Origin of the sequence: Streptomyces sp. NPDC006544, from assembly GCF_040611715.1 — a bacterium.
Taxonomy (GTDB): domain Bacteria; phylum Actinomycetota; class Actinomycetes; order Streptomycetales; family Streptomycetaceae; genus Streptomyces.
Genome location: NZ_JBEXOV010000064.1, coordinates 1 through 42816, shown reverse-complemented (window position 1 = coordinate 42816; position 42816 = coordinate 1). Strand labels below are relative to the sequence as shown.

Genomic DNA, 42816 nt, shown 5'->3' with positions numbered 1-42816 from the left:
ACCGCCGGGACCTCGGGTCCCGGCGGTCCCGCCCGCCGGACGGTGGGGGAGAACGCCACCGTCTACTTGACGGTGAAGCCCTCTTCCTTGCCGTAGGCCTTCAGGCGCTCCTGCCAGGTGGCCAGGGCGCCGGGCAGGTTGCCGCCGGGCTGCAGGGCCTGGCCGACGGAGTCCTTGAAGACGCTGTTCGCGTACACCTGGAAGGGCAGGTACTGCCAGCCGGGCCGCACCGCCTTCGACATGTCGGCGAAGACCTCGTTCGGCGTGCTGCCGGGGAAGAAGGGCACCTCGGCGCCGCGGAAGCCGGGGTCGTCGAGCAGCGCCTTGGTCGCCGGGAACAGGCCGACCTCGGAGTTGAGCGACTTCACGGCCTCGGGGTCGGAGTTGAGCCACTGGGCGAAGGCGACCGAGGCCTCCTTGTTCTTCGCCTGCGTGGTGACCGCGACCGACGAGCCGCCGTTCTCCGCGCTGGCGCCGCCCGGCATGGGGGCGACCGACCACTGGCCCCTGCTCTGCGGAATGTTCTGCTCCAGCACCGCGGGCGCCCAGGCGCCGGCCAGCCAGGTCGCGTACTTTCCGGACGCCATCGACTTCCACCACTCGTCGTTCCAGCTCGCGGTGGAGTCGACCAGCTTGTTCTCGATCATCGGACCCCAGGTGTCGGCGTAGGCCTTCGCGCCGGGGTCGTCCTTGAGGTTGACGGTGACGTCGGTGGTGCCGTTGACCGTGTACGGCTTGCCGCCGAAGTCCCAGATGAGGCTGTTGGACGTACCCGCGTCGCCGGGGTCGGTATAGGTGAGGAGGACGTTCGGATCGGCGTCGTGGATCTTCTTGGCCAGGGCGCCGTACTCCTCCCACGTGCGCGGAGGCGTCGCACCGAACCGGTCGAGGATGTCCTTGCGGTAGAACATCGCCATCGGGCCGGTGTCCTGGGGTATGCCGTAGATCCCGCCCGCGACGCTGACCTGGGACCAGGCCGAGTCGGCGAACTTGTCCTTCAGGCCGGCCGCGCCGTAGTCGGCGAGGTTGACCAGCGACTTGGAGATGGCGAACTGGGGGAGTGCGAAGTACTCGATCTGCGCGACGTCGGGGGCGCCCGTGCCCGCCTTGAGCGTGGTGGTCAGCTTCGTGTACTCGTCCTTGGAGCGCCCGGCGTTGACGAGGTTGACCTTGACCTTCGGGTACTTCTTCTCGAACAGCGCGACCGTCTTGTCCATGTTCGGGACCCAGGTCCAGAAGGTGATCTCGGCGGGCTTGTCCAGTGCGGCCTGCACCGTCGCCGCGTCGGCCTTCCCGTCGCCGTCGGAAGCGGACGAGCCGCCGCCACAGGCGGTGAGGGAGAGGGAGAGGGCGGCGGCGCCGGCCGCGGTGAGGGTGCGCGTGAGGGCCGGCAGGCGCGGGGATCTGCTCATTTCAGGTCCTTTCGATGGGGACGTGGAGAGGGATGGCGCGCGAAGCGGAACGGGAGGGGGAGGGGGGAACGGGAGGGGCGTGGACTACTGCTTGACGCCGCCGGCGGCCAGTCCCGACTGCCAGAAGCGCTGGAGGAAGAGGAACGCGACGATCAGCGGGACGATCGCCAGGAGGCTGCCGGTGATCACCAGGGGGAGGATCGGTATGGCACCGGCGGCGGCGCCGCCCTGCGCGAGCGAGTCCCACTGGCGCAGCCCCACCGTGAGGGGGAACAGCCGCGGGTCGTTGAGCACGATCAACGGCAGGAAGTAGTTGTTCCAGGTGGCGACGAGGGTGAACAGCAGTACGGTGACGAAGCCGGGAGCCAGCAGGCGCATCGAGAAGGTGAAGAAGATCCGCAGCTCACCGGCGCCGTCGAGGCGGGCGGCCTCGAGCATCGCGTCCGGCACGGCCTCGGTCGCGTACACCCGCATCAGGTAGAGGCCGAAAGGGCTGGCGAGCGAGGGCAGGAGGACCGCCCACGGCGTGTTGACGATGCCCATGTCGCTGAACAGCAGGTACGTGGGGACCGCGAGGGCGGACGCCGGGATCGATATCGCCCCGATGATCAGGGCGGACAGCACGCGCCGGCCCACGAACTCGAACTTGGCCAGGGCGTAGCCGCCCATCGTCGCGATGACCGAGGCCCCGCCCGCGCCGACCGCCGAGTAGAGCACGGTGTTGCCGAACCAGCGCAGGTAGATCCCGCCGTCGTAGGTGAAGACGTCCCGGACGTTGTCGAACAGGTGGAAGCCGTCCCCGAACCACAGTCCGGGCGAGTCGAACAGCGTCTGATTGGACTTCGTCGCGCTGATGGCGAGCCAGAGCAGGGGGATCAGTGTGTAGGCGAGCATCAGGCCCATCGCCACGGTCAGCGCGGTGGACCTGGCCGGCCGGCGGCGGGAGGCCGCCCTGGACGCGGTGGGGGTGGCGGCGGGGGCGGCAGCGGTGGCCGGGGCGGTGGTGGTCACAGGAGGTGCTCCCTTCGGACGGTCGCGCGCTGGACGGCGTACGCGACGATCACGGTGACCAGGCCGAGCAGCACCGCGACGGCGGCCGAGTAGTTGAACTGGCGCCCGTCGAAAGCGAGGCTGTAGGCGTACATGTTGGGCGTGTAGTTGGTGGTGACGGCGGCGGGTGCCAGGGACTGGAGCACGCTCGGCTCGTTGAAGAGCTGGAAGCTGCCGATCACGGAGAAGGTCGTGGCCATCAGCAGCGCCGGACGCAGCGCCGGCAGTTTGATGCTGAACGCCTTGCGGAAGGCTCCCGCGCCGTCGACCTCGGCCGCCTCGTACAGCTCCTCGGGGATGGAGCGCAGGGCCGCGTAGAAGATCAGCATGTTGTAGCCGACGTACGACCACGTGACGATGTTGCCGATCGACGCGAGCATCCAGCTCCCGGAGAGCAGGTCGGGCAACTCGGTGTGCAGGAGATCGCCGATCTCGCCGGCCAGGCCGAACCGGTCGCCGTACAGGTAGCCCCACATCAGGGCCGCGACCACGCCCGGGACGGCGTAGGGAACGAAGATGCCGATGCGGAACAGGCCCGGGGCGCGCAGCCGTCCGCTGTCGATCGCGAGGGCGGCGACGAGGGCGAGGGCGAGCATGAGCGGTACCTGGATCGCGAAGAAGAGCGCGACCCGGCCGAGGCCGGCGTGGAAGAGGCTGTCCTTGAACGCCTTGGTGTAGTTGTCCAGGCCGGTGAAGACCCTCCCGCCGATCAAGCGCTCCTGATAGAGGCTCAGGTTGACCGAGTAGATGAGCGGGGCGACCACTCCGATCGCGAAGACGCAGAGGAACGGCAGCAGGAACGCGTGGGCGGTGAGGTTGCGCCGAACAGCGCCGCGCCTGTTCACCGCGGCCGCCTGCGGTGGCGGTCGGCGGTGCCTCCGTCGCCGAGCGGGGCTTGGTCGACTCTCACGGATAAGACCTCCGATGCATGTTAGCGCCAACACGGTGGCGCGGTTCGGAAGTGTGTCGAGAGGTGTCAGTGACTGTCAAGAGTTTTGCCAGAGTCTTCTGTGGGAGCGTCAGATTCCTTGTGCCATCAGGGCATCCGGAGGAACGGCGGGCGCCGGACAGCCGCGCTGCGCCGAAGGTGGACTTCTGACTTCCTGTTGACCAGAGGGCCGTGTTCGCGCAAACATGAGGAAGGCCCGGAGGATGCCTGGGCATCACCGCGCGAGAGGAGCTGCACCATGGCGAAGGACGGGCAGCGACCGCGCAAGCCCCGAACACCGGCCGCGGACCGCCACAGACCCCCGTCGATGGCGGACGTCGCGGCCATGGCGGGCGTCTCGGCGCAGACCGTCTCCCGGGTGGTCAACGGGACCGCCCGGGTCGACGACGCGACCCGCGACCGGGTCGTGCGGGCCGTGCGCATGCTCGGGTACCGTCCCAACACCGCGGCCCGGGCGCTGGCCACCGGCAAGTTCCGGATGATCGGCGTCATCAGCTTCGACCTCAAGGCGCACGGAAACGCGCGCACGCTGGAGTCGATCGTCTCGGCCGTGCAGTCGACGGAATACTCGGTCAACGTCGTCGTGCCCCAGGCGCAGACGCAAGAGGCGGTACTGGACGCGTTCCGGCGGCTCAGCGGCCATGCAGTCGACGGGGTCATCGTCAACGAGGCGCAGATCCTGCCCGGTTCGCTGATGCTTCCCCACGGGCTTCCGGTCGTGGTCGTCGACGGCGGTGACGACCACCGCTACCCCGGCGTCCACACCGACCACGCCGCCGGCGCGGAACTCGCCGTGCAACACCTGCTGGGGCTCGGCCACCCCACGGTCTGGCACCTGGCCGGCCCGCAGGACTCCCACCCCGCGCGCCGCCGTGCCGAGGCGTGGCAGCGGGTGCTCCGGGCGGCGGGCGCCCCGGTCCCTCCGGTCGTCCACGGCGACTGGAGCGCCGACAGCGGCTACCGGGCGGGCCGGGAACTCGCCGGCCGGCCGGAGGTCACCGCGGTGTTCGCCGCCAACGACCAGATGGCGCTCGGGCTCGTGCGGGCGCTCCACGACGCGGGGCGCTCGGTTCCGGAGGACGTGAGCGTGGCCGGGTTCGACAACATCGCCGAAGCCGCCCACTTCCTCCCGCCGCTGACCACCATCGACCAGGACCTCTCCCGGGTCGGCGCGGCCTGCGTGGAACGCCTCCTGAGCCAGATCGAAGGCGATCCGTCGGCGGACTCGTCCGTCGTGTCCGTCATGCCCTCCCTGGTGGAGCGCGACAGCACCGCGCCGCCGCGGGGCTGAGCCGTGCGGGGTCCGGCGCTCCGTCGGCCCCGCCCCCGGGCCCCGCCCCCTCGGGCCCGCGCCGTCGGGCCGCCCCGGCGGCCGCCTGTGGTGGCCCCGGCCCCGGTCGGGCTCGCCCCGCCGCCGGCCCGGCGCACCGCTCGCGACGCCGGCGCCGGCACGGCCACCGATTCGCCGCGTACGAGACGTAAAGACCTCCCGAAGGACCTGAAGGGGTAAGAAAGATGAACTCTCCGGCACACGACCGTGCCCGAGCCCTCGGCGCGCGACTGGGCGGCCTCGGATTCGGCGGCGACTACAACCCGGAGCAGTGGGACGACGCCACCCGCGCCGAGGACCTGCGCCTGATGAACGAGGCGGGCGTCAACATCGTCAACCTGGCCATCTTCGGCTGGGCCCGCGTCGAGCCCGCCCGCGACGCCTACGACTTCGGCTTCTTCGACACCGTGATGGACGACCTGGCCGCACACGGCATCACCGCCGACCTGGCCACCATGACCGCGTCGCCGCCCCCGTGGCTCACCGCCGAGCATCCCGAGATCCTGCCGGTCACCGCCTCCGGCGGCGTCCTGTCCCCGGGCGGCCGCCAGCACTTCTGCCCCTCCAGCCCCGTCTTCCGCGACCGGGCCGTCCGGCTGGTCGAAGCCGTCGCCACGCACTACCGCGATCACCCCGCGCTGGGGCTGTGGCACGTGGGCAACGAGTACGGAATCCATGTCGCCGAATGCTTCTGCGACACCTCCGCCGCCGATTTCCGGAACTGGCTGACGGCCCGGTACGGCGACATCGACGCACTCAACGACGCCTGGTCCACCGACTTCTGGTCACAGCGCTACGCCTCCTTCGACCAGGTCCTGCCCCCGCGCACCGCACCCACCTACCCCAACCCCTCCCAGCAGCTCGACTTCAAGCGGTTCAGCAGCGACGCCCTGCGCACGTGCTTCACCCTCGAACGCGACGTACTGCGCCGCGTCACCCCCGGCATCGCGGTGACCACGAACTTCCTGGCCGGGCACAAGGCGGTCGACGTCCACACCTGGGCGCCCGAGATGGACGTACTCGCCCTCGACAGCTACCCGGACCCGCACTGGGAGGCCGCGCACACCGGCGGGGCGCTGTCGTACGACCTCGTGCGCGGCGCGGGCGGAGGGCAGCCGTGGCTGCTGACCGAGCAGGCCCCCTCCGCCGTCAACTGGCGGGGCCGCAACGGCGGCAAGGCTCCGGGCCGGATGCGGCTGTGGAGCTGGCAGGCCGTCGCGCAGGGCGCGGACGCCGTCATGTACTTCCAGTGGAGGCAGTCCCGGGGCGGCGCGGAGAAGTTCCACTCCGGCATGGTCCCGCACGCGGGAGCCGAGACCCGGGTGCACGCCGAGGTGCGCGAGCTGGGCCGGGAACTGGCCCGGGTGCCCGAGCTGGCCGGCACGCACGTCCGCAACGAGGTCGCGGTCGTCTTCGACTGGGACAACTGGTGGGCCCTCGAGCTCGATTCGCACCCCTCGGACGGCGTGCGCTGCCTCGACCGGGTCCTCGACCACTACACCCCGCTCTTCGAGGCGGGCGTCGGCGTCGACGTCGTCCACCCTTCCGCGGACCTCTCGCCGTACAAGCTGCTGGTGCTGCCCAGCCACTACCTGCTGTCGGCCGGGAACGCGGAGCGGATACGTGCCTTCGTGGCGGACGGGGGATCCCTCCTCGCGTCGTTCTTCACCGGGATCGTCGACGAGCACGACCGCGTGCACACCGGCGGCTATCCGGCACCCCTGGCCGACGTACTGGGCGTACGCGTGGAGGAGTTCTGGCCGGCCGCCGTCGGTGAGCCGGTGCCGCTCAGGGTCCCGGACGGGGACGGCCCGGCCCTCACCCCCGCACCGGCTTCGCTGTGGCGCGAGGACGTGAAGCTCGCCGGGGCCCGCGCCGAACTGCTCTTCGCCGGGCCCGACTGGGACCATGACCGCCCGGCGGCCACGGTGCACACCCACGGCGCGGGGACGGCCCGTTACGTCGCGACCCGGCCCGACCCCCTCACGATGCGCGCCCTCGTCGACCGCGCGCTCGCCGACGCGGGAGTCACTCCCGTGCTGCCCGGCCTGCCCGCCGGCGTCCAGGCCGCGATCCGGCACGGCGCGGGTCACGACATCCTCATCCTGCTCAACCACACGGACGGGCCCAGTGAGGTGACGCTGCCCGCCGACCGCCGAGACCTGCTCGACGAGAGGAGGCCCCTGGTCCGCCACGTGAGCCTCGCACCGCGAGGCGTCGCCGTCCTCGGCAGCGTCGGAAGCTGACCGCACGAGCCCGGCCTCCCACGACCGCACCACGGCACCACGGCACCACCGCACCACCGCACCACGGCACCAGCGTCCCACCACGCACGTCCACCCCCAGGCCCCTCGGAGGACACAGTGAGAAGACCCCTACCACCGGCGGTACTCGCCGCGGCGCTCCTGCTCGGAGCGCTCGGCGCCTCCCCGGCAGCCCTCGCGTCCGCGGCCGAGACGACCGCGACTCCCGCGGCGGCCGGCGCACCGGCCGCCCTGTCCGACTCCTGGCGCGGACCCCTCAGTACGCGGGGCCGCTACATCGTCGACGCGGACGGCAACCGCTTCAAACTCAAGTCCGCGAACTGGCACGGCGCCCAGGGGTCCTGGAGCGGCTCCGGTGACATCAACGACCCGGCGAGCCATCACGACGGCGAGAAGGCCGACGAGATGCCCCTCGGCCTGGACCGCGCGCCGGTCTCCCGGATCCTCGACGGGTTCCACGAGCTCGGCATCAACAGCATCCGGCTCCCGTTCTCGAACGAGATGCTCCACGACCAGCGCCCGGTCTCCGACGCCTCGGTCGCGGCCAACCCGGAACTGCGCGGCAAGACCCCGCTCCAGGTCTTCGACGCCGTCATCGCGGCCACCACCGCCGAGGGCTTCGCGGTCGTGCTGAACAACCACACCAACACCTCGCGCTTCTGCTGCGGTCTGGACGGCAACGAGCGCTGGAACACCAGCCAGTCCACGGCGCAGTGGGAGGACGACTGGATCGGCCTCGCCCGCCGCTACAAGGACAACAAGCGGGTGGTCGGCGCCGACCTCTACAACGAGGTCCGCCGCACCGTCACCGACGACGCCAACTGGAACTGGGGCGACGGCCACGACTGGTGGGCCGCGTCCCAGCACCTCGGCGACCGGCTCCTCACCGAGGCCAATCCCGATCTGCTGGTGGTCGTCGAAGGGATCAACTGGCAGGGCGTCCCGGCCGACGGACTGCCGCACGGGCGGCCCACCCTGGAGCCGGTGCGCACCCTCTCGCACACCCTCGTCGCCTCGAACAAGCTGGTGTACGCGGCGCACTTCTACGGCTACACCGGTCCGAACCACACCGGCGCGACCGGCATGGGTGAGACGCACGACCCGCGCTACCAGGAGCTCTCCCGCGACGACCTGTTCGCGACCCTCAAGCGCCAGGCGTTCTACGTGACCGAGACCGGCAGCCACTTTACGGCGCCGCTGTGGATCAGCGAGTTCGGCATCGGCAGCGACGAGACCAACCCGCAGGCCCGCGCCTGGTTCGGCAACCTCGTCGACTACCTGGTCTCCAACGACACCGACTTCGCCTACTGGCCCCTGGTCGGCTGGACCGGACACGGCAGCTGGTCGATCCTCAACTTCGACGCGGCGGGCCGCCGTTCCGGGATCCTCGACGGCGCCGACTGGCGCGCCGCGAACTGGAACCGGCTCGTGAACGCACCCCAGAAAAGCGGACCCGTCGCGGTCTCCGACATGTGGGACATGCTCAACCTCGACCACGCCGACGCGGTCCAGTCGGCGCGCACGAGGGCGCTCGGGGACTGGGACCAGGGAGCCCGCAAGGGGAACTGCCCCGACGGACAGCGGCTCATCGGCCTGTCACACCGTGACGGGCGCGGGCTGTGCACCGACGCCGGAGCCCCCGGACTGGCGCAGCCCGTCCCGGTGTCGACCGTGGTGAGGGACGAACGCTACGTCCAGCAGGGCGACTGGGCGGGTGGCTACACCAAGTTCCAGTGCGGGCCGGACCAGTTCATGACCGGGTACAGCCTGCGGGGGCAGACGGTCTCCGCGGTCCAGTGCGCCCGGGCGGGCCGGACGCTCGGTACGAACGGCCGTACCGTCTGGTTCGACCGCGGTGACGGCCGGCCGGCCGGCGGCCCCGGGGGGGAGTTCGCCTCCGGCAACTACAAGGGGCAGTGCGCCACGGACGAGTACGCCGCGGGCATCGCCTTCACCGGCGCGTGGGCCAAGGGCAAGACCCCGGACGCCCTGCTGTGCCGCAAGCTGTGACGGCCGGGCCGCCTAGCCGCGGGGGGCCGGTCCCGCACCGAGGAAGGTGAGCAGACCGACCGGTCCGGGGCCGGAGCCGCCGGCGGCCGACCGGTGGAGGTCCCGCAGGGTGCGGACGGCCGCCCGGGTCACCACGTCGACCCCGGCCTTCCGCTCGAACCAGTCCCAGTCGCCATGGGCGTTCACCTCCAGGAACACGGCTTCGCCACGGTCCGACAGGAAGTCGAACGCCCCGTAGGAGAGGTCCCACGCCGTGGCCAGGGCGGCTACCGCCCCGGCCACGGCGTCCGGCGTCCGCACGCGGCGCACCCGCACGCGGTCCGGACGGGACCAGACGTCACGGGGATGGTCCTTCTCCACCGAGAAGGAGAGGACCTCCCGCCCCACGAGGTAGACCCGGAATTCGGCGTCGTGCTCCACGTACTCCTGGACCACGACCGGTGTGCCGCCGGGCAGACCGAGCCCGCCCGACAGCTGTGAACGCTCCAGGACCTGGGGCAGGAACCAGGAAAGGGCGCCGGGCTCGGGCTCCACGAAGTGCCGGTCGAGCACCTTGACCACGTACCGCCCGCCCGGGCCCCGCCCGCGCTCCAGCTCCACCGCCGCGGTCGCGGGATCGGTGGTGACGACGCCCCGCGGGACCCGCACGCCGAGGGCCCGCGCCCCGGCCAGCCGGCACAGCTGCCCCGCGTCGCCGGAGCCGATGACGATCCGTGACACGGCGGCCAGTTGCCGGGCCAGGGCGGCCCACGAATCGCGGTAGAGCATCTGCCCGTCGGCCGGGTGCGCGACCGGAGCGGCCCGCGGCGAGAAGTGACGCAGCCACGTCACGGTGGGCACGAACCGGTGTCCGTCCAACGTCATCGCCCCGCCGGGCTCCCAGGTGGCCTCGACGTCCTCCAACGCGTCGGCGTCGAGGCGGTGGACGGGCACGCCGATCCGGTGCAACAGGGAGGCCACCGAGGCGGCCTCCCTGTCCCCGCGTCTGCTGAGCATGAGCACGCAGTGCTCAGCCATGCGCGTCCTCCAGCAGGGATTCCGCCATCGCGAGCAGGCGCAGGGCCTTGTCGGAGCGCTGGTTCGGCTCCGTGGCGCGCAGACGCGTCAGGAGCTCCAGGCCGATGGCGGCCTGGGCGGCGAGCAGGTCCAGCAGTTCCACGTCGGCCATCTCCCGGGCGCCGTTGACGCCGCGGTCCAGCACCTCCAGCACGCCGATGCACGCGTCGGCGCTGAACAGGGGCGCCGCCATGATGCTGTTGGGAACGTAGCCGGTGGACGCGGCGGCGTCGCCCGAGAAGTGCTTCGACTCGCGCAGGTCGTCGACGAGCATCGACTGCCCCGAGGCCGCCACCCAGCCGGCGATGCCGGTGCCCGCGGGGAAGCGCGATCCGACGAGTTGGCCGTCCCCCTCCCCGGCCACGGCCTCGAAGACCAGGTCCCCGGCGCCGGGGTCGACGAGGAAGATCGAGGAGGCCGCGGCGCCGAAGGTGTGCCGGGCGACTTCCACGATGGACTGCAACAGTCGGCGCTCCGTGGGCGTCGCGCCGTCAACGGGGAGTGTCATGCGCGCCTCCGAATCGGCCGACCACGTTGCCGGCGCACAGATAGAGAACCGTCTTCAACTGGAAGGGGGTGAGCCATGGATGCTTGCCGAGGACCAGCGCGCACAGCCCCGAGATGTGCGGCGCGGCGAAGCTGTTGCCCGTCGAGCGGATGGTCCCGCCGCCGGCCCAGGCCACGGGGACGCGGACGCCGCGGGCGTGGAACTCCACGGGCGGGGCCGGGTTGTAGTAGTAGGTCATCGGATCGTCCTCGTCGTGGCTCGCGACCGAGATCACCGAGGAGAACGACCACGGATAGCTGGGCACCGGTCGGTTGTGGGCCGAGACGACGAGCGCGCACCGGCGGAAGTAGGCCCGGTCGACCAGGTCGTGCAGCTGCGCCGAGATGGCCGGCCGCGTGGTCGCCAGACTCAGGTTGATCACGTCGAAGCCCTGGTCGACGGCCCAGGACAACCCGGCGAGGAGGGCCGCTCCGCTGCCCGTCTTGCCGTCGGTCAGTACCTGGACAGAGGACACGGAGGCCTTCGGCGCGAGGGAGCGGATCACACCCGCGCAAGCGGTGCCGTGCCCGGCCCGGTCAGAGGGAGCGCACTCCTCGATCACCACCGCGCCGTCCCCGTTCTCCACGGTGGTCACCGACCGGTCGACCCCGCCGACCAGCGGGTGGTCGCCCTGTACTCCGCTGTCGACGACGCAGACGCGCACCCCCGCGCCGTCGCCGCCGCCCCAGGCCCACCCCGGGGAGACGTCGCGCATCGCACTGGCCGAGAACTCCTCGAAGGTCTGCGTACTGGTCTTCGCGCCCCAGGCCGGTACACCCGGGGTGTAGGGCCGCGCCGACCGCCTCCACGGTGGATCGCTCACCTGTTCTCCTCTCGGTCGGTCAGCCAAGCCCTCACCGCCGCCGCCGGGAGGACGGCCTCCTTCGCCGTCAGGGACGCCAGCGCCCGCCGAGCCGCGCCCCGGGCCCGTCCGGTGGCCCCGGCCGCGTGCAGCGCCCGGGCGGCCTCGAACCACACGTCGCCGATCAGGCAGGGGTCGTCGGTGCGGTCGAGGGCGGCGACGGCCCGGTCCGCGGCGGTGCGGGCCTCGTCGAACGCACCGGCGCCCGCGGCCACCCGCGCCCGCAGAGCCAGGTGGACGGCCAGCGCACGGGTCTCCAGCGTCACCCCGACCGGGCCCGCGAGGGCCGTCGCGTCGATGCCGGCCCCCGCGCGGAACACCTCACGGGTCGCGTACACCCGGAGCGTCGCCGCCGTCGTGGTCTGCCCGAGCGCGACGAGCCCGGCCGCGGCCGCCCCGTAGTGGCGGGCCGCGGCCGCATGCGCACCGCACAGCGAGTCGACGAGCCCGGCGGTCTGGTCGGCGGCGATGGCCCCGAGGGTCAGCGTCAGGTCCGCGGAGTACCGGCGCGCGAGCGCCACGTCCTCGCGGGCCTCGCCGGTCCGGCCCCACAGGGCCAGGTGGCGCGCGCGGGTCAACAGGATCGGTACGAGGAGACAGCGGTCGCCGTCGAACCGCCGGGCCAGGTCCTCGCACAGGGCGACGGCCTGGGTGAGCGGGGTGGGCGACCACTGCGTCAGCTCGCAGATCGACACCAGGATGCGGTTCTCCTCGTACGTGTCGCCGAGCAGGCGGGCCCGGACGAGGGCCTCGCGCATCGCGGACTCGGCGGCGCCGATCCGGCCCTCGGCGAAGCTGCGGAGCGAGGACAGCTGATGGAGTCTGCACCAGCTCAGGTCGTCCTGCGGCCCCGGCAGGCCGGCCGCGGCGGGCACCTGCGCCGCATCGCCCGAGCGCAGCGCGATCGTCTGCCGCAGGATGGCGCAGGTCCGCCGCACCGGCAGGTCCCGGTCGCCCCTGGCCTCGGCCTCCGCGACGGCCCGCCGGGCGCCCTCCCACCGGCCCAGTGCCACGCAGGCGTCGGTGATGCGGACCGCGAGGACACGGTGCTCGGGATCCCCGTCCCGGGTCAGGGCGCGTCCGCGTTCCATCAGGGACACCGCGCCGGGCAGGTCCCGGCGGTGCAGCGCCCGGTAGCCCGTGGCCACCAGGGCGCGCGCCGCCCGACGGGTCAGCGCGGGCAGTCCGGGATCGCCCGGGTGTGCCTCGGAGCGCAGGCGGCAGGCCGTCTCCAGGTGATGGGCGAGGTCGCCCTCGGCTCCCGAGCCCGGGGCGGGCGCACCCGGCGCCCCGCTCTCGAGCCGGTCCGCGAGCACGGTGTGCCAGTCGGCGCGGCGGGCCTTGGAGGTCATCTCGTAGAGCGTGTCCCGGGCCAGCATGCGGGTGAAGCGGTAGGCGCCGGGCGGGCCACAGGGGTGGATCACCCGCGACTGGAGGAGCCGGCTCACCGCGGCGTCCAGGACCTCGTCGGTCAGCGCGGGCGAGTCCTCGGCGAGCGCCCGGACGTCCTCGGCGGTGAAGGAGCCGCCGACGCCGGCGGCGCGTTCCAGCACGGCACGGTCGCCGGCCGGGAGCCGGTCCAGCCAGGAGGTCAGCAGGACGCGGATGGTCGTGGGGATTCCCTGCACGGCGGACCGACCGTCGGCCAGGCCCTCCAGCAGCAGTTCCGCGAACAGGGGGTTGCCGTCGCACTCCTGCACCACCCAAATCAGCGCCTCCGGGGTGCGGGCCGCCTCCTGGGCGGCGACCTCGGCGACCTCGGCGACCTCGGCGACCTCGGCGACCTCGGCGCGGCCGGCCAGCAGGCCGACGAGCCGTTCGGTCTCCTCGGGAAGCAGTGCCTCCAGGTCCAGGGACAGGGCGTCACCGAGCGTGTCGCCGTCCGCCCACTGCGCACCGGAGGCCGGAGCGCCCGTCTCGGGACGTCCCGCGCAGACGATCAGCACCTCGGAGCCGGTCACCCCCCGGGCCGTGTCGCCGATCATGCCCAGGAGCGCGGACTGCGCCCAGTGGCAGTCCTCCAGCACGAGGATCAGCGGACCCCGGCGGCCCAGGGCCTCGACCAGCCGGCGGAACGCCCATCCGATCTCCTCGACGCTCACCGGGAGTCCCGTCTCGGTGCGGACGCCCAGGGCCACGGCCAGGGCGGCGGCGGCCCGGTCGGCGCTCGGGCGGAGCGCCGCCAGGATGCCCGCCGACTCCTCCCAGCCGCCGGGCAGGGACAGCACCGCCTCCGCCAGCGGGCGGTGGGCGAGACCGGCCCCGTACGGCTGGCAGGTACCCCGCAGGACGACGGCCCCCGCGGCCGCGGGGGCCGCGAGGAACTCCCGGACCAGGCGCGACTTCCCGATCCCCGCGGGACCGGTCACGGTGACGAGGCGGCAGCGCCGGGTGCGCCGCACGCCGTCGAACGCGCCGGTCAGAGCGTCCAGTTCGGCCTCGCGCCCCACCAGCGCCACCACGTCCTCCTGGCGCGCCCCGTCGAGGAGTCCCACGGCGCGCCAGGCGGTGACGGGGTCGCGCTTGCCCTTCAGCCGGAGCGGTGCGACCGCCTCGAGGCGGACTCCGCCGCCCACCAGCCGGGCCGTCTCCTCGCCGATGAGGATCTCGTGCGCCTGAGCGTGCGCCTGGAGACGGGCCGCCGTGTGGACGACGTCCCCCACCACGCGGGCACCCCCGCCGACGGCCCCCGCCACCACGGCCTCGCCCGTGGCGATCCCGCAGTGGATCTCGAGCCGGACCCCCGGTTCGCGCTCCGGACCGGCGTTGACGGCGGCCAGCGCCTCCCGTACCGCGCACGCCGCCTGCACGGCGTGCAGGGCGTCGTCCTCGTGACCGACGAACGCCCCGAAGACGGCCATCACGGCGTCACCGATGAACTTCTCCACCACGCCGCCGCGTTCGGTGACCGCGGCCGTGCAGGCGCCGTAGTACCGGTCCATGGCGCGCCGCAGCGCCTCGGGGTCGAGCGTCTCCGCGAACACGGTGGAGCCGACCAGGTCGATGAAGAGCGCGGTGACGATTCTCCGGCTGTCCGCGGACGGAGTCCCCCCGGTGAGCGGCGTACCGCACTCCGGGCAGAAGCGTGCCGCCTCCGGCACCGCCGTACGGCAGCCGCCGCAACGCGCGGGGCCGGTCACAGGAGTTTGAGGTCCTGACCCTCCACCTCGCCCGCCGCGGCCTCCAGCCGGCCCTTGACCGAGTTGAGGACCTGGACCTCCAGCTCCGTGAGTTGGGAAAGGACGGAGCGCTGTTCGACGGCCAGCAGATCCACTGGATGGCCGGCCTCGCGCAGCGCGTGCAAGGCATCGAAGGTCATGGCTACCGGCACCTCGTTCCCGTAGTGCGGCCAGTCGAACGAGACGTGCTGAGCCGATCCGGGCAAGAGGCCCGCGGCCTCCGCCAGGACCTGAAGCTCCGCCAACTCCGCGGGGGCCTGCCGGTCTTCCCGGTCCGGCTGTCCCGCGGCGGGCAGTGGCGGCCAGGTTCCCTGGACCAGTACGCCCCGCGCGTACAGTCGCGCGATCATTTCCGTTCGGTTCGACGCACCCGTTCTCCGGAGCATGTTGCACAAGTGTGCCGCCACCGTGTGCGGACTGATGCAGAGGTCATGTGCGATGCGGCGGTTGGAACATCCGACGGCTACCAGCGAAGCGATCCGAATCTCGCGTCCAGTCAAACCTCTTACCTCGAAAGCGATGCTCGAAGCATGGACCTGCGTGCGTAATTCGTCACCCACGGAGGCAGCGTAGCGGCGCGTCGTGTTCCGGACAAGCAGGCGAGTTTCGAAGACATTCTCGCGCATGCCCCGCGAGGCGCCGGGACGTCCTGCGTCGCACACGGCTCAATTTCACCTTCCGTTGCGTGAGCGCCGCCCGAACCGCCGCGGATTCATAGTCGATCGGGGGATATGAAGCGCCCCGGGCCGGGAGCAGCCTTGCTCGTGCATCAACCCCGGTGACCATCTTTCCGAAGGAGTCAGGCATGTCCAACGAGCCCCTGGAAACCCTGCGCCGCGCCGGTACCCCCGTCGACCTGCTCTCCGAGTCCGAGCGCGAGGTCTTCGCCGCCCTGAGCCCGGACGAGGTCTCCGTCCTCGGCTCGATCCAGGCGCGGCTCAGCGCCGTGTCGGCGGCGGTCGAGGGCCAGCAGGCGGACTCCAACACGAACGTCGTCTGCTAGGGCGCCGCAGGTCGCGTCCTGCCCTGCCCGGCGCGCTCCACCCTCCCGCGCGACCGATCGCCTCGTCGCGGCCGCCGGGGAGGCGAGCCCTGTGACCGCGGTCGGTTCGGCAGCCCGTGGCCGGCTGCCGAACCGGCCGCGGGGGTGCGCGCGGACCCCCGGGCGCACCCGGGCCGCGCTCCGCATCACCCGCATCACCCGAATCACCGTCAGACCGGACAAGCAGCGCCGGAGAGGTTGGGATGGATCGAGTAAGCCGATACCTGGTGATGAGCGACCGCACGTACACGGACGACACCGGTGTTCCCGTACGCCTCGCGTACAGCACCCGCACCGCCAAGGTCATGGCGGTCGACGCCGCCACGGCCCGGGCGCTGGAGGCCGGGGACCCGGCGGCCATGTCGCCGGCGTGGACGGAGGCACTGCGCTCCGCCGAGGTGCTCGTACCGGCGGACGAGCACGAGCTGTCCGCGGTCCTCGACCGCAACCGGCGCGCCTCCGCCGACCGCTCCGCGGTCCACATCGCCCTGCTGCCGACCTCGTACTGCAACATGGGCTGCGCCTACTGCGGCCAGGAGCACAGCCGCGGCGGCCTGACGAGCACCCACCGCAGCCGGGTGCGCGACCGGGTCCTGCGCGCGGTGAACGCGCCGGCCACGCGCCGGCTGCGCATCGACTGGTTCGGGGCCGAGCCGATGATGGGCTACGCGGTCATCCGCGACCTGGCGCCCCGGTTCGTCGGGGCCGCGGACGAGCGGGGCGTCGCATACACCTCGGTCCTGGTGACGAACGGATCCCTGCTCACCGCCGGGAAGATCGACACGCTCATCCGGGCGTGCCGGGTCACCCATTTCGAGATCACGCTCGACGGTCCTCCGGAGATCCATGACGAGCACCGTCCGCTCAAGAGCGGACGCGGCTCCTTCTGGAATATCGTCCGTACCGTGCGGGCCGCGCTCGACGAACCGGATTTCCAATCCACGCATTTCAACTTCCGCACGAATGTGGACGCGCACAACCAGGACGGCGTCCCCCGCTACATAGAGCTGATGGCGGAACTCGGATTCGCCCGGCCCAACGTCTCCTTCTCGATCGTGCCCGTCCACTCGTGGGGGAACGACGTATCGGAGATCGAGGTGTCGAAGCAGAATTTCGCCGACAAGGAAATGCTCTGGTTCCGCCTCCTGGACGGCCACGGACTCACCGCTCAGCTGCTGCCCACCACCGTGAAGAAGGTCGTGTGCCCCGCGACGACCCTCTCCTCGGAGATCATCAGCAGCACCGGCAACATCTTCTCGTGCAGCGAGTACCCCCTCGTCCCCGCGGCCGAGCAGACCCTCGCACTGACGCACATCGACCGCGCGGGCACCGAACCGGTGCGCCCCCCGGGCCCCTTCGACGGCTGGAACGACGAGATCGAAGAGGGCAAGACCTGGTGCACCGACTGCGTCTTCATGCCGACCTGCGGAGGCTCCTGCCCCAAGGCGTGGCACGAGGGACACCCGCCCTGCCCCAGCTACAAGTTCAACTTCCAGGACCGGCTGGACCTCGTCGCCTCCCAGTGCGGCCTGCGCCCCGCGGCCGGCGGGGCCCCCGGGACCATCCGCTGATGAGGGACGCCCACGGCCCCACGCCGGATCCCGGTCCCGGGCCCGGTCCCGCTGTTGGTCCCGCCCCGCGCAGACTCCTCCTCGGCGTGTGCGGCTCGGGCAACGTGCTCGCGTTGCCGCAGTACCTCATGAACCTCCCCGCCGACCTCCACGTCCGCATCGTCATGACCCGCTCCGCCGCGGCCCTCGTACCCCCCGCGACCATGCGGCTGGTCTGCGCGGAGGTGTACTGCGACGGTCAGGACGAGCTGACCACCGGCCACGTCGCCCTCGCGGCCTGGGCCGAACGGATCGTGGTGCTGCCGGCGACCGCGAACATGCTCGGCCAGGCGGCGCACGGGCTCGCCTCCGGGCTGCTCAGCTCCGCGCTCCTCGCCCACGCGTCACCGGTGCTGTTCTTCCCCAGCATGAACCGCCGGATGTGGGACAAGCCGGCCGTGCGCCGCAACGTGACGCAACTGCGTGCCGACGGGCATGCCGTCGTGGAACCGGTGCCGGTGCCGGCCTGGCACATCGCCACCCACGACGTGCAGAAGAACCTCGGACTGCCCCCGCCCGCGACCGTCGCCGCGGTGGTGAGCGAGTTCTTCCGGCTGCCCGTCGCCCCGCCCGGCCCCTGCCCCGACCCCGGGCGCGGCGCGACGGGCGACCCGTCGGCCGGCTGACCGCTCGCGCCGTCCACCGGCGCCGCAACGGAGGAGGAGACGTGGCAGCAGCCGCGCACAGGTTTCGTACGGCACGCGTCAGCGGGCCGATGTCGGTGCGCGGCTTCCGGCTGCTGCTCGCCGGACAGCTCTCGTCGACGGTCGGGGACTACTGCTACGCCGTCGCTCTGCCCTGGCTGATCCTGTCCGGCGACGGCGGTCCCGTCCTGCTCGGTACGGTGCTGGCCTGCTACGGCATCCCCCGGGTCGTCACCATTCCGCTGGGCGGGGTGGTGGCCGACCGGTTCGGCGGCCGGCCGGTGATGCTCGTCGCCGACGTGGTGCGCGCGGTCGCCGTCGGGTTCCTGGCGCTGGTGACCTTGAACGGGACGCCGACCCTGGCTCAACTGGCGCCCGTCGCCATGGTCCTGGGCGCCAGTTCCGGCGTGTTCATCCCCTCGTCGTACACCCTCCTGCCCGCCCTGCTGCCCAGGGAGGACCTGGGCCGGGGCAACGCCCTGTCCACCATGGTGAACCAGGTCGGCGGCCTCCTCGGACCGACCGCCGGCGGTCTGCTGGTGGCCGGCTTCGGGGCCGGTCCGGCGCTCGCGGCCGACGCCGTCTCCTTCCTGGTGTCGGCCGGGGTGCTCTTCCGGATGCGCACCGGAGCGGACGCCGCCCCCGGCACTGCGGGGGCCCCGGCCGACGCCGCTCCCGGCAAGGGAGCCGCGGGGCCCTCCTTCGTCGAACTGCTCCGCAACGGTCGGCTGTTGCACGTGGTGCTCGTGGTCGCACTCGTCTGCAACCTGGCGTTCAACGGCACGATCGAGGTCGCCCTGCCCGGACTGGCCCACGCGCGCATGGGCGCCACGGGGTACGGCGTACTGCTGACCTGCCTGAGCCTCGGCGGCCTGGCCGGTTCGCTGCTGGCGGCGCGCGTCCGTACGGTGACCTCGCCCGCCTACCTCTTCGCCGGGCTCGCGGTGGTCATGGGGGTCGCCCTGGCGGCCGTACCGTACGCCGGCGGCCTGGCGGGCGCCGCGGTGAGCATCTGCGTGTACGCGGTGGCCAGCGGATGGCAGAACATCGTCGCCGTGACGATGCTGCAGGTCTGGACGCCCCCCGCCCTCATCGGACGGGTCATGAGCCTGGTGATGCTGGCCGTCATGGGCACCTTCCCGATCTCCGTGGCCGTGGCCGGCTTCGGGGTCCGCCACCTCGGCGCGGCGCCGTTCTTCCCGGTGGCGGGGGCGGCCATCTCCCTCGCCGTCCTGGGTGCGCTCACCCAGAAGGCGTTCCGCGGCTACCGCACGGGCAGCGAGTACGGCTCGGACGCCGGGTCCGGGCCGCCGGCGCCGAAGGCGACTCCGGCGGCGCACACCACCCGGGCCGCGGCGACGGCGCTGGCCGAGGCGACGGCCCCCGCACCCGTGCCCCCCGCGCCCGATCCCCCCGTACCGACGACCCCCGTACCGACGACCCCCGCGCCGCGGGCGACGGCTCCGCCCGCCGCCCGTTCCGCGCACCCGTGGCAGGACCGCAGCAGTCAGGAGTCGCAGGGATGAGCGTGTTCGTTCCGTTGGGCAGGCCGGTGCACGACCGGGGGCGGGAAGCCAGTGGCGTCGCGTACTTGCTGGTCAACCCGCCCATCACCGATCCGACGACCCCCTACCACTCGATCCCGTACCTCGTGGGCGCCGCCCGCGAGGCCGGCCACACCACCTACGGCTGTGTGGACGCCAACCTGGAGGCCTTCGAATACCTCGCGGACCCCGAGCGCTTCGGCGCCGCGATCGATTCCGCGCGGCGGACCCGAGCCGGGATCGAGGGCCGGTCCGGCCCGCTCTCCCGGTACGACGAGATCCGCTACCGGCAGTCCCTGGCGGCGGAGGGCCTGACCGCCTCGTCCGCCCGGGACGCGGTCCGCGTGTTCAAGGACCCGGAGCTCTTCTACCACCCCCCGACCTACGCCCAGGCGGTCGCGGTGATGAGCCGGTGGTGGGACCTGCTGGCGATGGACATGCCGCCGGGGGCGCTCGACGGCTTCTCGATGCGGGCGAAGTCCACCGTCAACCTGTGCAGCACGGCGGACCTGTCCGACCCGGCGGTCGTCGAGGCCGTCTCCCGCCCCTTCGAGGGCTACTTCGCCGACGGGTTCGACTCCCGGCTCCGCGAGCGGAGCTGGGACCTGGTGGGCCTGTCGGTCAACTACACCAGCCAACTGCCCGTCGCCCTGCGCATGGCCCGGCTGATCCGGTCCGTCCTGCCCGGCACGGTGATCGTCTTCGGCGGCACCGAGGTCGGTGACGTCGTCAAGTACGCGGCGGACCCCGACGCGCCGTGGAGGGTCTTCCAGGACGCCGACCTCATCGTCCCCGGCGAGGGTGAGGCCGCGCTCGTCGGCATCCTCGACGCGATCAGGGACGGCGCCGGCTTCGACGGCGTCGGCGGGGTGATGACGAGGACCCGCCCGAACCCGCTGATCGCCTTCACCGGCGTGGACACGCTGGCGAGCCCCGCGTACGACGTCTGGGAATGGGACCGCTACTGGTCGCCGGAGCCGGTGATCCTCTACAGCCCCACCCGCGGCTGCTACTGGAACAAGTGCACCTTCTGCGACTACGGCCTGAACACCGACCGGCCGACCTCGCCCTCCCGCGAACGCCCCGTGGCGGCCGTGCTGGAGGACCTGCGCCTGGCCTCGCGTTTCGGCCGGACGCTGTACTTCGCCGTGGACGCCATGTCCCCCCGCTACCTGCGCACCCTCGCCGAGGCCCTCGCGCGATCGCCCCTGGACATCCGGTGGGCCGCGGAACTGCGTCTCGAACGGACCTTCCCCGAACGCGCCGTGGGCGAACTGCTCGCCGCCTCCGGCTGCGTCGCCGTCTCCTTCGGCTACGAGTCCGGCACCCAGCGGGTCCTCGACCTCATCGACAAGGGCGTACGGATCGCCCAGGTGCCGGACGTCCTGGCCGAGCTGGCGCGCAACGGGATCGCGGCCCAGATGATGGGGTTCACCGGATTCCCCACCGAGTCCGCGTCCGAGGCGCTCGCGACCTACGAGTTCCTCCAGGACCACGAGAAGCTCTGGACGACCGCCGGGATCGGGGTCTTCTCCCTGACACCGGGCTCCATCGTCGCGAAGGACCCCGAGCGCTTCGGCATCGAGCTGCTGCCCATCTCCGCCTCCGACGACATCCGGCGGTACGTGAACTGGCGGGAGCGGGGCTCCTCGACGGTGCACTGGCCCGAAGCGACCGACTCCCGGATCCCGCGGGAGTACGTGGCGAGCATCCGCAAGGTGAGCTTCGATCGGCCCTTCGTCGGCGGCATCGACTCCGCCCACAGCCTCCTCTACTACGCCCGCTTCGGCCGGACGCTGCTGCCGGACGCACCGCCGGGAGAGCAGCCCCTCGTCCGGCTCGCCGACGAGCCGGTGGTGAACGTGCCGTTCGCCTCCGTGGAGGCCCTGACCGGCGTCGACGACCTGATGGCCGAGGTGGGCCGCAGGAGCCGTCACCACCTCGACACGACCGCCTCCGCCTACGGCGACTGGCTGCGCGGCACGGGAGCGGCCCGCCCCGGGGCCTGCGCAGCCCTCGTCCTCGCGCACGGAGACGTGGTCGAGCTGCCCGCCGGAGTGGACTTCACCGCGGACACCGCGATGGCCCGGGCCCTGCGCCTCATGGTGGCGGCCCAAACACGCACCTGACGGGGCGGGACGCGCCGGATGCGGCGGCGGACCTTTCGCCTTCGCCGGCTCCGCGACCCGCGCGGCGCCCCCGCCGACGCCTTCGGCGAGCACCCTCCCGGTCGCAGGGTCACGCCCGGGAGGGCGATACTGAAGGCCACGCTGCGTGGAGGCGACATGCGCGAACCGGAGCATGGCGGCCCGAGGCCGGCCTCGGCGTCCGTCAGTGACGTGGCTGCGGTCGTCCTGGACGACGAGGGCGTGGTCATCGCCTGCTCCGGGGCGGCAGCGGCGATGCTCGACTGCTCGCCGGGGCGGCTCTGCCCGCCCCTGCTGGCGCTGCTCCCGGGCGAGGGACCACCGGACGGAGCGGCCGCCGGCCTGGCGTTCGAGGTGATCCGCCTCCGGGCGCGGGCCCGGGGCGCCCCCGCTTCCGACGCGCGGTGGCTCGTACTGGTCACACCGACCGCGACCGCGACGGAGGCGGCCGCGCGCGACTCGGCGCGGCGCCGGGCCGCGCTGTCCCACGGCGCCGCCGCGAGCATCGGCGCCTCCCTGGACGTGACGGAGACGGCCGAGGCCATCGTCGAGTTGCTCGTCCCGGGCTTCGCCGACCTGGCGACCGTGGACCTCGCCGAGCCCGTGCTGGTGGGGGAGGAGCCGGCGCGCCTGGACGCCGGCGGCGACGTCCGTCTGTGGCGGACCGCCTCCGCGCAGAGCGCGGAGATCGCCGCCGAGGGCCTCCTGGTGGTCGGCGAGGCCGTTCCCCCCGTCGCGGACAGTGCGGTGATGCGTCCCCTCATGGAGGGGCGCGCCGTGCTGGTGGCCGACGTCGCCGTCCTCCGAGAGGCGCTCGGAGCGGATGCGGAGAGCCTGCGGCAGCTCGTCCCGGGCGGTGCGCATTCCTCCGTGGCGGTGCCCCTCCACGCGCGCGGCCTGGTCCTCGGCTGCGTGACGGTCTGGCGCGGTCCGCGGCCCTCCGCGTTCGGCGAGGAGGACGCCGTCCTCCTGCAGGACGTCGTCTCCAGGGCGGCGCTCGGCGTGGACAACGCCCGCCGCTACACCAGGGAGCACCGCTCCGTGGTGGCGCTCCAGCGGAGCCTCCTGCCGCGCTCGTCCTGGGACTTCCCGGCCGCCCAGACGGCGGCGGCCTACCAGCCGGCGGGCGGCGGCCTGGGCGTCGGCGGGGACTGGTTCGACGTGATCTCCCTGCCGTCGCTGCGCGTGGCGTTCGTCGTCGGCGACGTCGTCGGGCACGGCCTCGACGCCACGGCTGCCATGGCGCGGCTGCGGACCGCGGTGCAGACCCTGGCCGACCTCGATCTGGACCCGGGCGAGCTCCTCACGCACCTGGACGACCTGGTGCTCGGTCTCTCCAGCGAGCGGACGACCGGAGAATCCCCATCGGAGCTGGCGGTCCTGGGCGCGACGTGTCTGTACGCCGTCTACGACCCGGTGACGGGGGAGTGCAGCGCCGCCACCGCCGGGCATCCCCCGCCCGCCCTGCTGGCTCCGGACGAGGACCCCGTCTTCGTCGGCATGGCGCCGGGACCGCCGCTGGGAGTGGGCGGCATGCCCTTCGAGGTGACGGAGTTCGGCGTGCGGCCCGGCAGCATGCTGGCCTTCTTCACGAACGGACTCGTCGGGAGCCGCGACGGCGACATCGACCAGGGGATGGAGAAGCTCAGGAGCTCGCTCGCCGCCGCGGACCGGGACCTGGCCCTGGCCGAGATCTGCCGGGGCACCTTCGACAGCGTGCTGCCCCGCGAACCCGTCGACGACGTCGCCCTGCTCCTGGCCCGTACCCACGGCCTCTCCCGCGGTCACATCGCGCAGTGGGAACTCGAAGCCGACCTGTCCCTCGTCGCGCACGCCCGGGAGCTGGTGACGGAGCAGTTGTCCGACTGGCAGTTGGACGACCTTGCTTTTGTGACGGAGCTCGTCGCCAGCGAACTCGTCACGAACGCCATCCGCTACGCAGGCGGCCCTGTCGGGCTCCGGCTGATCCGGGACCGCAAGCTCATCTGTGAGGTGTCCGACCCCAGCAGCACCCAGCCGAGGCTGCGCCGTGCCCGGGAGACGGACGAGGGCGGCCGCGGCCTCTTCCTCGTCGCGCAGCTCACCGACCGCTGGGGCTGCCGGTTCACCCGTTCCGGAAAGACCATCTGGACGGAACAGGGACTGGGCGAGGCGGATCCGGCTCCGCGCCACGATGCGGCCCCGGGCCGCAGGTCACCGGCCTGGAAGCGGTGACGGCCCGGTCCTTGGCCCACCGGCCGCAGACGGGTGACGCACCTGCGGGCCGCGGGCCGTGCGCTGCGGACCACGGGGTCGGTCGCCGGGGCCGGACCGGCCGGGAGGCGGTGTGACGCCGACCGGCAGACGATGGAGGCGTGGAAACGACCGCGGAAGGCAGGGCAAGGACGCCGCGGCGCCGGGTACGGGTGCCGGATGAATGAGCCCATCCCGGCGGACGAGCTGATCAGCGGCGCCGCGCAGGCCGCCGGCGGATGGCTGGGCGCGCTGCCGGTCGCCCTGATGTCCACGAGCGCCGACGGCACGATCGTGCGCTGGAACCAGGTGGCGCAGGAGCTGCTGGGGTACGCCCCGCCGCAGATGCTGGGACGCAACATCGCCGACCTCCTCCATCCGGGGTCCGACCGGAGCCTGGGCCGCTCCCTCTGGGAGGCCGCGGCCACCGGGCGGGGGGTGATGGGCACGGTGACCGTCTGGCACCACGACGGGCACCCGCTGGAGGTGGAGATCTGGGCCTCACCGGTGTCCGACCGCGGGCACGGCGCGGCGACGATCCTGGTCTTCGCCGCCGATGCCCACGCGGCGCGGCGCATCAGGGGGTCGTCGGCGGTGTGGGACGGCCTGTTCTCCCGCTCCCCGGTCGGCATCGCGGTCCTCGACACCCAACTGCGGTTCCTGCAGGTCAACGCCGCGCTCGAGGCCATGAACGGGCTGCCGGAGTCGGCGCACGTGGGGCGCCGCCTGGCCGAGATCCTCCCGGAGGTGAACGCCCACGAGATGGAGGAGGCCATGCTGCAGGTCCTGGCGACCGGGCAGCCGCTCCTGGACCGCCGCCGCGTCGGACGGACACCGGCCGAACCGGACCACGACCGGGCGTGGTCGTGCTCCTACGTCCGGGTCGAGGATCCCGCCCACATGCCGATCGGCGTCATCGCCTCGCTCGTCGACATCACCGACCAGCAGCGCGACCACGTGGAGGCCGAAGCGGGACGGCGCCGCCTCGCCCTGCTCAGCGAGGCCAGCATCCGCGTCGGCTCCAGCCTGGACCTGGAGCGCACCGCGCAGGAACTCGCCGACCTCGCCGTGCCGCGCCTGGCCGACGCCGTCACCGTGGACGTCCTGGACGCCCTGGCGCGCGGGGACGAGCCCGGCACCGGGCTGATCGGCGGGGTCGCACTGCGGCGCCTGGGCAAGGCCCCCCTGACGGGATCCAGGGTGACCGACGTCCTCGCCCCCCTCGGCAGGACCCTCGTCTTCCCTCCGGCCGCCCCCTACACCCAGGCCCTCGCGGCCCGGCAGAGCTATCTGGTCGCCCGGCTCGACGAGCAGGCCGTCGCCCTCGCCACCCGGCACACGGCCAAGCCCGGGCAGCTGGTCTCGGTGGGAGTGCACTCGTCCATCATGGTCCCCCTGGTGGCGCGGGAGACGGTGCTCGGCGTCGCCACCTTCTACCGCACCCGCCCGGTCGGGCCCTTCGGCGCCGAGGACGTCACCCTCGCCGGTGAACTCACGGCCCGCGCCGCGCTCAGCATCGACAACGCCCGGCTCTACCACCGGGAACACGGAACCGCGGTCATCCTCCAGCGCAGCATGCTTCCCCAGCACATCACCCCGCCCCCGGGCCTCGAGGTCAGCCACCGCTACCTTCCCGCGAGCGACGTCAACGAGGTCGGCGGCGACTGGTACGACGTCCTGCACCTGGCCGGGGGCAAGGCGGGCCTGCTGATCGGCGACGTCATGGGACACGGCATCGCGGCGGCCGCGGTCATGGGCCGGCTGTCCGCCTCCGTACGGGCCCTCGCCCGCCTGGACCTTCCGCCCGTCCGGCTCCTGGACCAGCTGGAAGCCGTACTGGGCGATCTCGCCGAGCCGATGCTGGCCACCTTCCTGTACGTCGTCTGCGACCCGGCCACCGGCCACTGCACCGTCACCCGGGCCGGGCACCCGCCGCCCGCCCTCGTGCTCCCCGACGGCATGGTCCGGCTCCTGGACACGCCGCCCGGCGTCCCCCTGGGCGTCGGCGGCGTCTCCTTCACGCCCACGGACTTCACCCTGCCTCCGGGCAGTCTCCTGGTCCTCTACACCGACGGCCTGATCGAGGCACGCGGCCGGGACCTCGACGAGCGGCTGGCCGAACTGACACGTCTCCTCGCGGACCCCCAGCGCCGGCTGGACCACCTGTGCGACTCGCTGATCACCCACCTCGTCCCGGCGGCGGCCGACGACGACGTGGCCCTCCTGGTGGCCCGCATCGGGGGCTGACGCCGCGACCGGCGCCCTTCCCCGTACGACACGGGAAGGCATGGTTCCGGCGTCGTTCCGGGGTGCCCGGCACGCCGCCCCCTACGGTGGCTCGCGTGACGGAACGCGCGGCGGACGCAGGGGACACGGCGAGGGTCGCGGAGACGGCCGCGGCCCAGCTCAAGGAGCGGCTCTACGCGACCATCACCATGATCTCCGTCGTCATCGGGCTCGCGGGCAGCAGCCATGTGGAGGCCGTGGGAGCCGCCGCGACGGTGGCGACCGCCTCGGCCGGCCTCTGGTTGTCCGCACTGGTCGCCGACCAGCAGGCCCACCGCGTGGTGCACGGCGCGTTCGCGCGGGGGCGGGAACTGCGCACGATGCTCTTCGTCAGCAGTCCGCTGCTCGTGTCGGCGGTGGGACCGCTCGTCCTGATCGGCGCGTCGGCCCTGGGTGTGATGGGCCTGGAGTCGGCCTTGCTCACGGCAGCCGGGGTCAACGTCGCCACCTTGTTCGCGTGGGGGTGCTACGGCGGGATCCGCATGGGCGGCGGGGCGGCCTTCGCCCTCCTGGCCGGCGCGATCGACGCGGCGATCGGGACGGCCGTCGCGCTGGTCAAGGCCGCGGCCGGACACTGACGCGCGAGCACGCGGACCCCGTACCGGTCGAGCGTCGCCAGGATCGGGGCGAGCGCGTCGACCGGTCCTCCGGGCGGTCACCGGCTCCGTCAGGTGCGGTTCAGGGGGAGGTCGAGGCGGGCGAGGGTCATGGTCCGGTCGGTGACCACCACGTCGGTGTCGGTGAACCGGGCGGAGCCCAACCGGTCGCGGACGAGGGCGCGCAGGGCGGGGTCGTAGGAGTCGAGGCCGTCGAGTACGGCCTGCGGAACTTCGACGGTGCCGTAGAAGCTCCTGGGCTGGGACGTGAGCCCCGGGGCCTGGGGGCTCTGGCGCAGACCGTCGACCGTGTGCAGCGTGAGCCGGAGCTCCTGGCCGCCCGCCCGGAGGATCAGCGGCGTGGCCCCCACCGCGACGTCGAACTCCTCGACGCGGGCGGTGACCTGGCCGAGCGCGCCGCCGTAGTCGTACGGCGAGGGCGGTGCCAGGGTGTCGGCGGAGCGGTCGGCCGCCGTGTTCTGCAGGCCGTGGCCCTCGAGATGCTCGCCGGTGGGCGTGAAGGTCCACCCGGACGCGGTGAGGGCCTTGCCCCAGTAGCCGGTGCGGCCCTGGTCGCCGCCCTCGACGCGCAGTTCGCGGGCGTCCGATCCGACGCCGGTCTTGTGGATCGAGATCCGGTCGGTGACCTGTCCGGGGATCTTGGGCTGGCGCATCCAGCCGGGGGCGGGCAGCTGGATCTTCGGGAAGGCCGCGCCGCGCTGGTCCTCGTAGGAGTAGCTGAAGAAGATCCTGTCGGAGCCGGCGATGTCGAAGTCGTACAGGCGGGTGTACATGTCGCCGTAGCGGTTGATGACGAAGGAGGTGGAGGCGGCGGTGGACAGCGCCTCGGCCTGGAAGCGTCCGCCCAGCGGGGTGGCCATCTCGTAGCTGTGGTCGGCGGGGAGCCAGGGGTCGACATACGTGATGCGGCTGCCGTCCTCGTTGAGCGCGAAGACGTGGGAGACCTTGGCTCCGCCCGCCGGGTGGTCGTTGCCGGCGGTGTCGCGCCACACCTTGTCCTCGCCGGGAGACAGGACCGACCAGGTCCAGCGGGCCGAGTGGTAGGGGACGGTGTTGCCGCCGCCCAGCCACAGCGGGGCACCGTAGCGGTGGGTCCAGTTCCACGTCCAGGGCGCGTTGAGGGCGTGGTCCATGGTGTAGATGGCACCGTCCTCGTCGAGCGCGACCAGTTCGTCGTCGTCCACGGAGATGCCGGTGACGTGTCCGGCCAGACAGTCGGGCAGTGCCATCACGCGCCAACCTCCGCTCGCGGCGGCCTCCTTGACATGGATCCGGCCCGCCCGCAGAGCGAAGGACCACCGCCGGTTGAAGGTTTCCGTGGTCCCGCGCAAATGGATCTGAGACGGCAGGCCGACGGCTGACGGCTGCAGTGCCGAGAGTCCCAGGGTGCTGTCGCCCGGCACGAGGTCGGCCAGGCCGGCGGTCCCGGCCAGGCGGCACGGACCGGTGGCGGCCGAGGCCGGGGTGGCCGGGGCGAGCGTGGCCACCAGGAGCACGGCGGCGGCCAGGGAGGAGCGAAGCATGTCGGATCCGTTCGAGAGGGATGAGGACGACCGGCGGGCCCTTTGGACGCACTGGGCACGAGTCTGGCAGCGAAGCACCACGTCACTGAAGGGTCGTCATATTACTTTTGAGTAACTAAAACGGGAGGGTGTCGTTCACCTGCCCGCCGAGCGAGGGATTTCGCGGAATCGTGCCAACTGGTGAACTGATTTCGTTGAATCCTGGCGCGGGAACGGCGATATCGGTAGCGTGAGGGATGCTGTCCGACTGGCTCGGTGTGCCCCGGCCGTCCCTCGCGGCCCCGTCCACCACGCCGTGAAGTCCGCCCGCTCGCACCGCACTCGTGAAAGAGACGACGTGAACCACAGCCAACTCCCGGCCACGCTGGCGCAGACAGACCGCACCCGTCACCGCCGCCTGCGGGCGCAGGGAAGTCTGGACCGCGCCGAGCTCGACGCGGTCCTGGACGCGGCCTTCATGTGCCACTTGGGAGTGGTCGTCGACGGCCACCCCATGGTCGTCCCCACCGTCTACGGCAGCGACGGCCGGCACCTCTACTTCCACGGGTCCGTCGCCAGCCGGAGCCTGGTCGCCTCGCCCGGGGCGACGGTGTGCGTGACCGTGACCCACGTGGACGGCCTCGTCCTCGCGCGGTCGGTGTTCGAACACGGCGTCAACTACCGCAGCGCGATGATCTACGGCGTCCCGCGCCTGGTCACGGACGCGCGGGAGAAGCTGGAGGGGCTGCGCTGCCTGACCGAGCAGGCCGCGCCCGGACAGTGGGACTACGCGCGACAGCCGAACGCCAAGGAGATGGCGGCCACCGCGCTGCTCTGCCTGTCGCTCGAGGAGGCGTCGGTCAAGACGAGCACCGGCGGCCCGGACGACGGTGACGGACCCGACGCCGCGCTCGGAATCTGGGCCGGAGTCCTCCCCCTGGTCACCACCTGGGGCGACCCGGAGGCCGACTCCCTCCTCGCGGACGGCATAGAACCTCCCGAGCACGTCGCCGCCCGCGCCGGCACCCGGGCGTTCCGGAGGGGCGCGACCGGCGGGGACGCGGCGGGTGGCGGCGGCCGCTGAAAGACCCCGGGGAGCCGACCGGGCCCGCCTCGGCCGTCGACGAAGCCATGCGACCGGCCCTCGAAGCTGCGGCGATGCTGACCCACGGGCATGCGTGGGCAGACACGAAGACCTGCCGGGGCCCCGGGTAGGGGGCCGGGACCCCGGCAGGCCGGTCAAGGCCGCAGTGGCCGCTCTGGTCTCAGTTGACGGTCCACTGCTGGAGTGCGGTGCCGGTGTCTGGCTGTTGGGTGACCGGTGCGCCGTTGGCGGAGGAGGCGGCGGTCAGGAGCAGTCCGCCCGCCGCGGAGGCGACCGTGTGGTTGCCGTTGGCCTGCCGCGTGACGTTCCAGCGCTGGTTGGCGCCGTTGCCGCAGGTCCACTGGATGATCTTCGCGCCTGCGCTGGTGGAGCCGCCCTCTACGTCGGCGCACAGGCCGGACTCGCTGTTCTTGAGCTGGTACGAGCCATCGGTCTGCTGGGTGAAGGCCCAGCTCTGGTTGGCACCGCCGTTGGGCGACCAGGTGACGAGCTGGGTGCCGGGGGTGGTGCTGTGGCCCGGGTTGTCGAGCGCTTTGCCCGCGGCGGTGAGGGTGTGGACTCCGTTGAGGGAGGCCGTGACCGCCCAGGTGAACGTGGCCGTGCCGTTGACGGTGCCGGAAGTCGCCGTGACCGTCACGGTCGAGGTGCCGGCGGAGGTCGGGGTGCCGGTGACCAGGCCGCCGGAGCTGATCCTCAATCCGGCGGGCAGGCCGGTCGCCGTGAAGGTCAGGGGCTTGCCGAGGGAGTCGGTTGCCTGAAGCTGGAGGGAGACGGCCTTGTTCAGGGTTCCGGCCTGGTTGCCCGGGTTGGCGACCGTCACCATTTCGGGGGCTTGGGCGATCGGAGCCAGTGTCAAGGTCTGCTCGGCGGCCGTGCGGCTACCGCCGACGGCGTTGCCGGTGGAGTTGGTCCAACTGCGGACGGGAGTGGTCTCGGAGAGGCGGGCGGAGTCGGCGGAGAGACCGATGACGAGTCCGCTGTACCGGTTGACGATCTTGTACGTGCCGGTGGAGGTGCCGTCGGCGGGTGAGGTGCCGCGGATGACGAACCACTGCTGGCCGACGGTGGGCCCGCCGGTCCCGGCCGCCGTGACGGTCGGCTTGGTGCCCCAGGCGCGGGTCGCCGTGGAGGTGGCGCCCACCCCGAGGAGCTGACCGGTGCCGGAGTTGGCGATGCGGTAGGAGCCGTCGCCGTTCGAGGCGAAGGTCCACGATTCGAGGCCGGAACCGGTGGCGGCGGCCCGCGAGGTGGTGGCCGAGCTGCCGGATACCTGGGCCAGGACCCGGCCGCCGGCGCTGCCGATGCGGTAGGCCTTGGAGGTGTCGACCGGCGCGGCGGGCTCGGTCGTGTCGATCGCGAGGTCGACGTATTCGCTGCTGGCTCCGTCGGAGCAGCCGAAGGAGCAGTACGAGCGGAAGTTCTTGCCGACGATCGTGGAGCTGGTCTTGTTGCCGCTGTCGAGGAACCAGCGGTACCAGGAGGCGTTCTTGTAGCTGCCGGTGTCGCCGAGACGGAACCACTTCTGGGTGGTCAGGTCGGCGGTGGCGTAGATCTCCTGGGGGGCGTTGCCGCTCTGGTCGACCGCCTGGGGCTCGCCGATGTACAGGCCGAGGTGGGCGTTGTAGGTGATGTCCATGACGAACAGCGGGGACGTCGGGGGCATCAGGCCGCCGGCGACCTGCTGGCTCACGGAGCCGCTGTTGGCCGGGTCGTACTCCTTCGACGGCGGGGTGTATCCGGTCGTGCTGCCGGAGCCGACGGGGACCATGTTGCTCTCGCGGCCGCCGAGGCCGGGCTCGGACCACGCGCCGTCGTACCACTTCTGCCAGGAGCCGGGCGCCAGCTTCGCCGATATCGGAGCGCGGGCGACGTGCCCGTAGAACGCGGCCCAACCGCCGCCCTTGTTCACGATCCGGGAGCCGTAGAAGGCGTAGAAGTAGCCGGATCCGGTGTCGACGAACAGCCGTTGGTCACCGGTGCCGTAGTGGAAGGTCTGCTGCGGGAAGGCGGCGTTGTCGCCGCGCTCGGTGCTGTAGTGCGAGGTGATGACGTGGTCCTTGATGGTCCACGTGCGGCCCTGGTCCTTGGAGACGGCGTAGTCGATGCCGTCGTAGTGCAAGCCGTCGGCGAACGGCTGCGGGGTGAACTCGTTGTGCACGAGTCCGTACCAGTCGCCGGTGTCCGGGTCGACCCAGACGCCGGCGAGGTCACAGTAGTTGCGGTGCGCGTAGCTCGACCCCGCCGGCGCGGTGGTCGCTTCGAGACCGGTCGGGCTGTTGTCGCAGCGCCAACTGGTGTCGTTGTTGCGGTCATTGGAGTTCGCCGGGTTGACCGCGTCGCTGATGGCACCGGACCGGGTGGCGGTGTCGAGGTTCGTCCCGGTGAAGAACGTCCACCTGCGGGGGTCCTTGGCGCCGTAGAGCGCGTGGGCCTGCTGGAAGTAGAACGTGCCGTCCTTGTCGACGTAGGTGCCGGCGGGGGTGTCGTCAGGGTGCGTCCAAGAGCCCTTGGCGCCAACGGTGACGGTGTAGGCGGGGGCGGCGGGGGCGGTCGACGCCGCGGATGCCGGGGGCATCATCAGCGTGCTGCCGCCGGAGACGACCAGCGCGGCGGCGACGAGTGCGCCGGCCAGTCTGCTTCGAGGAGCGATCACGGGTACTCCCTGATCGGAGGAGCCCAGGGGGGCGGCTCCTTTGACGGTCCGTCGTCCTTGGGGACGGCGGCTGTGCTCGGGACCGCTGTGACACGACCCGAGTGGGGTGCTCCCGCGCCCCGGGCAGGACGACACGGGACGCGGGAGCAGTGTGGGGGGCGGGCCCTCAGACGCCCGCCAGGACGTTCAGGAGGCGCGCGACTTCCGCCGCGACCTCCTCACGGGCCGGGCCGAGGTACGTGCGGGAGTCGCTGACCGCGGGCTGACGGTGGAGTTCCCGCCGGACGGTCGCGGAGAAGATGGCGTTGAGGTGGGTGGAGACGTTGACCTTCGTCATCCCTGCCGACACCGCCCTGGCGAGGTCCGCGTCCGAGACGCCCGACGAACCGTGGAGGACCAGCGGCACGCCGGCGGCGCTGCGCAGGCGCGCGATCAGGCCGAAGTCCAGTACGGCGTCACGGGTGGCCATCGCGTGGGAGCTGCCGACCGCCACCGCCAGGCAGTCCACCGCGGTCGCCGCGGCGAACTCCCGGGCCTCCGCCGGGTCGGTGCGGACCCCCGGGGCGTGCGCGCCGTCCTTGCCGCCCACCTCGCCCAGCTCCGCCTCGACGAGTACGTCGGCCCGGTGCCCGTACTCGGTGACCGCCCGGGTGGCCGCGATGTTCTGCCCGTACGGCAGCTTGGAGGCGTCGAACATCACGGAGGTGAAACCGAGCCGAACGGCTTCGTGCACCAGGTCCTCGGACTCCGCGTGGTCCAGATGGACGGCCACGGGCACCGTCGCCTGTTCGGCCAGGGCGAGCGCGGCGCGGCCGATCGGCGCGAGGGAGCCGTGGTAGCGGACGGTGTTCTCGCTGATCTGGAGGATCACGGGCAGGTTCGCCCGGTGGGCTCCGTCCACGATGGCTTCGGCGTGCTCGAGCTGGACGACGTTGAACGCTCCGACACCCCGGTTCCGGGCGTACGCGGGGCCGATGATGTCGTCAGTGGCTGTCAGCGGCATGGGGCGTCTCCACACTCACGGTCGTGGTCGTACGGAACTGGTCGTAGAGGTCGCGGTGGACATCGCCCGCGAGGGGTGCCGGGACGGCGGCCGCGGACAGCGCGACGGCGTCCCGCAGGAGGTCCGGCCAGGGCAGGCCCGTTGCGAGACCGGCTGCGAGCGCGGCGACGCAGGCGTCACCCGCGCCGGTCGGGTTGCCGCGCAACCGGGCGGGCGGCAGGGCGCGGTAGCGCCCCTCCGGGGTGACGGCGTGCAGGCCCCGGGGGCCGTCGGAGGCGACGACCGTCCGAGCGCCGAGTGCCTGGAGTCCGGCGGCCGCGGCGGCGACATCCGACCGTCCGGTGACTTCGAGGATCTCCGCCGCGTTCGGCTTGATCACGTCCGGGCCGGCGGCCAGCGCGGAGAGAAGGGCGGCGCCGCTGGTGTCCAGGACGGTCACGGCCCCGGCGGAACGGGCCGTCGCCAGCAGTCCGGCGTAGCTGTCGCACGGCAGACCCGGCGGGAGGCTGCCGGCAAGAACGACGACGTCGGCCCGGGCGGCGAGTTCCGCGAACCGCCGTGTGAAGGACCGCCATGACTGCGGGTCGACGTGCGGCCCGGGCGGGTTGAACACGGTGGCGTCCCCGTTGCGCGTGGAGACGACGGTGACGGTCCTGCGGGATTCACCCCGCACGGGGACCAGCGCGTCCTCGAGGCCGGACGCACGCAGGTCCTCGCGCAGGATCCGGCCGGTCGTTCCTCCCACCAGACCCGTGGAGAGCACCGGGTGGCCCAGTGCCGCCAGGACCCGCGCCACGTTGATGCCCTTGCCGCCGGCCCGCTCGACGGGCTGTGTGACGCGGTGGGAGGCATGGGGGGTCACCTCGTCGACGAAATGGGTGACGTCCAGGGCGGCGTTCAGGGTGACCGTGAGGATCACAGCGCTCCTCCCACCCGGTCGGCCACCAGACCGGCCGGCCTGCCGGCCGCCGGGTCGGCGTCGGCGGCTTCCCAGCCGAGCAGGCCGGCTCCGAGGCAGCCGGCCTGCGCCCCGAGAGCCGCCCGGACCAGCTCCGGTCGCCGGTGACAGCTCAGACGGCGGTCGAGCGCGACGCGCAGCGGGTCGAGCAGGAGGCCGCCGGCACGGGACAGGCCCCCGCCGACCACGATCACTTCCGGAGCGAGGACCGCGGCGCACGCGGCGAACGCTTCCGCCAGCGCCTCGACCGCGCTCTGCCACACGCGGCACGCCACCGGATCGCCACCCGCCACGAGAGCCGCGACCTCCTCGGCCCCCTCCACCTCATGCCCCGACCGGGCGGCGTAGGCGGCGGCGATCGCGCGGGCCGAGGCCACCGCCTCCAGGCAGCCCCGCATGCCGCACGCGCACTGCTCGGCCCCGGGGGCGACCGCCAGGTGTCCGAGTTCTCCGGCGTATCCGCTCGCACGGAGCGGACGGCCTCCGACCAAGTGGGCGGCGGAGACGCCCGTACCGATGGCCACGAACAGGGCGTCGTCGAAGCCGCGGGCCGCGCCGAGCCTGCTCTCCGCCGTGCCGCCGGCGCGGACATCGTGGCCGATGCGGACCGGGAGTCCCGTCGCGTCCGTGAGTACCGCGGCCAGGGGCAGGTCGCACCAGCCGAGGTTGACCGAGTGCACCGCGCGCTGCGCGGGCTCGTCGACGATGCCCGGGACCACGACGCCGGCGGCGACGGGTTCCACGCCGATGCCGACCGCCGCCCCCGCCAGGTCGCCCAGCAGCCGGGTGATCGCGTCGACCGTGGCCTCGGGGCCCTGGCTCCGCGGGGTCGGGCCGTGCAGGGTCGTCAGCGGCCGCACGGTGCGGTCGAGGAGCGCGCCCTTCATCGACGTGCCGCCGACGTCCAGAGCGATCACGCAGGTGCGGGCGCCGGCCGGCTCAGCCATGCTCGTCGGCCAGCACCACGGAGCGGCTCAGGGCTCGGGGCCTGTCCGGGTCGAGCCCCCGCGCGCCGGCCAGGTGGACGGCCACGCGCTGGGCCCGTACGAGATCGGACAGCGGGTCCAGATCACCCACCGCGCCGCCGGATTCGGCGAGGTAGGCGACGCCGGTAGGGGCGACGTCGTCGGCGAGGCCGTGCGGTGCGGGCCCGAAGACCCAGGTGCCGCGGCCGGGTCCGGCGACGCTGATGGGGCCGTGGCGGTACTCCATCGCCGGGTACGCCTCCGTCCAGGCGCCGGCCGCCTCCCGCATCTTCAGCCCCGCCTCCAGCGCGAGGCCGTAGGCCCAGCCGTCGCCCAGGAAGGTGATCTGCTCCGCTGCGCACATCTCCTCGGGCAGCGGTGCGGCAACGGCCCGCTCGGCGTCCGCGGCGGCCTGGGCGATCGTGCGCACTCCCCGGGGCAGCGGGCCCCGGCTCTCCAGGTGGGCCCGCAGAAGGGCGAGGGTCGTCGTGGCGAACCTGGTCTGCACGACCGACTTCTCGTCGGCGTAGGCGAGTTCGATGACGCCGTCGGCGACATCGGCCACCGGGGTGCCCGCGTCGGCGGTGACGGCGGTGACCGGCGCGTGACCGCGCAGCCGGGCCACGAGGTCCAGGACCTCGGTGGTGGTGCCCGAGCGGGTCAGCGCCACGATGCGGTCGTAGCGGCGGCCCGCTGGGAACTGGGAGGCGGCGAAGGCGTCCGTCTCGCCTTGCCCGGCCCGCTCGCGCAGTCCGGCGTAGGCCAGGGCCATGAACCAGGACGTTCCGCAGCCGATGACGGCCACGCGCTCACCGTGCTGGGGCAGGACGTCCTGGTGGCCGGTGACCGAGGCGGCCGCCCTGCGCCAGCAGTCCGGCTGGGAGGCGATCTCGCGTGCGGTGTGGGAGGTGTACGCGGAGTCCGGGGGAGTGGACATCGGTGCTGGAGTCCTTCGGGGTGTTTCGCGGTCGCTGAATCGACCACGTGCGGTGGCGTGCGGGAGGGGCGTCGGCGAGTCAGTCGAACGTCTCGACGTATTCCTCGCAGGGCCCGAGGGCGGGCGCGTCCACGAGGTCGACGTGGTGGCCGAAGCGGTCGAGTTCGAGGATCGTCAGGACGTTGTCCCCCGCGCGCAGCAGCGGACGTGGAACGTAGAGGGTCGTCTGCGGGCCCACGTCCCAGTAGCGGCCGAGCAGGGTGTCGTTGACCCACACGAAGCCCTTGCCGAAGCCGGGCAGGCTCAGGAAGGTGTCGGCGGGCTCCGCGACGTGCAGGCGTGCGGTGGCGATGCCGCGGCCGTCTGCGGACTCGGCGGCCGCGCCGGCGCGCGTGAGGTCCTCCGTGGTCCACTCGTCGAGCGGCAGGGGGTACATGGACCATCCGTGGACGAGCCGCCGTTCCACGCGGACCCCGCCCAGAATGCCCTTGCCCTGTCCCAGCAGCGGGCCGTAGTTGATGCGTCCCTGGTTCTCCACCAGCAGGTCGAGCTGGATCGCCGCGCCCGTACCCGTGACGCCGAAGGACGCCTCCGGCCGGTCCAGGACGGTGACGAGGGTGCCGTCGACGAAGACCTGTGCGCGGTCGTGGAGGCCGGTGACCGTCACCTCGTGGGTGCCGGGAGGTACGACCGGGTGCGCGGTGTAGAGCACGAGGCCCGAGGCTTGTCCGAGGTCCTCGAAACTCAGCGGGTTGGCGGCGTGCACGGGCGTCGACACCGACCTCAGCGCAGCCGGCAGTGCGGATCCGCGGTGTACGGGGAGGGTGGCGGGCTCCAGCAGGGGCGGGTCGTCCGGCGGCTCGGGGACGGGCCGGGTGCTGTGGGGGGCGAGCCTGTCGCGCAGCGCGTGGAACTTGGGCGTGAGCGCGCCGTGTTCGGCCACGGGGGCGTCGGAGTCGTAGCTGGTGACGGTCGGCTGGAGGGCCGTGCCGTCGTGGTTCGCGCCGGCCCACAGCCCGAAATTGGTGCCGCCGTGTGCCATGTAGAGGCTCAGCGAGCCGCCTTGGGCCAGGATGCCGTCGATGTCGTCGGCGGCGCTCGAAGGGGACCGGACGTGGTGTGTCTCGCCCCAGTGGTCGAACCAGCCGTTCCAGAACTCGGCGCAGAGGAAGGGCTCGCCGGTGCGGCGTGAGCGGAGCAGCCGGACGGCCTGGTCGGGGCGTGAGCCGAACGTGGCGGCCGCCAGTTCGCCGGGAAGGGTGCCACCGTCGAGCATCAGCGGTGTGGGCCCGTCCGCGGTGAACAGCAGCTCGGAGACGCCGCGTGCTGCCAGGGCGTCGCGCAGCCAGCGCATGTAGGTGTGGTCGTCGCCGTAGCTGCCGTACTCGTTCTCGATCTGCACGGCCACGACCGGGCCGTCGTGAGCCGCTTGGAGGTCGGCGATGAGCGGGATCAGTACGTCGAACCAGCGTCCGACCTCGTCGAGGAACTCGGGGTGGCTGCTCCTGGGCCGCATGCCGGGCCGTCCGGTCAGCCAGGCGGGCAGGCCGCCGTTGTCCCATTCGGCGCAGATGTACGGGCCGGGGCGGACGATGACGTCCAGGCCGGTTTCCTCGGCGAGCCGGAGGAACCGCGGCAGGTCACGCCAGCCGTCGAAGCGGATGTCACCGCGGCTGCGCTCGTGGAAGTTCCACGGCACGTAGGTGTCCACGGTGTTCAGGCCGAGTGCGGCGACGCGCTCGAGGCGGTCCGCCCACTGCTCCGGGTGGACACGGAAGTAGTGCAGGGAGCCGGACAGGATGCGGTGGGGCTGACCGTGGCGCAGGAAGGATCCGTCCGCCCAGCTCAGCACCGGTTGCGTGACAAGAGCGCCACCGCCGTCGGTGACGGTGTCAGGTCGGGCGGTGCCGGCGGACTCGGTGGTGAGGGCGGGAGGGGTCACTTGACGGCTCCGGCGGTCATGCCCGCGCGCCAGAAGCGCTGGAGCGCGAGGAAGGCGATCAGAAGCGGAACTACGGAGACCAGGGATCCGATGACGACGAGGGGCGGGGGCACGGCGACGTGGCTGGCGTTCCAGGCGACGAGACCCACCGTCACCGGCTGCAGCCGGTCGTCCCCCAGGACCATGGCGGGCAGCAGGTAGTTGTTCCAGATCTCGACGAACTGGAACAGGAAGATCGTGACGAGGGCGGGGAGCATCATCCGTACCCCGATCGTGCGGAAGATGCGGAACTCACCCGCGCCGTCGAGGCGGCCGGCTTCGAGGACCTCGTCGGGCACGCTCTGCTCGGCGAAGACACGCGCGAGGTAGACACCGAAGGGGCTGACGACGCTCGGCAGCAGGACCGCCAGGGGATTGTCGATCAGGTGAACACCCGAGAACATCAGGTACAGCGGCAGTGTGAACAGCACCTTGGGCACGAGGACGGCTGCCAGGACCAGCGAGAACAGCATCCCGCGGCCGGGGAAGTCGTACTTGGCCAGGGCGTAGCCGGTCAGGGCGGACAGGACGGTGCCCACGAGCGCGCCGATGCCGCAGTACAGAACGCTGTTGAGCATCCAGCGCCAGAAGATGCCGTCGTCCTGGCTGCTGAGCCGGGCGATGTTGTCGAACAGGCCGAAGCCGTCGAACCACAGGCCGCTGCCGCTGAACTGCTCCCCGAAGGGTTTGGTCGCCGACACCAGCAGCCACCACAGCGGGAAGAGGAAGTAGAACGCGGACAGGCCCAGCAGGGCGAGTACGGTGACGCGGCCGGCGGGGCGCGGCTCGCGGCGGGGTCCGATCCGGGCGGGCACGGGCGCGCGGGCGGGCACGGGCGCGTGGGCGGGGGCGTGGGCGGGGATCACCGTGGTCATGCCTGGTCTCCTCGGCGGGTCAGCTTGAAGAAGATGAGCGACACGAGGCCCACGGCGACCGCGAGCAGGACCGACTGGGCTGCCGCGTACGGGTAGTTGCCTGCCGCGACCGCGCTCTGTGCCGACATCAGAGGGGTGAAGGCGGAGGAGATCGAACCGCCGGAGACCGGCTGCAGGACGGTCGGCTCGTTGAACAGCTGGGCCGATCCGATGATCGAGAACACGGTGGTGAGCACCAGCGCGCCCCGTACCGAGGGGATCTTGATGCTCCAGGCGATCCGCAGGGCGGAGGCTCCGTCCATGCGGGCGGCTTCGAGGACCTCGGCGGGGATGGACTGCAGGGCCGCGTAGATGATGATCATGTTGTAGCCGACCCAGCTCCAGGTGACGATGTTGGCCACCGACCACAGCACGATGCCGTCGTCGAGGAACGGAACGGTGACGGCGAGCGGTTCGAGCAGCCGGTTGATCGGGCTGGACGTCGAGGAGTACATGAACGACCACACGAGCGCGGCGCTGACGCCGGGGATCGCGTAGGGGATGAAGCTCGTCAGGCGGAAGAAGCCCCGGCCCCGCGCCGACTTGGAGTCGATGAGCAGGGCCAGCGCCAGGGCCGCTGCCAGCATGAGCGGCACCTGCACGACGCCGAACAGGGCCACGCGGCCGAGCGAGGCGGTGAACGAGCCGTCGTGCACGGCGCGCACGTAGTTGTCCAGAGGGGCGAAGACCTCCGTCGGGGCGGTCAGGCCCAGCCCCGACCGGCGGACGGTGAAAAGACTGTTGTAGGCCGCGTACAGGATCGGTGCGATGTACATGGCCACGAACAGGGCGACGAACGGGGCGCAGAAGAGCCAGGGGCCCAGACGTCGCGGGCGCCCGGAGAGGGCTCCGCGTGCGGGCCGGGACGGAGCGGCGGCCGCCGGGCGCCGTCCGGTCGCGCGCACCGAAGGGGAGGCTTGGGTCACGAACGGGGTCCTCACTGTGGTTCGCCCCCGCCGGCCGGCGAGTCAACGGCGGGGCGGCTGCTTGTACGTGCTGATGACGGGGCGGGGGTGGGAGGGATTCCTGTCACGCCCCCGCCCCGGCGACAGCGTTACGGGGCGACCGCGAGGCCCTGCTTGCGCATTTCGGCCATGGTGGAGTCCTGGGTGTGGCTCAGCGCCTGCGCGATGGTGCCCTTCCCGGTCCACGCCTTGCCGAGACCGTCATTGAGATCCGCGACCGTGGAGGTCATCAGCGGGCCCCAGGTCCACTCGGGGTCGACGTCCTGCGTGGCCGCGGCGAAGACCTCGTAGATCTGCTGCCCGCCGAAGTAGGGGTCGGCTTTCAGCTGCGGCAGGTGGAGCAGATCGTTCGCGGCGGGATAGATCGAAGCCTTCTCGACCAACGTGCCGACCGCCTGTTCGTCGGTTCCCAGCCAGTGGGCGAACTCCCACGCGGCCGCGGTGTTCTCGCAGCCCTTGAGCACGGCCGTCGCCGATCCGCCGGCGTTGCCGACCTTCTTGTCGCCCTCCTGCCACTGCGGCATGGGGGCGACGGCCCACTGCCCGTCCCCGTCCTTGGCGCCGCCCTTGATGACTCCCGCCTGCCACACCGCCCCGACGACCGTGGCGATGTCGCCGTTGCCCAGCCCCGTGTACCACGCCTGGTCGTACATGGGGGCGCTGCTGATCAGGCCGTCGTTCGCGAGGCCCTGCCAGTAGTCCGCGACCTGTCCGTTCTCCGCGGAGGCCATGTCGACCTTCCAGGCGTCCTTGTCGACGTCGAACCAGTCGGCCCCCGCCTGCCAGGCGAGCCCGGCGTAGTCGTAGTCGAGGTAGGGCGAGGAGATGAACCGCTTCGGGTCGGAGGCGTGGATCTTCTCCCCCGCGGCGCGGTACTCGGCCCAGGTGGCCGGGGGCTTCAGGCCGAGCGAGTCGAACAGCTTCTTGTTGTAGAAGAGGGCCATGGGGCCGGTGTCCACCGGAGCCCCGTAGACGGCCTTGCCGAGACTCACCGATTTCCAGGCGGCGCCCTGGTACTCCTGCTTGGCGGAGCCGGCGTGCTTCGACACGTCCTGGAGGGCGCCCTGGGCGGCGAAGCTGGGCATCGTCTCGTACCCCACCTGGGCCAGACAGGGCGCGTTGCCCGCCTTCACGGCGTTCAGCATCTTCTGGTAGCCGCCCTTCGCCCCGGGCTGCACCGTCTGGTACGTGACCTTGATGTCCGGGTGGCCGGCGTTGAAGGCGTTGACGGCGTCCTCGTAGCCGGGTGCCCATCCCCAGAATGTTATCGATGCCTTTCCGGAGGCCGATCCGGTGCCGGAGCCCGATCCCGAGCAGCCGGTGGCCGCGAGGGCGAGGGTGAGAGCACCTGCCACTCCGGCAAAACGGATGAAACTACGCTTCACAGCTCCTCCTGAGGGCCGCGGCAGGCACCGGAGACGTCCTGCACGGGGGCCGCCTGTCCGGCGGGGCATACCGGCGCTGTCGTCCGCCCGGTGTGCTGATGGCCGAAACTATGGCAGAGAATGTTATCGATGCCAATAGTTGGTCGCGCTTGATGTCCTGACCGGTAAAACTGCACGTGAGCAGCCATGTGAGCGATATCATTGGCCAGGTCGGACAGGAGAAAGGGATCCCATGGGGAAGAGCGGCGACACCAAGAGCGGAGCGCGCTCCCCGGGCATGGTCGATGTCGCCCGGGTCGCCGGCGTGTCCGCGCAGACCGTCTCGCGTGCGCTCGCCGGGCACCCCAACGTGCAGGAGAAGACGCGCGCGAAGGTCCTGGCCGCGGTCGACCAGCTCGGCTACCGCCGCAACAACGCGGCCCGGATGCTCTCGTCGGGCCGGAGCCGGACCATCGGCGTCGTGACCCTCCAGACGAGCTTCTACTCCAGGGCCGCCGTCACCTCCGGCATCGAGAAGGCCGCCCATGAGGCCGGCTACGCCGTCAGCGCCGCCACCACCGCCTCGCTGGACACCTCCGCCATCGAGAACGCGCTCTCCCGGCTCGCCGACCAGGACGTCGAGGGGATCATCCTCTCGGTGCCCCTCATCCACACCAGCCGGAGGATCGAGCAGCTCACCCTCACCACGCCCACCGTCACGATCGACGGCTCGCGCACCGACGCGACCGAGGTCCTCGCCATCGACCAGGTCCAGGCCGCCCGCATCGCCACCCAGCACCTGCTGGACCTCGGACACGAGACGGTGTGGCACATCACCGGCCCCGCTGAGTGGCTGGAATCAGCCCACCGCCGCGACGGCTGGCAATCCGCCCTCGAAAGCGCGGGCCGTGCCGTGCCGCCACCGCTGGAAGGGGACTGGTCACCCGCCTCGGGCTACCGCAACGGCCTGGTGCTCGCACGGATCCCGGACGTCACCGCCATCTTCGTCGCGAGCGACGAGATGGCCTTCGGGGTGATCAGGGCCCTGCACGAGGTGGGGCGGCGCGTACCGGACGACATCTCGGTCGTCGGATTCGACGACATCGAGCTCGCCGAGTACTGCTCGCCCTCCCTCACCACCATCGCCCAGCCGTTCCAGCACATGGGCGCCCTCGCGGTGACCCATCTGCTCCGCCAGATCGACGCCCCGGACGCCGTCCCCGAGCCGCGCTCGGTCGAACCGCGCCTCGTCGTACGTTCCAGCACGACGACCGCACCCGGGCGTTGAGCCTGGTGCCGACGGGGCTGCGCGGCACTCGGGCAGGCGGCAGTACCGGCACGGCGAACGGACGGATGCGGGGCCGTCCCGCTCCGCGTCCCGGACACCGGGCTGCTGCACTGCCCTGACGGTGCGTCGGAGACGTCGGCAATCGGTCGGCCTGAGTCCTCAAAGACTGCGGACGGCTGACCGAACATGCGAATCGTCGTCTGCGGTTCTCGACGAGGGCGAGAGGTCGGTGAAGTCCACGGTGCGGCTCTCGACGCCGAGTTCACCTTACGGACCCGGCGACACCACCCCCCAGGTCATGCCTTCCAATGCCGTTGCTTTTGGGGCGGGGTGGGCGTTGAGCCGTTCGTGTTGGTGTCGCGTCTGGAGCGGCTGGGGCTTGGGATCTTGACCCGGTCGT

31 protein-coding genes and 1 pseudogene are annotated in these 42816 nt (G+C 72.3%); 13 read left to right on the top strand and 19 right to left on the bottom strand.

Translation table 11 applies throughout. The annotated features are described in order from the left end of the window. Positions 1-62 precede the first annotated feature (62 nt). From ABZY44_RS26120 to ABZY44_RS26110, 3 genes are all read right to left on the bottom strand, one after another. Entirely contained in the window at positions 63-1412 is a 1350-nt protein-coding gene (locus ABZY44_RS26120) for a sugar ABC transporter substrate-binding protein (RefSeq protein WP_356657852.1), read from the bottom strand. An 84-nt stretch (positions 1413-1496) separates the two neighbouring features. Beyond that, positions 1497-2327, bottom strand: coding sequence for a carbohydrate ABC transporter permease (locus ABZY44_RS26115; RefSeq protein WP_356657858.1), 831 nt, complete (start codon positions 2325-2327; stop codon positions 1497-1499). 92 nt (positions 2328-2419) lie between these two features. Continuing rightward, positions 2420-3307, bottom strand: coding sequence for a sugar ABC transporter permease (locus ABZY44_RS26110; RefSeq protein ID WP_356657850.1), 888 nt, complete (start codon positions 3305-3307; stop codon positions 2420-2422). A gap of 342 nt (positions 3308-3649) precedes the next feature. On the opposite strand from ABZY44_RS26110, the gene ABZY44_RS26105 reads away from it, so the two are divergent. The 3 genes from ABZY44_RS26105 to ABZY44_RS26095 all read left to right on the top strand — a co-directional run bounded on the left by ABZY44_RS26105 (position 3650) and on the right by ABZY44_RS26095 (position 9015). Continuing rightward, entirely contained in the window at positions 3650-4702 is a 1053-nt protein-coding gene (locus tag ABZY44_RS26105; RefSeq protein WP_356657848.1) for a LacI family DNA-binding transcriptional regulator, read from the top strand. A gap of 224 nt (positions 4703-4926) precedes the next feature. Beyond that, positions 4927-6987 (top strand): beta-galactosidase, encoded by a 2061-nt coding sequence (locus ABZY44_RS26100; RefSeq protein WP_356657846.1) that lies wholly within the window; start codon positions 4927-4929, stop codon positions 6985-6987. Between the two features lie 117 nt (positions 6988-7104). Beyond that, positions 7105-9015 carry a cellulase family glycosylhydrolase gene (locus ABZY44_RS26095; protein ID WP_356657844.1) on the top strand — a complete coding sequence of 637 codons (1911 nt, stop codon included), beginning with the start codon at positions 7105-7107 and terminating at the stop codon, positions 9013-9015. A gap of 12 nt (positions 9016-9027) precedes the next feature. On the opposite strand, the gene ABZY44_RS26090 is transcribed toward ABZY44_RS26095, so the two are convergent. The 6 genes and pseudogenes from ABZY44_RS26090 to ABZY44_RS26065 form a co-directional block, all read right to left on the bottom strand. Continuing rightward, a complete protein-coding gene (locus ABZY44_RS26090; RefSeq protein ID WP_356657842.1) occupies positions 9028-10032 on the bottom strand; it encodes a hypothetical protein in 1005 nt (334 codons plus the stop codon). Then, positions 10025-10579, bottom strand: a complete 555-nt coding sequence (locus ABZY44_RS26085; RefSeq protein WP_356657840.1) for a GAF domain-containing protein — start codon at positions 10577-10579, stop codon at positions 10025-10027. Before ABZY44_RS26085 ends, ABZY44_RS26090 begins: the two co-directional genes overlap by 8 nt. Continuing rightward, positions 10563-11441 carry a S8 family serine peptidase gene (locus ABZY44_RS26080; RefSeq protein WP_356657838.1) on the bottom strand — a complete coding sequence of 293 codons (879 nt, stop codon included), beginning with the start codon at positions 11439-11441 and terminating at the stop codon, positions 10563-10565. The genes ABZY44_RS26085 and ABZY44_RS26080 overlap by 17 nt, the downstream gene beginning before the upstream one ends. After that, complete coding sequence (locus tag ABZY44_RS26075) at positions 11438-14581, bottom strand: AAA family ATPase (RefSeq protein WP_356657836.1); 3144 nt, start codon at positions 14579-14581, stop codon at positions 11438-11440. The genes ABZY44_RS26080 and ABZY44_RS26075 overlap by 4 nt, the downstream gene beginning before the upstream one ends. 35 nt (positions 14582-14616) lie before the next feature. Beyond that, entirely contained in the window at positions 14617-15009 is a 393-nt protein-coding gene (locus tag ABZY44_RS26070; protein ID WP_356657856.1) for an aroma-sacti cluster domain-containing protein, read from the bottom strand. 3 nt (positions 15010-15012) lie between these two features. Beyond that, positions 15013-15285 (bottom strand): annotated as a pseudogene (locus tag ABZY44_RS26065) (helix-turn-helix transcriptional regulator); the annotation flags it as partial. 179 nt (positions 15286-15464) lie between these two features. On the opposite strand from ABZY44_RS26065, the gene ABZY44_RS26060 reads away from it, so the two are divergent. From ABZY44_RS26060 to ABZY44_RS26025, 8 genes are all read left to right on the top strand, one after another. After that, positions 15465-15662, top strand: a complete 198-nt coding sequence (locus ABZY44_RS26060; RefSeq protein WP_356657834.1) for an aroma-sacti cluster domain-containing protein — start codon at positions 15465-15467, stop codon at positions 15660-15662. Between the two features lie 242 nt (positions 15663-15904). Then, entirely contained in the window at positions 15905-17272 is a 1368-nt protein-coding gene (locus ABZY44_RS26055; protein ID WP_356657832.1) for a radical SAM protein, read from the top strand. Beyond that, positions 17272-17937, top strand: a complete 666-nt coding sequence (locus ABZY44_RS26050) for a flavoprotein (protein WP_356657830.1) — start codon at positions 17272-17274, stop codon at positions 17935-17937. The genes ABZY44_RS26055 and ABZY44_RS26050 overlap by 1 nt, the downstream gene beginning before the upstream one ends. Positions 17938-17978: 41 nt before the next feature. Next, positions 17979-19481 carry an MFS transporter gene (locus tag ABZY44_RS26045; RefSeq protein WP_356657828.1) on the top strand — a complete coding sequence of 501 codons (1503 nt, stop codon included), beginning with the start codon at positions 17979-17981 and terminating at the stop codon, positions 19479-19481. Then, the gene (locus ABZY44_RS26040) at positions 19478-21628 is read left to right on the top strand and encodes a radical SAM protein (RefSeq protein ID WP_356657826.1); all 2151 of its coding nucleotides are present in this window, start codon (positions 19478-19480) and stop codon (positions 21626-21628) included. The genes ABZY44_RS26045 and ABZY44_RS26040 overlap by 4 nt, the downstream gene beginning before the upstream one ends. 156 nt (positions 21629-21784) lie before the next feature. Then, positions 21785-23860 carry a SpoIIE family protein phosphatase gene (locus ABZY44_RS26035; RefSeq protein ID WP_356657824.1) on the top strand — a complete coding sequence of 692 codons (2076 nt, stop codon included), beginning with the start codon at positions 21785-21787 and terminating at the stop codon, positions 23858-23860. A 198-nt stretch (positions 23861-24058) separates the two neighbouring features. Next, positions 24059-26125: a SpoIIE family protein phosphatase gene (locus ABZY44_RS26030; protein ID WP_356657822.1), complete on the top strand. Its 2067-nt coding sequence runs from the start codon at positions 24059-24061 to the stop codon at positions 26123-26125. Positions 26126-26220: 95 nt separating this feature from the next. Beyond that, positions 26221-26742, top strand: coding sequence for a hypothetical protein (locus ABZY44_RS26025; RefSeq protein ID WP_356657820.1), 522 nt, complete (start codon positions 26221-26223; stop codon positions 26740-26742). Positions 26743-26831: 89 nt separating this feature from the next. Here the strand turns inward: ABZY44_RS26025 and ABZY44_RS26020 are convergent, their stop codons facing one another. Beyond that, complete coding sequence (locus tag ABZY44_RS26020; RefSeq protein WP_356657818.1) at positions 26832-28304, bottom strand: hypothetical protein; 1473 nt, start codon at positions 28302-28304, stop codon at positions 26832-26834. A gap of 337 nt (positions 28305-28641) precedes the next feature. Here ABZY44_RS26020 and ABZY44_RS26015 point away from each other — a divergent pair, with 337 nt between their 5' ends. Then, positions 28642-29367 (top strand): pyridoxamine 5'-phosphate oxidase family protein, encoded by a 726-nt coding sequence (locus ABZY44_RS26015; RefSeq protein WP_356657816.1) that lies wholly within the window; start codon positions 28642-28644, stop codon positions 29365-29367. A gap of 181 nt (positions 29368-29548) precedes the next feature. Here the strand turns inward: ABZY44_RS26015 and ABZY44_RS26010 are convergent, their stop codons facing one another. The 9 genes from ABZY44_RS26010 to ABZY44_RS25970 all read right to left on the bottom strand — a co-directional run bounded on the left by ABZY44_RS26010 (position 29549) and on the right by ABZY44_RS25970 (position 41149). Further along, a complete protein-coding gene (locus tag ABZY44_RS26010) occupies positions 29549-32041 on the bottom strand; it encodes an RICIN domain-containing protein (protein ID WP_356657815.1) in 2493 nt (830 codons plus the stop codon). Positions 32042-32207: 166 nt separating this feature from the next. Then, positions 32208-33044: a class II fructose-bisphosphate aldolase gene (locus ABZY44_RS26005; protein ID WP_356657814.1), complete on the bottom strand. Its 837-nt coding sequence runs from the start codon at positions 33042-33044 to the stop codon at positions 32208-32210. Continuing rightward, on the bottom strand, positions 33025-33963 hold the full coding sequence (locus ABZY44_RS26000) for a hexose kinase (RefSeq protein ID WP_356657812.1): 939 nt from the start codon (positions 33961-33963) through the stop codon (positions 33025-33027). Before ABZY44_RS26000 ends, ABZY44_RS26005 begins: the two co-directional genes overlap by 20 nt. Continuing rightward, positions 33960-34949: an ROK family protein gene (locus tag ABZY44_RS25995; protein ID WP_356657810.1), complete on the bottom strand. Its 990-nt coding sequence runs from the start codon at positions 34947-34949 to the stop codon at positions 33960-33962. Before ABZY44_RS25995 ends, ABZY44_RS26000 begins: the two co-directional genes overlap by 4 nt. Beyond that, complete coding sequence (locus tag ABZY44_RS25990; protein WP_356657808.1) at positions 34942-35904, bottom strand: sugar isomerase; 963 nt, start codon at positions 35902-35904, stop codon at positions 34942-34944. Before ABZY44_RS25990 ends, ABZY44_RS25995 begins: the two co-directional genes overlap by 8 nt. 79 nt (positions 35905-35983) lie before the next feature. Further along, on the bottom strand, positions 35984-37756 hold the full coding sequence (locus ABZY44_RS25985; protein ID WP_356657854.1) for a glycoside hydrolase family 35 protein: 1773 nt from the start codon (positions 37754-37756) through the stop codon (positions 35984-35986). Between the two features lie 86 nt (positions 37757-37842). Further along, entirely contained in the window at positions 37843-38760 is a 918-nt protein-coding gene (locus tag ABZY44_RS25980; protein WP_356657806.1) for a carbohydrate ABC transporter permease, read from the bottom strand. Then, on the bottom strand, positions 38757-39725 hold the full coding sequence (locus ABZY44_RS25975; protein ID WP_356657804.1) for a sugar ABC transporter permease: 969 nt from the start codon (positions 39723-39725) through the stop codon (positions 38757-38759). The genes ABZY44_RS25980 and ABZY44_RS25975 overlap by 4 nt, the downstream gene beginning before the upstream one ends. Positions 39726-39853: 128 nt before the next feature. Next, on the bottom strand, positions 39854-41149 hold the full coding sequence (locus ABZY44_RS25970; RefSeq protein WP_356657802.1) for a sugar ABC transporter substrate-binding protein: 1296 nt from the start codon (positions 41147-41149) through the stop codon (positions 39854-39856). Positions 41150-41381: 232 nt separating this feature from the next. Between ABZY44_RS25970 and ABZY44_RS25965 the strand changes: the two genes are divergently transcribed. After that, positions 41382-42416, top strand: coding sequence for a LacI family DNA-binding transcriptional regulator (locus ABZY44_RS25965; protein ID WP_356657800.1), 1035 nt, complete (start codon positions 41382-41384; stop codon positions 42414-42416). The last annotated feature ends 400 nt before the right edge of the window (positions 42417-42816 follow it).

Bases quoted from the DNA above. Each gene is read 5' to 3' on its own strand.
- ABZY44_RS26120 (WP_356657852.1), bottom strand. From the start codon at position 1,412: ATGAGCAGATCCCCGCGCCTGCCGGCCCTCACGCGCACCCTCACCGCG.
- ABZY44_RS26105 (WP_356657848.1), top strand. From the start codon at position 3,650: ATGGCGAAGGACGGGCAGCGACCGCGCAAGCCCCGAACACCGGCCGCG.
- ABZY44_RS26100 (WP_356657846.1), top strand. From the start codon at position 4,927: ATGAACTCTCCGGCACACGACCGTGCCCGAGCCCTCGGCGCGCGACTG.
- ABZY44_RS26090 (WP_356657842.1), bottom strand. From the start codon at position 10,032: ATGGCTGAGCACTGCGTGCTCATGCTCAGCAGACGCGGGGACAGGGAG.
- ABZY44_RS26085 (WP_356657840.1), bottom strand. From the start codon at position 10,579: ATGACACTCCCCGTTGACGGCGCGACGCCCACGGAGCGCCGACTGTTG.
- ABZY44_RS26070 (WP_356657856.1), bottom strand. From the start codon at position 15,009: ATGATCGCGCGACTGTACGCGCGGGGCGTACTGGTCCAGGGAACCTGG.
- ABZY44_RS26060 (WP_356657834.1), top strand. From the start codon at position 15,465: ATGTCCAACGAGCCCCTGGAAACCCTGCGCCGCGCCGGTACCCCCGTC.
- ABZY44_RS26055 (WP_356657832.1), top strand. From the start codon at position 15,905: ATGGATCGAGTAAGCCGATACCTGGTGATGAGCGACCGCACGTACACG.
- ABZY44_RS26050 (WP_356657830.1), top strand. From the start codon at position 17,272: ATGAGGGACGCCCACGGCCCCACGCCGGATCCCGGTCCCGGGCCCGGT.
- ABZY44_RS26040 (WP_356657826.1), top strand. From the start codon at position 19,478: ATGAGCGTGTTCGTTCCGTTGGGCAGGCCGGTGCACGACCGGGGGCGG.
- ABZY44_RS26035 (WP_356657824.1), top strand. From the start codon at position 21,785: ATGCGCGAACCGGAGCATGGCGGCCCGAGGCCGGCCTCGGCGTCCGTC.
- ABZY44_RS26030 (WP_356657822.1), top strand. From the start codon at position 24,059: ATGAATGAGCCCATCCCGGCGGACGAGCTGATCAGCGGCGCCGCGCAG.
- ABZY44_RS26020 (WP_356657818.1), bottom strand. From the start codon at position 28,304: ATGCTTCGCTCCTCCCTGGCCGCCGCCGTGCTCCTGGTGGCCACGCTC.
- ABZY44_RS26005 (WP_356657814.1), bottom strand. From the start codon at position 33,044: ATGCCGCTGACAGCCACTGACGACATCATCGGCCCCGCGTACGCCCGG.
- ABZY44_RS25995 (WP_356657810.1), bottom strand. From the start codon at position 34,949: ATGGCTGAGCCGGCCGGCGCCCGCACCTGCGTGATCGCTCTGGACGTC.
- ABZY44_RS25990 (WP_356657808.1), bottom strand. From the start codon at position 35,904: ATGTCCACTCCCCCGGACTCCGCGTACACCTCCCACACCGCACGCGAG.
- ABZY44_RS25980 (WP_356657806.1), bottom strand. From the start codon at position 38,760: ATGACCACGGTGATCCCCGCCCACGCCCCCGCCCACGCGCCCGTGCCC.
- ABZY44_RS25965 (WP_356657800.1), top strand. From the start codon at position 41,382: ATGGGGAAGAGCGGCGACACCAAGAGCGGAGCGCGCTCCCCGGGCATG.